This window comes from Nocardia sp. NPDC004860 (genome assembly GCF_040609015.1).
GTDB lineage: Bacteria > Actinomycetota > Actinomycetes > Mycobacteriales > Mycobacteriaceae > Nocardia.
This window is the reverse complement of sequence record NZ_JBEXJI010000044.1, coordinates 1-55830: the sequence shown is the minus strand read 5'-3', so window position 1 is coordinate 55830 and position 55830 is coordinate 1. Positions and strand designations below refer to the sequence as shown.

Annotated in this window: 58 protein-coding genes (1 of these 58 only partly in view); 20 read left to right on the top strand and 38 right to left on the bottom strand. The window is 68.5% G+C overall.

From position 1 onward, the window contains the following. Positions 1-508 carry the 5' portion of a nuclear transport factor 2 family protein gene (locus ABZV44_RS42930; protein ID WP_354850284.1) on the bottom strand. Its footprint begins 299 nt before the window's first position, so the window shows 508 of its 807 coding nt (coding positions 1-508); the start codon lies at positions 506-508; its stop codon lies beyond the left edge, outside the window. Between the two features lie 57 nt (positions 509-565). Next, positions 566-1432 (bottom strand): LLM class F420-dependent oxidoreductase, encoded by an 867-nt coding sequence (locus tag ABZV44_RS42925; protein ID WP_354850318.1) that lies wholly within the window; start codon positions 1430-1432, stop codon positions 566-568. Between the two features lie 126 nt (positions 1433-1558). Here ABZV44_RS42925 and ABZV44_RS42920 point away from each other — a divergent pair, with 126 nt between their 5' ends. After that, complete coding sequence (locus ABZV44_RS42920; RefSeq protein ID WP_354850281.1) at positions 1559-2104, top strand: YdcF family protein; 546 nt, start codon at positions 1559-1561, stop codon at positions 2102-2104. A gap of 104 nt (positions 2105-2208) precedes the next feature. Further along, the gene (locus tag ABZV44_RS42915) at positions 2209-3804 is read left to right on the top strand and encodes a GMC family oxidoreductase (RefSeq protein WP_354850279.1); all 1596 of its coding nucleotides are present in this window, start codon (positions 2209-2211) and stop codon (positions 3802-3804) included. A 63-nt stretch (positions 3805-3867) separates the two neighbouring features. Here ABZV44_RS42915 and ABZV44_RS42910 read toward each other — a convergent pair whose 3' ends face one another. Genes ABZV44_RS42910 through ABZV44_RS42870 form a run of 9 tightly spaced genes read right to left on the bottom strand, consistent with a single transcriptional unit; the run spans position 3868 to position 12442 of the window. Continuing rightward, positions 3868-4449: a hypothetical protein gene (locus ABZV44_RS42910; RefSeq protein ID WP_354850276.1), complete on the bottom strand. Its 582-nt coding sequence runs from the start codon at positions 4447-4449 to the stop codon at positions 3868-3870. Positions 4450-4471: 22 nt separating this feature from the next. After that, positions 4472-5428 (bottom strand): MlaD family protein, encoded by a 957-nt coding sequence (locus tag ABZV44_RS42905; RefSeq protein ID WP_354850274.1) that lies wholly within the window; start codon positions 5426-5428, stop codon positions 4472-4474. Further along, on the bottom strand, positions 5425-6594 hold the full coding sequence (locus tag ABZV44_RS42900) for an MlaD family protein (protein ID WP_354850271.1): 1170 nt from the start codon (positions 6592-6594) through the stop codon (positions 5425-5427). The genes ABZV44_RS42905 and ABZV44_RS42900 overlap by 4 nt, the downstream gene beginning before the upstream one ends. Continuing rightward, positions 6591-7673: an MlaD family protein gene (locus ABZV44_RS42895; protein ID WP_354850269.1), complete on the bottom strand. Its 1083-nt coding sequence runs from the start codon at positions 7671-7673 to the stop codon at positions 6591-6593. The genes ABZV44_RS42900 and ABZV44_RS42895 overlap by 4 nt, the downstream gene beginning before the upstream one ends. Next, a complete protein-coding gene (locus ABZV44_RS42890) occupies positions 7673-8728 on the bottom strand; it encodes an MlaD family protein (RefSeq protein ID WP_354850267.1) in 1056 nt (351 codons plus the stop codon). The genes ABZV44_RS42895 and ABZV44_RS42890 overlap by 1 nt, the downstream gene beginning before the upstream one ends. Next, positions 8716-9714, bottom strand: coding sequence for an MCE family protein (locus tag ABZV44_RS42885; RefSeq protein WP_354850264.1), 999 nt, complete (start codon positions 9712-9714; stop codon positions 8716-8718). The genes ABZV44_RS42890 and ABZV44_RS42885 overlap by 13 nt, the downstream gene beginning before the upstream one ends. Continuing rightward, positions 9711-10739 carry an MlaD family protein gene (locus ABZV44_RS42880; protein ID WP_354850261.1) on the bottom strand — a complete coding sequence of 343 codons (1029 nt, stop codon included), beginning with the start codon at positions 10737-10739 and terminating at the stop codon, positions 9711-9713. Before ABZV44_RS42880 ends, ABZV44_RS42885 begins: the two co-directional genes overlap by 4 nt. Positions 10740-10742: 3 nt before the next feature. Next, on the bottom strand, positions 10743-11609 hold the full coding sequence (locus tag ABZV44_RS42875; protein ID WP_354850315.1) for an ABC transporter permease: 867 nt from the start codon (positions 11607-11609) through the stop codon (positions 10743-10745). Next, positions 11606-12442, bottom strand: a complete 837-nt coding sequence (locus ABZV44_RS42870) for an ABC transporter permease (protein WP_354850259.1) — start codon at positions 12440-12442, stop codon at positions 11606-11608. Before ABZV44_RS42870 ends, ABZV44_RS42875 begins: the two co-directional genes overlap by 4 nt. A gap of 384 nt (positions 12443-12826) precedes the next feature. On the opposite strand from ABZV44_RS42870, the gene ABZV44_RS42865 reads away from it, so the two are divergent. Further along, positions 12827-13057, top strand: a complete 231-nt coding sequence (locus ABZV44_RS42865; RefSeq protein WP_354850256.1) for a nuclear transport factor 2 family protein — start codon at positions 12827-12829, stop codon at positions 13055-13057. Here the strand turns inward: ABZV44_RS42865 and ABZV44_RS42860 are convergent, their stop codons facing one another. Beyond that, complete coding sequence (locus ABZV44_RS42860) at positions 13058-14143, bottom strand: ionic transporter y4hA (RefSeq protein WP_354850253.1); 1086 nt, start codon at positions 14141-14143, stop codon at positions 13058-13060. It lies immediately after the preceding gene. A gap of 105 nt (positions 14144-14248) precedes the next feature. Between ABZV44_RS42860 and ABZV44_RS42855 the strand changes: the two genes are divergently transcribed. Then, positions 14249-14983, top strand: coding sequence for a VIT family protein (locus ABZV44_RS42855; RefSeq protein ID WP_354850250.1), 735 nt, complete (start codon positions 14249-14251; stop codon positions 14981-14983). Here the strand turns inward: ABZV44_RS42855 and ABZV44_RS42850 are convergent. From ABZV44_RS42850 to ABZV44_RS42840, 3 genes are all read right to left on the bottom strand, one after another. Further along, complete coding sequence (locus ABZV44_RS42850) at positions 14980-15402, bottom strand: hypothetical protein (RefSeq protein WP_354850248.1); 423 nt, start codon at positions 15400-15402, stop codon at positions 14980-14982. The genes ABZV44_RS42855 and ABZV44_RS42850 overlap by 4 nt on opposite strands. Before the next feature lie 32 nt (positions 15403-15434). Then, positions 15435-15998: a hypothetical protein gene (locus ABZV44_RS42845; RefSeq protein WP_354850246.1), complete on the bottom strand. Its 564-nt coding sequence runs from the start codon at positions 15996-15998 to the stop codon at positions 15435-15437. A gap of 157 nt (positions 15999-16155) precedes the next feature. Beyond that, the gene (locus tag ABZV44_RS42840; protein ID WP_354850243.1) at positions 16156-17199 is read right to left on the bottom strand and encodes an NAD(P)-dependent alcohol dehydrogenase; all 1044 of its coding nucleotides are present in this window, start codon (positions 17197-17199) and stop codon (positions 16156-16158) included. 132 nt (positions 17200-17331) lie between these two features. On the opposite strand from ABZV44_RS42840, the gene ABZV44_RS42835 reads away from it, so the two are divergent. The 3 genes from ABZV44_RS42835 to ABZV44_RS42825 all read left to right on the top strand — a co-directional run bounded on the left by ABZV44_RS42835 (position 17332) and on the right by ABZV44_RS42825 (position 20266). Continuing rightward, the gene (locus tag ABZV44_RS42835; protein WP_354850241.1) at positions 17332-18129 is read left to right on the top strand and encodes a helix-turn-helix transcriptional regulator; all 798 of its coding nucleotides are present in this window, start codon (positions 17332-17334) and stop codon (positions 18127-18129) included. Positions 18130-18214: 85 nt separating this feature from the next. Further along, a complete protein-coding gene (locus ABZV44_RS42830) occupies positions 18215-18877 on the top strand; it encodes a PadR family transcriptional regulator (RefSeq protein ID WP_354850238.1) in 663 nt (220 codons plus the stop codon). Positions 18878-19066: 189 nt separating this feature from the next. Continuing rightward, positions 19067-20266, top strand: coding sequence for an NAD(P)/FAD-dependent oxidoreductase (locus ABZV44_RS42825; protein WP_354850235.1), 1200 nt, complete (start codon positions 19067-19069; stop codon positions 20264-20266). Between the two features lie 72 nt (positions 20267-20338). Here the strand turns inward: ABZV44_RS42825 and ABZV44_RS42820 are convergent, their stop codons facing one another. After that, a complete protein-coding gene (locus ABZV44_RS42820) occupies positions 20339-20521 on the bottom strand; it encodes a hypothetical protein (RefSeq protein WP_354850232.1) in 183 nt (60 codons plus the stop codon). 134 nt (positions 20522-20655) lie between these two features. Then, positions 20656-21312, bottom strand: coding sequence for a TetR/AcrR family transcriptional regulator (locus tag ABZV44_RS42815; RefSeq protein ID WP_354850230.1), 657 nt, complete (start codon positions 21310-21312; stop codon positions 20656-20658). A 121-nt stretch (positions 21313-21433) separates the two neighbouring features. Here ABZV44_RS42815 and ABZV44_RS42810 point away from each other — a divergent pair, with 121 nt between their 5' ends. The 3 genes from ABZV44_RS42810 (at position 21434) to ABZV44_RS42800 (ending at position 23280) form a co-directional block, all read left to right on the top strand. After that, complete coding sequence (locus tag ABZV44_RS42810; RefSeq protein ID WP_354850228.1) at positions 21434-22309, top strand: oxidoreductase; 876 nt, start codon at positions 21434-21436, stop codon at positions 22307-22309. A 99-nt stretch (positions 22310-22408) separates the two neighbouring features. Next, the gene (locus ABZV44_RS42805) at positions 22409-22876 is read left to right on the top strand and encodes a transcriptional regulator (protein WP_354850225.1); all 468 of its coding nucleotides are present in this window, start codon (positions 22409-22411) and stop codon (positions 22874-22876) included. A 47-nt stretch (positions 22877-22923) separates the two neighbouring features. Further along, on the top strand, positions 22924-23280 hold the full coding sequence (locus tag ABZV44_RS42800) for a DUF3817 domain-containing protein (protein WP_354850312.1): 357 nt from the start codon (positions 22924-22926) through the stop codon (positions 23278-23280). Between the two features lie 87 nt (positions 23281-23367). Here ABZV44_RS42800 and ABZV44_RS42795 read toward each other — a convergent pair whose 3' ends face one another. The 10 genes from ABZV44_RS42795 to clpS all read right to left on the bottom strand — a co-directional run bounded on the left by ABZV44_RS42795 (position 23368) and on the right by clpS (position 30269). Further along, positions 23368-23976, bottom strand: coding sequence for a non-canonical purine NTP pyrophosphatase (locus ABZV44_RS42795; protein WP_354850222.1), 609 nt, complete (start codon positions 23974-23976; stop codon positions 23368-23370). After that, positions 23973-24743, bottom strand: coding sequence for a ribonuclease PH (gene rph, locus ABZV44_RS42790; protein WP_354850219.1), 771 nt, complete (start codon positions 24741-24743; stop codon positions 23973-23975). Before rph ends, ABZV44_RS42795 begins: the two co-directional genes overlap by 4 nt. 72 nt (positions 24744-24815) lie before the next feature. Beyond that, the gene (locus ABZV44_RS42785; RefSeq protein ID WP_354850216.1) at positions 24816-25580 is read right to left on the bottom strand and encodes a cyclic nucleotide-degrading phosphodiesterase; all 765 of its coding nucleotides are present in this window, start codon (positions 25578-25580) and stop codon (positions 24816-24818) included. 68 nt (positions 25581-25648) lie between these two features. Further along, complete coding sequence (locus tag ABZV44_RS42780) at positions 25649-26353, bottom strand: rhomboid family intramembrane serine protease (RefSeq protein WP_354850213.1); 705 nt, start codon at positions 26351-26353, stop codon at positions 25649-25651. An 88-nt stretch (positions 26354-26441) separates the two neighbouring features. Further along, the gene (locus tag ABZV44_RS42775; RefSeq protein WP_354850210.1) at positions 26442-27404 is read right to left on the bottom strand and encodes a cysteine synthase; all 963 of its coding nucleotides are present in this window, start codon (positions 27402-27404) and stop codon (positions 26442-26444) included. A 2-nt stretch (positions 27405-27406) separates the two neighbouring features. Beyond that, the gene (locus tag ABZV44_RS42770) at positions 27407-27685 is read right to left on the bottom strand and encodes a MoaD/ThiS family protein (protein WP_354850207.1); all 279 of its coding nucleotides are present in this window, start codon (positions 27683-27685) and stop codon (positions 27407-27409) included. A 50-nt stretch (positions 27686-27735) separates the two neighbouring features. Further along, entirely contained in the window at positions 27736-28167 is a 432-nt protein-coding gene (locus ABZV44_RS42765; RefSeq protein ID WP_354850204.1) for a M67 family metallopeptidase, read from the bottom strand. A gap of 115 nt (positions 28168-28282) precedes the next feature. Then, complete coding sequence (locus ABZV44_RS42760) at positions 28283-29350, bottom strand: P1 family peptidase (RefSeq protein ID WP_354850201.1); 1068 nt, start codon at positions 29348-29350, stop codon at positions 28283-28285. Positions 29351-29383: 33 nt separating this feature from the next. After that, complete coding sequence (locus tag ABZV44_RS42755) at positions 29384-29953, bottom strand: DUF2017 domain-containing protein (RefSeq protein ID WP_354850310.1); 570 nt, start codon at positions 29951-29953, stop codon at positions 29384-29386. 22 nt (positions 29954-29975) lie between these two features. Continuing rightward, positions 29976-30269, bottom strand: a complete 294-nt coding sequence (gene clpS, locus ABZV44_RS42750; RefSeq protein WP_354850307.1) for an ATP-dependent Clp protease adapter ClpS — start codon at positions 30267-30269, stop codon at positions 29976-29978. Between the two features lie 200 nt (positions 30270-30469). On the opposite strand from clpS, the gene ABZV44_RS42745 reads away from it, so the two are divergent. Further along, positions 30470-31780, top strand: a complete 1311-nt coding sequence (locus ABZV44_RS42745) for a nicotinate phosphoribosyltransferase (protein WP_354850304.1) — start codon at positions 30470-30472, stop codon at positions 31778-31780. Here the strand turns inward: ABZV44_RS42745 and ABZV44_RS42740 are convergent. Next, positions 31710-32042, bottom strand: coding sequence for a hypothetical protein (locus ABZV44_RS42740; RefSeq protein ID WP_354850198.1), 333 nt, complete (start codon positions 32040-32042; stop codon positions 31710-31712). The two genes, ABZV44_RS42745 and ABZV44_RS42740, sit on opposite strands and share 71 nt — an antisense overlap. A 59-nt stretch (positions 32043-32101) precedes the next feature. On the opposite strand from ABZV44_RS42740, the gene ABZV44_RS42735 reads away from it, so the two are divergent. After that, positions 32102-32671: an isochorismatase family protein gene (locus ABZV44_RS42735; RefSeq protein WP_354850195.1), complete on the top strand. Its 570-nt coding sequence runs from the start codon at positions 32102-32104 to the stop codon at positions 32669-32671. Positions 32672-32786: 115 nt separating this feature from the next. Then, on the top strand, positions 32787-34838 hold the full coding sequence (locus ABZV44_RS42730; protein ID WP_354850192.1) for an ATP-dependent DNA helicase: 2052 nt from the start codon (positions 32787-32789) through the stop codon (positions 34836-34838). Between the two features lie 159 nt (positions 34839-34997). On the opposite strand, the gene ABZV44_RS42725 is transcribed toward ABZV44_RS42730, so the two are convergent. Both ABZV44_RS42725 and ABZV44_RS42720 read right to left on the bottom strand, forming a co-directional pair. Then, the gene (locus ABZV44_RS42725; RefSeq protein WP_354850189.1) at positions 34998-35516 is read right to left on the bottom strand and encodes a DoxX family protein; all 519 of its coding nucleotides are present in this window, start codon (positions 35514-35516) and stop codon (positions 34998-35000) included. 161 nt (positions 35517-35677) lie between these two features. Further along, a complete protein-coding gene (locus ABZV44_RS42720) occupies positions 35678-37039 on the bottom strand; it encodes an NCS2 family permease (protein WP_354850186.1) in 1362 nt (453 codons plus the stop codon). Positions 37040-37310: 271 nt separating this feature from the next. On the opposite strand from ABZV44_RS42720, the gene ABZV44_RS42715 reads away from it, so the two are divergent. After that, positions 37311-39365 (top strand): AMP-binding protein, encoded by a 2055-nt coding sequence (locus ABZV44_RS42715; protein ID WP_354850184.1) that lies wholly within the window; start codon positions 37311-37313, stop codon positions 39363-39365. Positions 39366-39368: 3 nt separating this feature from the next. On the opposite strand, the gene glgP is transcribed toward ABZV44_RS42715, so the two are convergent. Then, positions 39369-41936 carry an alpha-glucan family phosphorylase gene (glgP, locus tag ABZV44_RS42710; protein WP_354850181.1) on the bottom strand — a complete coding sequence of 856 codons (2568 nt, stop codon included), beginning with the start codon at positions 41934-41936 and terminating at the stop codon, positions 39369-39371. Positions 41937-42159: 223 nt separating this feature from the next. On the opposite strand from glgP, the gene ABZV44_RS42705 reads away from it, so the two are divergent. From ABZV44_RS42705 to glgB, 3 genes are all read left to right on the top strand, one after another. Further along, positions 42160-42819, top strand: a complete 660-nt coding sequence (locus tag ABZV44_RS42705; RefSeq protein WP_354850178.1) for a PaaI family thioesterase — start codon at positions 42160-42162, stop codon at positions 42817-42819. 22 nt (positions 42820-42841) lie between these two features. Beyond that, positions 42842-44845, top strand: coding sequence for an alpha-1,4-glucan--maltose-1-phosphate maltosyltransferase (locus tag ABZV44_RS42700; protein WP_354850175.1), 2004 nt, complete (start codon positions 42842-42844; stop codon positions 44843-44845). 88 nt (positions 44846-44933) lie between these two features. Continuing rightward, the gene (gene glgB / locus ABZV44_RS42695) at positions 44934-47087 is read left to right on the top strand and encodes a 1,4-alpha-glucan branching protein GlgB (protein ID WP_354850301.1); all 2154 of its coding nucleotides are present in this window, start codon (positions 44934-44936) and stop codon (positions 47085-47087) included. A gap of 155 nt (positions 47088-47242) precedes the next feature. Here the strand turns inward: glgB and ABZV44_RS42690 are convergent, their stop codons facing one another. Then, positions 47243-47863 carry a TIGR03086 family metal-binding protein gene (locus tag ABZV44_RS42690; protein WP_354850172.1) on the bottom strand — a complete coding sequence of 207 codons (621 nt, stop codon included), beginning with the start codon at positions 47861-47863 and terminating at the stop codon, positions 47243-47245. Between the two features lie 119 nt (positions 47864-47982). Between ABZV44_RS42690 and ABZV44_RS42685 the strand changes: the two genes are divergently transcribed. Then, a complete protein-coding gene (locus ABZV44_RS42685; protein ID WP_354850169.1) occupies positions 47983-49344 on the top strand; it encodes a TrpB-like pyridoxal phosphate-dependent enzyme in 1362 nt (453 codons plus the stop codon). Between the two features lie 72 nt (positions 49345-49416). Here the strand turns inward: ABZV44_RS42685 and ABZV44_RS42680 are convergent, their stop codons facing one another. From ABZV44_RS42680 to ABZV44_RS42670, 3 genes are all read right to left on the bottom strand, one after another. Further along, positions 49417-50277 carry a tetratricopeptide repeat protein gene (locus tag ABZV44_RS42680; protein WP_354850298.1) on the bottom strand — a complete coding sequence of 287 codons (861 nt, stop codon included), beginning with the start codon at positions 50275-50277 and terminating at the stop codon, positions 49417-49419. 58 nt (positions 50278-50335) lie between these two features. Next, entirely contained in the window at positions 50336-50707 is a 372-nt protein-coding gene (locus ABZV44_RS42675; protein ID WP_354850166.1) for a DUF3817 domain-containing protein, read from the bottom strand. Between the two features lie 138 nt (positions 50708-50845). After that, a complete protein-coding gene (locus ABZV44_RS42670; RefSeq protein WP_354850163.1) occupies positions 50846-52030 on the bottom strand; it encodes an acetyl-CoA C-acetyltransferase in 1185 nt (394 codons plus the stop codon). Positions 52031-52143: 113 nt separating this feature from the next. Between ABZV44_RS42670 and mce the strand changes: the two genes are divergently transcribed. After that, positions 52144-52614: a methylmalonyl-CoA epimerase gene (gene mce, locus ABZV44_RS42665; protein WP_354850160.1), complete on the top strand. Its 471-nt coding sequence runs from the start codon at positions 52144-52146 to the stop codon at positions 52612-52614. An 86-nt stretch (positions 52615-52700) separates the two neighbouring features. After that, entirely contained in the window at positions 52701-53672 is a 972-nt protein-coding gene (locus ABZV44_RS42660; RefSeq protein WP_354850157.1) for a hypothetical protein, read from the top strand. Between the two features lie 191 nt (positions 53673-53863). Here ABZV44_RS42660 and ABZV44_RS42655 read toward each other — a convergent pair whose 3' ends face one another. The 3 genes from ABZV44_RS42655 to ABZV44_RS42645 are packed head-to-tail and all read right to left on the bottom strand — an operon-like array spanning position 53864 to position 55603. After that, positions 53864-54169, bottom strand: coding sequence for an ATP/GTP-binding protein (locus ABZV44_RS42655; protein WP_354850154.1), 306 nt, complete (start codon positions 54167-54169; stop codon positions 53864-53866). A gap of 10 nt (positions 54170-54179) precedes the next feature. Then, positions 54180-54857, bottom strand: a complete 678-nt coding sequence (nucS, locus tag ABZV44_RS42650; RefSeq protein ID WP_354850151.1) for an endonuclease NucS — start codon at positions 54855-54857, stop codon at positions 54180-54182. A 23-nt stretch (positions 54858-54880) separates the two neighbouring features. Continuing rightward, positions 54881-55603 carry a rhomboid-like protein gene (locus ABZV44_RS42645; protein ID WP_354850148.1) on the bottom strand — a complete coding sequence of 241 codons (723 nt, stop codon included), beginning with the start codon at positions 55601-55603 and terminating at the stop codon, positions 54881-54883. Positions 55604-55830: the final 227 nt, after the last annotated feature.

Sequence of the window (55830 nt, the reverse complement as noted above, 5' to 3'; positions counted from 1 at the left end):
CGACACCGCGCAGGCCGGACATGAAACCCATCGCCCCGCCGATGCCCTGATTGCCGAGCAGCTGCGGGCCCAGCTTGGCCCCCGCCAGCAGGCCCTGCGTGCCCGATCCCAGCAGCTGGCCGATCATGCCCGCCAGCTCCCAATGTGCGCGCAGGGCACGGATTTTCAGCGCGCCGTCCACCTCGGCCAGGTCATAGCGCAGATGCATGGGCACGTGCAGGGTGACCCCGGTGGACATGGTGGTGGCGATGGTGAGGTCACGGAAGACCGTCATGCCACACACCACGTCACCGGTCACGTCGAAGACGATGCCGTTGGGCGCGATGAAGGTGTCGTAGAAGCGTTCGATAGCCTCGCGCCCGATGTGGGGGCGCGAGCCGACCGGGTCCTCGACGCTGCCGTTGTCGGCGAAAAGGCCCACCCAGGCGGCCTTGTCGTGCGCGCCGACCGCCCGCGGTGACGCTTCGACGGTCGCCAATAGTTCGGCGGCGGTGGGATTCGCGGGCACAGTGTCCTCCAGATGTTGGCAAGCGCGCGCGATGATACCGAACGCCCCGGCCCTGGACTAGATGGTCGCCAGGCGCGGGAGCAGGCGGTCGGCGAATTCGGTCGCGAAGGCGACGGGATCGCCATCGGGCATGAAGTCCAGCTCGGTGATGCCCAGGGCAGCGAGCTGCTCGGCATCCCGCAGCACCTGGTCCGGATTGCCGAGGGCATCGGACACGTAGACCCCGGTCTTGCGGATGGCGTCGTAGTCGCGGCCCTCGGCCTCGCAGTGCGCGCGCAGCACGGCCAGCTTGGCGGCGACCTCCTCGGGGCTGCTCGCGAAGAGATTGCAGGCGTCCGCGTAGCGGGCCACCAGCAGCAGCGTCTTGCGCTCACCGCCGCCGCCGATCCGGATGGGCGGGCGCGGCCGGCTCAAAGGCGCTGGCACGCACAGGGTCTCGGCGAGCTGGTAGTGCTCGCCCTTGTACGGCCCATTGTCGGGGCCCCACATCTGCAGGCAGATCTGCAGTGTCTCCTCGAGCCGTTCGAACCGCTCGGCCATCGGAACGACCGGTACGCCGAGCCCGCGCTGTTCCCGCTCGTACCAGGACGCGCCGATGCCCAGTTCGGCCCGGCCGCCCGAGAGCACGTCGAGGGTGGTGACGATCTTGGCGAGCAGGCCGGGATAGCGGTACATCACCCCGGTCACCAGCAGTCCCAGCCGCATGCGCTCGGTCAGCGCCGCCAGGTAGCCGAGGGTGGTGTAGCCCTCCAGCATGGGTTCCTCGGCGCTGCCCCGAAGCTCCATCTGGAAGTAGTGGTCCATGACCGTGAACTGCGCGAATCCGGCCTGTTCGGCAATGCGGGCGGTATGCGCCAGCGTAGACGCGATCCGGTCGGTCGCGGCGGGGTGCGAGTAGTTCCAGTAGTGCAGGCCCAGCTCCATGGCGGACTCCTCCGTTGGGGACGACATGCCTTTGTTTCGTGCGTGATGCCATGCGTTCGTGCGCAATACAGTCTGCCCCACGATCACGGCGGGAAGGTCGACGGCGGGATCGGTACCGTCGGAGGCGTGCCTGCTCTCCGGAGGGTCATCGCAGGGGTCGTCACCGTGACAGCGCTGATCGTCGCTCTCGCGTTCGCGGGACTGCCGGTGTTCGTGCACCCGCGGGTGGATCCGCTGAGCCGGGCCGACGCCATCGTGGTGCTCGGCGGGACGGCCTACGCGCGCTACGACGTCGGGCTGCGGCTCGCCGAGCAGGGCTATGCGCCCGAGCTGCTGATCTCGCGATCCACCGGACAGAACGACCCGGTGATGGACCGCTACTGCGACGGCGGGTTCGACTTCACGGTCTCCTGCTTCGTGCCGAATCCGTGGACCACCCAGGGCGAGGCCGAGGAAATCCGCCGGCGGGCCCAGGCCGGGCACTGGCAGCACATCATCGTGGTGACCTATACACCGCACGTCTCGCGCGCGCGATACATCGTGGGGAAGTGTTTTTCCGGACAGATCACCATGGTCGCCAGCCCCAGCGATTCGGGGCTGTTGTTCTGGTCGTGGATGTATGTGCGGCAGTCGGCGGGTTATGTGCGTGCGTTTCTGCAGCGCGGATGCTGAGCCGAAAGATGGGCCACGGCCGCGCAATTGAGCGGTTACGATGAGGTCCGGGCAAAAGAAGCGCGTCCGTCACGGGGGTGGATGCGGGTGCGGGAGGATTTCCGGTGCGTATCGACGACCTTCGTGCCGTGCGGGACAGCGAGCTGACGGCCGACCTCTGCATTATCGGGTCCGGACCGGCGGGCCTGACCCTGGCTTCCGAACTCGCGGGAAGTTCGCTACGAGTGCTGGTGCTGGAGAGCGGCGGGCGCGAACTCGACCCCGGCACCGATGCGCTCAATGACATCGAGAATATCGGCGCCGCGCGGGCCCAGCCGTATCGCAATGCCCGCAATCGCATTCTGGGCGGCAGTTCGCACACCTGGAGCGGACGCTGCGCACCGCTGGACGAACTGGATTTCGCGGCCCGCGCCTGGGTCCCGTTCTCCGGCTGGCCGATCGGATTCACCGAGGTCCAACCGTATCTGGATCGGGCGGCGGGCCATCTGGGACTGGGGTACGGGGCCGGGTTCACCGGCGACCGGTTCTGGGAGCTGGCCGACCGGACCCCGGCCCATCCGGAGGTGGACCGGCGCTGGCTGCGGCCCTACTTCTGGCAGATCAGCAAGGACCCGGCGGATCCGTTCGACTCCAAGCGATTCGGCGCCCATGCCGGGGAAATCTCTGCGGCCAATGTTCGAATTCTACTGAATGCCACCGTTTCCCATATAGATACCGATCCGGACGGCAGCCGGGTCGAGGCATTACGGGTGGTGGATTCCGACGGAAATATCCGTATCGTGCGTGCGACGCGAATTGTCCTGGCCGCCGGAGGAATCGAAAACGCGCGCCTGTTACTCGCATCCAATCGCATTGTGCCGGACGGTATCGGTAATCGTCACGACGTGGTGGGCCGGTATCTGCTGGATCATCGTTGCGGCGTGGTGGGCGCGCTGGACCCGCACACCTCGGCCGCCGCGCGTGACCGATTCGGCAAATACGTGGTGAAAACCCGCGGCGGTAAGCACACCTTCCTGCACGGGCTGGCACTGTCGCCGGAAATCCAGGCCGACGAGGGACTCCTCAACTGTGCCCTGTGGATTCAGGAGGTGCCCGCCGAGGACGACCCCTGGGAGTCGGTGAAGAACCTGCTGCGCGGGCACCTGAACCTGCACGACGCCCGCACCGTCGCCGGCCATCCCGGCCTGCTGCTCTCCGGGGCCAAACGCCGTCTCATCGACCACACCGGCCTGCCGCGCAAGCTCGAGCACGTGGAACTGCGCTGCATGGTGGAGCAGACCCCGGATCCGCGCAGCCGGATCACATTGAGCGACACCGTTGATCGCCTCGGCATCCCGCATCCGCGCATCGACTGGCAGGTCAGCGCCCAGGAGGACGCCACCGTCCGCCGCGCCGCCGCCCTGGTGGCCGGCGAGTTCGCCCGCCTCGGCTATCCCCCGCCCGCCCTGAACGAATGGGTCCGCGAGGCCAGTGATCTCCCGGTCCGGCTGACCGACTGGGCGCACCCCACCGGCGCGACCCGCATGTCGGCGGACCCGCGCACCGGCGTCGTGGACGGCGACTGCCGCGTGCACGGCATCAGCAACCTCTATATCGCCGGCAGCTCGGTCTTCCCCACCAACGGCCACGCGAACCCCACCTTGACCATCGTCGCGCTGGCCGTGCGACTGGCCGACAAGCTGCGCGGCGCCGCCGCCTGACAGGTGCACCGAAAGGCCCGCCGAGCTCGAAAGCTACGGCGGGCCAAGGTCTTCCGGACGAGGTTATTGCTTGGGCAGCGGGAGGTCGATGCCGCCGACGTCGGTGACCTTCCAGCCGCTTCCGGGGTCGACGCTCACCGTGTAGTAGATGGTGGTGAGGACGCCGTCCGGGTTCTGCGCATTGGTGGAGTTGACGTTCAGATAGACGTTCACCTTGTAGGCGCCGTTGTCGCGACTGGTGACCTGCGAGCTGAGCAGGGTCGGGCTCGAGGTCCACTTCAGCGGAACCAGGATCTCCTGCAGCTTCGAAGAGGTGGCGTCGAACTTGCTCGCCAGCGCCGGGGTGGTGTTGGACTTGAGGCGAGCGGTCCAGGCGTTGAAGTCGGAGAAGTTGAGGTTGGCCGCGCCCATGGCGTAGTCGGAGGCCACCTGCTCGGCGTGCTTGTCGTTCGCGGCCTGGGTGTCGCGGTCCTTCAGGTCGCCGCGCGCGGACTGCCACAGCACGGTGACCGTCACCAGCGCGCCGACGAGCAGCACCGCGGCGACCGCGGTCGCCAGGGTCGAGACCTTCAGCTGCACCGTCTTGGCCGGCGCCGGCGCCGGCGCCGGGTCGACCGGGTGCTTCGATTCGGTGTCCTGAGACATGGTCTCCTCCTTGCTGATACTGCTACTTCACGCCGACCTGCACGCGCACGGCACCGTCACCGGTGGACGCGAGCGCCTGCGAGATCAAGCTGCTGATATTGAGCTGAGGCCCGGCGGTGCGTGCCGCGTCGGCGAGCGGCTGCAATTGGGGCGCGAGGGTCTTCAATTCGGGTCCGGCCTGCTGCAGCCATTCGGTCAGCTTGGCCAGGAAGGGCGCCAATCCATTGCCGGAGACGTATGCCTGCGGCCCGGGGGCACGGTCGACCAGTCTACCGACGGCATTGATGAGCTCCTCGAGCGACTGCTCGAACTGCACGAACGCCGGAGCCGCGGCCGCCGTGGCCTCGCCCATGCCATCAATATTCGAGGCCGCCGCCTGGAAGCTGTTGAGTAGCTGAGCAATCTTGGGCTCGCGGCTCATAATCGCGGCGGCCAGTAGATCACCGGCCCGGGTCAGGTTCGGCATGGCCGAATCCGTGTCGTGGAAGGCCGCTCCCAGCGTGCTCGCCAGCGAGGCCGCGACCTTCGGGTCGAGCTGGTTCATGACCTTGTTGACCAGTCGCGACACCTCGGGAATGGACAGCGGCGACTTCACCGTGGCGGCATCCAGGCGCTGGCCGTCCCTCAGGTACGGCCCGCCCGCGGTGCGGGGCCGGAATTCCACGAACGGCTCGCCCAGCGCGGACAGCTGCTCGATGGTGACGTCACTGTCGGTGGGCAGCCTGCGGTCCCCGTCGATGCGGAAGCCCACCTCGACGCCGCGCGCGGTGGAGTCCACCGACGTGATCCTGCCGACCCGCATGCCGGTGAGCAGGATGGGTGAACCCACGCTCAGCCCACCGGAATTCGCCATCACCATGGACCCGTCGGTGTGGTGTGCGAACGGATCCGCCCGCACCACGCCGAAGGTCAGATAGCTCGCGCCCACCACGGTGACGGCCGCGATGCCGCCCAGCGACGCCAGCGAACCCCACTTCATCGCACCGCTCCGATCATGCGCAGCCCGGCCAGCATGTTGGTGACCTGATCGTCCCGGGAGACCGAATCCGCCTGGACGCCGGTGATGTTCACCTTGGGCCCGTTCTCGACGAACGGAATCAGCTTGTCCCGCAGCAGCGAGGTCAGCAGCGACAGGTTCGACGGCACCGACAGGTCCAGCGGCCGTCCCGAAAGCGCCAGCGGCGCAAACGATTGCGTCACCGGATCCAGCGCGGTGGCCAGCGGGGCCAGCCACACCAGCGACTGCCCGAGCTGGCCGAGCACGGCGAAGATCTCGGTGACGCCCTTGATCGAGCCGGTGATCCCGGTCATGGCGTCCACCGACTCCTGGCTGAGCTCATGGTCCAGGAAGTCCGCGCGATCGTGCAGCACCTGGGCGTTGACACCCAGACCGTCGAGCAGCTTGTCGACCCGGTCCAGATTGGCCGCCAGATCCACCGCGTTCCCGGCCGCGTTCCGCGCGATCCGCTTGGTCTCCTCGGGATCACGGGGCAGCACCGCATTGAAATGGTTGATGATGTCCTGCAACTGATTCACGGCCCCGCCCTGGGTGAAGGCCGCCAGGGCTGCCATGGTGTCCTCGAGTTGCACCGGCGGGCGGGTGTGGTCCCGGGTGATGGTGCCGCCATCCTTCAGCAGCGACCCGAACCCGTCCGGCGGCGTGGTCAGCGCCAGATGGATGTCACCCAGCACCGTGTTCTGCCGCAGCTCGGCCACCGCCGTGACCGGCAGCTGCACCTTGGACGAGATGTCCGCGTCCACCACGACATAGCCGCCGCGCCCGCCCGCGTGCGCCGAATCCACCACGCGCACACCGCTGACCGAACCGACCTGCGCGCCATTGGCGATGACCTTGGCCTTCGCGGGCAGATTCAGCACATTGCCGAACTCGATGTGAATCCGGTAGGTGGGCCCCGAAATCGTGGTGCCCGGCACCGGCACCGACGACGGATCGAAGGCACAGCCCCCCGCCCCGGCGAACAACCCGGCAGCCAGCACGGCGGCTCCGGCACGCCTGGCCACACGTCCCCGCGGACGCACCTCGGAGCCTGCCCCCTGCGCAGGCTTCGACCACACCGAGCCGCCCTCTCCCGCACCGGAACCGGGCCGGGTGGCGACGACGATCTCCCAGCGTCCGAACCTCATCGCACACCTGCCATTCCGAGCACCAACGGGACCAGCGGGACGTTCACCATGCCGTTGGCGGCGTCGGTGCAACTGCCCGGGGTGACGGCATTGACTGCGGCGCAGACCTGTTCGGCCTGCGGGGCCGGCAGGGCCGCGCGCGGAGAGCCATAGGTAATGCCGTTGCCCATGATGTTCTGGGCCGCATTGGTCAGCACCGGCAGTTTCAGCATGACCTCGGAGAGCGAGCCGACATTGGCACGCAGCAGCCGGACCAGCGGCAGGGTGTCGTCGAGACCGCGCATGATCGGATCGCCCGCGATGGTGACCAGATCATTGAGCATGGGCAGTACCTCACCGAGCCGGTCGATGAGTTGCGCACCGGGACCGAGCAATTCGGTGCTGGCATTGTTCAGGGCGGGGGCCAGCCGCAGCAGCATGGAACGCAGGTCGCCCCAGTGCTGCTCGACCTTCGCACCGACCGCGGCGAAGGCGTCGAAGATGCCCGCCAGGTGCCCGATGTCGGCGTCCGGCTGGGCCAGCGCCGAACCCAGCTTCTTGACGATCTCGTTGATCTGCGCTCCGGCACCCTGGGTGGCCGAGTCCAGCGCGGACAGACCGTGCGCCAGCGCATCCGGCGCTTGCGCCTGTTGCAGCTGCGAGGACAGGTCGGCCAGCGCCGTCAGGGTCTCGGTAATGCTCTTGGGCGTCAGGGTTTTGGTAATGCACTGCGATGAATCCCAGTGCGCCAGATCCTTGCCGCTGTTGAGCACCGCCAGATTGCGGTCGGCCACAATCGAATCCGAGACGGTGGTGGCGGCGGCATCGGCATACACGGGGTACTTCGCGTCGACCGAGAACTTCACCTTGACCTTGGTGCCGTCCGAATCGATGGAATCGACGGTGCCGACCGCGATTCCGCGCATGGTCACCTTGTTGCCCGCGTACAGACCGACCGCGTCGGGCATGACAGCGCAGTAGGACACGGTCTTCTTCATCGGGTTGAACCACAGCAGGTACCCGACCACCGCCAGCAGTACCACCAGCACCGCACCGGCGACCGACATGAATGCCTGCGATCCGAGCATCCGCTTGAACATCAGCAGTCCTTCCCCGGCACCGGAATGCACACCTGCGGCTGTGCCACAGGCTGGTCCGACAGCGCGACGGTCTGCTGCGACTGGTCGATCTGCACGCCGCCGTCCGGAATCACCAAGTCCGACAGCTTCTTCTGCAGGTCCTGCGCGGCGGTCAGGGTCGGGGTGAACTTCTGGCCGAGCTGTTCGAGCTGGGTGATGGCGTCGGTCAGCTTGGGCTTCAGATCCGACCAGGTGGGTTCCGCACCGCCGAGCCGGCCGAGCACATCGCCGAGCAGCCGGACGGCCTCGGCCATCTCGGCATGCTTGTCGTCGAGCACGGTGACCAGCAGGTTGGCATTGTCCATGAGCCGGCCCAGATCGGATTTCGCGCCGTCGTACATGCGCACGTACTCGTCGGCCACGGCCACCGCATTGGACACCTGGCCGCGCTGCTTGTCCAGCGCGTCCACATAGGTGTCGACCGTGGCCAGCGTGGTGCGCAGGGTGTCGGGCGAACCGTCGATCGAATTGCCCAGTGCCGCAAGGTTCTTGTTCAGCATCGAACCGTCGATCTTGGCGAGCGGGGCGGCCGCGTCCTGGAAGGTCTCGATCAGGCTGTAGGGCAGGCGCACCCGGTCCGCCGGAATGGCCGCCGACCCCAGCGGCTTGCTCCCGGCCGGGAACACCGCCACATAGTGGCCGCCGACAATGGTCAGCATGCGAATGTCGAGGGAGGTCTGATCACCCAGGAACACATCGGATTTCACCGTGAAGCGCATGACGACCTTGTCCGGCTTCAGTTCCAGCGACTTCACCTCGCCGACCGAGATGCCGGCGATGCGCACGTCGTCGCCCGCCTTCACCGACTGCGCCTCGGACAGTTCCGCGGTGTAGGTGTGCTTGCCGAACGGGATCACGTACAGCGCACCGGCGGCCGCCAGGCCCAGCACCACGAGCACCGCGCCGATGATGCCCTTGCGCAGGTGCCGCTTCTGCTTGGTGGCGTCGTCGACCACCCGATCGTCACGTATCGAACCGAGCCCGCTCCAGAAGCGGGGCAATGTCATCCGTTGCATATCGCCACCTGCTGTCCCGACACGAGCACCCTGACCACCGCCGGCACATCGGCGGTTCCCTTGCTGCACACCGGCTTCCAGCCGCTCGGGCTGGTCGGCAGGGCCGCGTCGGCCGTGCCCAGCACCGCGGGCAGGCGGCCGAAGGCGTCCACCGCCTCCTTGGCGTCGGGGAAAATCTTGCGGATCAGCGCGTCCACATCGGACCCGCTGTCGATCCCCAGTGAGCGCAGCAGATTGTCGATGGGCCGCAGCACCGAGGGCGCGGTGACCGCGAATTGCGCCAGGCCGCCGATATTCTGCTGCAACGCCTCGAAGATGTCGGAGAGCTGCTTCAGCAGCGGCACCAGGTAGTGCACGCGCCCGCCCAGCCGGTCGGACAGATCCGACATGTTGTGGATCAGCGTGCCGATCACCTGCTGCCGGTTCTCCACATACGACGCCAGTTTCCCGATCGCGTCCATGGCCGGGCCGATGCCGCTGCCGTCACCTTCGATCAGGGCCACCATGCTGGCGCTGAACTGGTTGATGGCCTCCGGGGAAATGGTCTGCAGCACCGGCTTCAGGCCGTTGAACAGCTGCGTCACATCGAACGACGGCACGGTGTGGTCCTCGCCGATGCGCGCGCCCGCCGGAATCCGGTTGCCCGGCTGCGGCTGCTGCTGCAGATCGATGTACCGCTGCCCGGTCAGATTCTGGTAGCGGATGGCCAGTTTGGAGTTGTCGTAGACGGGCGCATCGGTCTTGACCGACAACTGCACCCGCGCCTTCGCACCCTCGAGACCGATCTGCTTCACCTTGCCGACCTGCACGCCGAACATGCGCACGTCGTCGCCGACCTTCAAACCGTTGGCGTCGGTGAAGATGGCATCGTGGGTCTCGGTCTTCCCCGACACCGGGCGCTGAATCGCGGTGAGCACCAACATGAGCACCACCACGATGACGCCCGCGAACAGGGCCAGCCGCCAGGCCGCCGATTTCACCCTCATCGCGCCCCTCCCAGCAGTGGCACCGCGATGGCCGGCACACCCTTCAGGTCGACCTCCACATTCAGCACCGGCCCCCGCCCGGTGTCCGGCATGGCCGCGCGCAATCGCTCCAGCAGCAGGCGCAATTCGGCCGCGGACTGCTGCGGCTGCGGCACCATCTGCGCGAGTGCGGTCAGCACCGGGACCAGCATGTCGGTGGTGCCGGAAAGCTGATTCCCGGCCTGGGTGAAGGTGGTCGCCAGCGCCGGCAGCAGCTGACCGGTGACCGTCGCGACGCCCTTGTCGTAGGCGGCCCGGTCGGTCTGCAGCCGCTGCATACTGCGGATCAGATCCACCACCTGCACGGTCGCGCCCGCGAACCGGCCGCCGCCGTCGAAGGCCGGGCCGAGGTTGCCGGCCAGCTCCGACATCGGCATCTTCTGGTTGTCGGTAATCGTGCGCTGCGCGGTGATGAGCGCCTGCGCCAGCGGCATGAGCGCCTGGGTATCGGCCGCGGCCTGTGCGATCACCGACGCCATCTGCGGGGTCAGCACCGAACCGCCCACCTGCGAGGCGCTGCGCAGCAGCGAGCCCATGGTGGCGTCGTAGACAGCGGCGGCGCGGCTGCCGGTGAAGTCCAGCACCGTGCCCGAGCGCAGCGGGGAACCGCCCGCGCCCCTGCGCAATTCGATCTCGCTGATGCCGAAGAGGTTGGCCGGCGCGTAATCCACCTGCAGGCTGTCGTCCAGCCCGAACAGCTTGGCATCGTCGAGCCGCAGCGAAATCTGCTGTGTCCCGTGCTGATCCGGCGCGATCTCGGTGACCTTGCCGATCACCACGCCATTGGCCCGCACGTCGGTGCCGACCAGCACGCCGTCACCGATCTGCTCGGTGCGCAGTGAAATCGGTAATCCGGCCTCGGTTTTCTGTGACCGGTACAGCGCCCAGCCCGCCACCACGGCCAGCACCAGCGCCAGCGCGACAGTGCCGACCGTCATCGCCCGCTTGCGATCGACGGCCACACCCGGCATTCCGTAATTCGGCATCCCCTACCCCGTGAACGTAATCGCCGAGTTGAAGCCCCACAGGGACAGCGACAGCACCATGTCCATGGCCACGATGGCCACCGAGCTCGCGCGCACCGCCTTACCCGAGGCGATACCCACGCCCTCCGGCCCGCCGGTCGCGAAAAAGCCGAAGTAGCAATGGATCAGGATGACCACCACCGCGAACACGGCCACCTTGACCACCGCGGCGATCACGTCGAACCCGGACACGAACTGGAAGAAGTAATGGTCGTACACACCGGCAGACGCCCCGTGTACCAGCGTGATCAGCCCGCGGCAGGCCGCGTAGGACAGGATCAGCGCGATCAGGAAGGTCGGCACGATGGCGACCGCGCCCGCGAGCACGCGGGTGGTCACCACGAAGGGAACCGAACGCAGACCGAGGGATTCGATGGCGTCGATCTCCTCGGAGATACGCATCGACCCGATCTCGGCGGTCATGCGGCAGCCCGCCTGCGCGGCGAACCCGATGGCGGCGACGATCGGCGCCAGCTCACGGGTGGTGGCGTAGGCCGACACCAGGCCGGACACCGGGCCCATGCCCAGCATGTCCAGCGTGGTGAACGACTCCACCGCCACCGATGCGCCCATCACCAGGCCGAGCACGATCATCATCGGCACGGTCCCGCCGCCCACGATGACCGAGCCGCGGCCCCAGGTCATGTCCGAGATGGCCCGCATGGTCTCGCTGCGATAGCGCCTGAGCGTCAACGGAATCGAGGACAGCACCTGCCAGACGAAGGCCAGCGTGAAGCCCAGGTTCTCCACCCGGCGCAGGATCAGGCCACGGCGGCGATAGGCGCGCGCGGCCCAGCCCAGCCCCTTGGGCACATAGGTTGCCGACATCAGGCCAGCCTCGTGGGCAGGAAGAGATCGGTGATCTGGGTGGCGACCAGATTGACGGTCACGATCGACACCACCGACAGCACCACCGCGGCGTTCACGGCGTCGGCGACACCCCGCGGGCCGCCCTTCGCCTCGAGCCCGCGCTGGCAGGCGATGATCACCACGAGGAAGCCGAAGATCACGGCCTTCAACAGCGACACCCACACATCGGCGGTGGTGGTGAAGGATCCGAAGGTGGACCAGTACGAGCCCGGCGTCACGCCCTGTCCGCCGATGGCGACGCCGTAGCCCGCGAGCACGCCCACGAAGATGATGAGCACGTTCAGCAGCGGCGCGACGAAGACCATGGCCACCAGGCGCGGGATCACCAGCCGGTGAATCGGGCTGATGCCCATGGTGTTCAGCGCGTCGATCTCCTCGCGAATGGTGCGCGCACCCAGATCCGCGGCCAGTGCCGCGGCGCCCGCGCCGCCCAGCAGGAAGCCGGTGGCCAAAGGCGCGCCCTGTTTGATGACGCCCAGGCCGCCGGTCGCGCCCAGCAGCGAATCCGCGCCCAGGGTGTGAATCAGATTGCCCACCTGGACCGAAACGATGACACCGAACGGAATCGCGATGAGCACGGCCGGAATCGCGGTCACGGTAATGAGCCGCCAGGCCTGGAGAATGGCTTCTTTCCATTGGAATTGGCGGCGCGCGATATCGGTGACGGTGCCGACCACCGCTTCCTCGGCAATTCCGACCGCGCGACCGAAGGTGCGCAGCGATGCCACCGAGGTGCTGGAGAAGTTGTCACGCACGATGCGCACGGCGGACCGATTATGGACGGCCCGGGTCATCGCAGGACTGCTTCTTCGAGACGCCGGAACCGACGTGTGGTGGCGAGCTTCAAATTTCTTCTCCGTGATCGGCAACACTGCCTGCCATCAAAGCTAATGGTTACGCGGAGTTACAACAAATCGACCCGAGGTGTGATCGGAACCTCTAAGTTACCTACCGGTACATCCGGAGTTGATCCCGGTCAGTGGGACGAACGACCATGTGACCTGCTGTTCTAGAACGTGTTATCAGAGCAGATCGGCTATGACTATGACGCCGAGCACGCCCCCGGCGAACCCCCGGCGAGGCGGTTTCGCGGCCCTCAGCCATACCTGAAGCCGAATTGAGTGATCTCGCAGCAACCTCCGATTTCACATCGAACCCACGCGCAACCCGGACTGTGCGTGTTCACTGTCGCTGTGGACAACACGGTGTCGGCGGTCCTGCACACGATCGAAGCCGGCGACTGGGCGGAATTCGCGAAACTGGTGCACCCCTATGTGCATTGGACCGAGGACGGCGTCACCACCCGCGGACGAACCCGCGTCATGGCGCTGCTGTCCCGGCACGATGCCACCAATCCCGCGACGTCCTACGAACTGCGCGACGGCCAGATCTATCGCTGGAACTCCTGATTACGGACTGATCGCCAGAAAAACGAAGGCCGAGAACAACACCAGGTGCACACAGCCCTGGAGCAGGGTCGCGCGTCCGGGCACCACGGTGAGCGCGCCGACCACCACGGTCAATGCCAGTAGCACCATCTGGGTCGCGCCCAGGCCGAGCATGAGCGGGCCCTCGATCCAGACCGAGGCGAGCGCGATGGCCGGAATGGTCAGGCCGATACTGGCCATGGCCGAACCCAGCGCCAGATTCAGCGAGATCTGCACCCGGTCGCGGCGCGCAGTACGCACGGCCGCAATGGTTTCGGGCAGCAGCACCAGCATCGCGATCACCACACCGACCGCGGACTGCGGCAGCCCGGCCGCGGCGATACCGGATTCGATATTCGGTGTGTCCACCTTCGCCAGCCCGACCACGCCGATCAGGGCAATCAGCAGCAAACCCAGACTCAGCAACGCCTGCCCGCGGGTGGGCGGCTCCTCGTGCTCATCCTCGACCGCCTCGATCCCCTCGACGGGCAGAAAGTCGTCCGGATGCCGGACCGTCTGCACCATGACGAAGACGCCGTAGAGAACCAGCGACGCCACGGCGGCGAAGGCCAGCTGCGAGGTCGAGAACACCGGGCCGGGCTCGCTGGTGGTGAAGGTCGGCAGCACGAGACTCAGGGTCGCGAGCGTCGCGACCGTGGCCAGCGCCGCGCCGGTGCCCTCGGCATTGAAGACCGCCACCCGCCGCCGCAGCGCGCCCACCAGCAGCGAGAGGCCGAAAATGCCATTGCACGTGATCATTACGGCGGCGAAGACGGTGTCGCGGGCCAGCGAGGCGGACTTCTCCGGACTGGACACCATGAGCGTGACGATCAGCCCGACCTCGATGATGGTCACCGCCACCGCCAGGATCAGCGATCCGAACGGCTCGCCCACCCGGTGCGCGACCGTCTCCGCGTGGTGCACCGCGGCCAGCACCGCGCCGATCAGCACGGCTCCCACCAGTACCGCCGGGACCGGGCTCAGCCGCCGGCCCCAGGCCACCACCAGCACCGCGGCGCCCAGCACCGGGAGGATGGCCGACCAGTACCGCCTGCAGAAACCCACCATGACCCCATCGTTGCAGCAAACCGTCCGCACACCCCGTAAATGGGAGCGATGCCTCCTCCGAACGCATTACCGCATGAGTGCGTCCCGGTGAATTAGGCTGCCCACGTGGACGACACCGGAGCCGCCGACGCAGCGCGACCGCACCCGCACGAGCCGCACGACGAGGGCCTCGCCGCCCGCCTCAACTGGTTGCGGGCCGGCGTGCTGGGCGCCAATGACGGCATCGTCTCCACCGCAGGCCTGGTGGTCGGTGTCGCCGCCGCGTCCACCGACTCCAGCGCCATCCTCACCGCGGGCGTCGCGGGTCTGGCCGCCGGCGCCATCTCCATGGCGGTCGGCGAATACGTCTCGGTCAGCACCCAGCGCGACTCCGAGCGCGCCCTGCTGTCCAAGGAGAAGCGGGAACTGGCCGAGGAGCCGGAATACGAACTGGCCGAACTGACCCAGATCTACCGGGCCAAGGGACTGTCCGCCGAGACCGCCCGCCAGGTGGCCCAGGAACTCACCGCACACGACGCCTTCGCCGCCCACGCCGAGGCCGAATTGGGTTTGGACCCACACGAACTCACCAATCCGTGGCAGGCCGCGCTGTCGTCGGCCGTCTCCTTCACCATCGGCGCCATCCTGCCGATCCTGGCCATCCTGCTGCCCCCGACCCAGTGGCGCATCCCCGTCTGTTTCGCCGCCGTGCTGGTGGCGCTGGCCCTGACCGGGTCGGTGAGCGCCCGGCTCGGTGGCAGCAATCCACGCCGCGCCGTGCTCCGGGTGGTCATCGGTGGTGCGCTGGCCATGGCGGTCACCTACGGAATCGGCCAGCTGGCAGGGGTTTCCGGACTCTAGCCGGAGGTCCGGCCCGAATCATCCGGCGGCGCGGGCGGATTCGCCGGCCCACCATCCGGGCCCACCGGCGCCGGGATATTCACCGGATGCGGCGCGACGGGCGCCGGAATCACCACTGGCGGAGCCGGATCCGAGGCCCGTCCCGGAGCGGACGGGACCTGTTCGGCGGGAGGGGCGTTGGGCGGGCGCGGGGCGGGCGCGACATTGGGCGGATGCGGAGCGGGCGCGAAATGGTCGTGCCGCGGGCGGGGAACATTCACGATCGAGGTATCGGCGATCGGGCGACCACCGGACGAGGTGAGCCAGATGCCCGCCCCGACAGCCACCGCCATGAGGACGGCGGCCAGGACCACGCGGACCAGCCGCCGGGGATCGATATCGCCTTGGTCGCGCCGGATCTCGTCTGCCGTGCCCAGCATGGCTGTCCTCCTTCGGTTTCCGGCCGCGACAACTAGGGAGCGGGCGGGGGCGGGGGTGGCACCAGGAACGGGAGGATCGGGGCCAGAATGTCCGGCAGTGCGGGGGCCGGTGGTGGAGGCGGCGCCGCGGGAGCGGGTGCGGGCGGCTCGGGAGCCACCTGGACCGGCGCGGGCGAAGGGACGTATTGCTCGGTTTGCGGGGCGGGGGCGGGGGCGGGGGCAGGGGCAGACGCGGGCACAGGCGCAGAGGCGGGTGCAGGATTCTGCGCTGCGGCCGGGGCGGGCGGGGGTGGTGACGGAGCGGCGGAGGTGGCAGACCGGGGCGCCTGGGGCTGCGCCTTGACGGACACCGGGGCGGTGGACGTGGAAGCCGGTGGGGTGTCCGGTGTTTCGGCGCCGCCGGGTCTGTCGAGCGCGGCCAACATGGTGCCGCCGATGAAGGCGATGATCACGCTGAACGAGAGGACCAGGAGGCCGCCGAGCACCTTGGCGGGCATCGTCCCCACCGCGGTCAGACCAGGGGTCCCGTCATTCGCGGCGACGGCGGGCTCCTCCCCCGCCGCACCGGGTCTCTCGCGTACCGCGCCCACCGCCATCGGGGAACTCCTTCGGCTCGAAGCACACGCCCGTAGATCCGAAATGCTTCTCCTTCAAGGCACGGTACACAGATTTGCTGATTATCTGAACCGGCTACAAGGTAAGGAAATAGTTCCAGGTAGATATCTATCCGAACCGATTGCCGGAAAGTTGCGCTCAATTCAGGGTGAGCACCACCTTGCCGAACGGGTCACCGGTCTCGAAGTATTCGAACGCCTCGACCGCCCGCTCGAACGGATACACCCGATCGATCACCGGCCGCATGCCGTGCTCGGCCATGGTGCGGTTCATGAACTCCAGATCCGCCCGGCTGCCCACCGCGACGCGGCGCAAGCCGACATACTTGCCGCCCAGCGGATCGGCGGGCTGCTGCCCCGGCTCGGCCGGAAAGGCCCCGATCAGCACGACCTCGCCGTTGTAGGCCGTGGCCGCAAGGGATTTCGCCAGCGTCCGCTTGCCCACCGCCTCCACCACGCGCTCTACACCCAGGCCGTCGGTGAGCTCCAGCACCACCCGCTCCCAGTCCGGGGTCACGGTCCGGTCCACCACCTCGTCCGCGCCCAGCTTGCGCAGGCGCTCACCCTTCTCCGGCGACGAGGTGAGGGAGATGACCTGCGCGCCCAGCATTTTCGCGTGCTGCACCGCGAAGAGGCCGACCGGACCCGAGCCGACCGTGAGCACGGTGTCGCCGGGGCCGACCGGCACCGGCTTGGTCACCGCGGCCCAGGCCACCAGACCCGCGCAGGTGAGGGCCGCGGCTTCCGCGTCGGTGAGATACGGCGGCACCTGCACCACCGAATCCTCTTCCAGCAGCACATAGGTCGCGAGCCAGCCGTCGTGGGTCGCGCCGTACTGCTCACCGCTCAGCGCCTGGGTCTGCGGGCCGTCGTTCCAGCCGACGAAGTAGGTGCCCATCACCCGGTCGCCCAGCGCCGTGCGGGTCACGCCCGCACCCAGGCCGATCACCTCACCGACGCCGTCCACCAGCGGCACCACGCCCGGCCGGGCCGCCACCGGGTAGGTGCCCTCCATCAGCATGATGTCGCGCCGGTTCAGGGAGGCGGCGCGCACCCGCACCAGCACCTGATGCGGTCCGGGGACCGGCGCCGCCTGCACCGCCATGCTCAATCCGGCCATGCCGCGCAGCGGATCCAGGTGGTAGGCAACACCATTCGGGTTCTGATCATGTCCATCGCTCATGGCTCCGAGTCTGTGCCGCGCCGGCCGCCGCCGCGATTCCCTGCAGGGAATGATCAAGACGCGGCTGCCCTGCCGTGTGACGATTCCCCGGAGGGAATCGCGACGCGACACCCCCTCGAACACAGTGGAGGTATGACGACCATGGCCCCGGCCACGACCACACCGTTCGCACAGCAGCTCCGCGGCTGGCGGACACGGCGGCGGTTGAGTCAGCTCGATCTGGCCATCGCCGCCGAGACCAGCCAGCGGTATCTGAGCTTCCTGGAGCAGGGGCGCTCGCAGCCGGGACGGATCATGGTGGTCCGCCTGGCCGAGGTGCTGGGACTGTCCCTGCGGGAGCGCAACGCAATGCTGCTGGCGGCCGGTTATGCGCCGATCTTTCCCGAATCCGCGCTGGACGCACCGGAACTCGACGCGGTCCGGCATGCGCTCGACACCATCCTGCAGGGGCATCTGCCGTATCCGGCCGTGGTGACCCGGCCGTTCGGCGTGCTGGTGGCGGCCAATCCCGGATTCGAGCTGCTGACCGAGGGCTGCGCACCGGAACTGCTGGAGCCCCCGATCAATGTGCTGCGGCTGGCCCTGCACCCGGACGGGCTGGCCCGGCGGGTGGAGAACCTGCCGGAGTGGGGGCGGCACGTCACCGACAGCCTCCGCAATCGCGCGGGCCGCAGCCCCGATCCCGCGCTGGACGCGCTCATCGCCGAACTCGACGGCTATCTGCCGCCGGTGGAACCGGGCCCGGGACATCTGGGTTTCGCCGTACCGCTGCGACTGCGGTCCGAGGCCGGCGAGCTGCGGCTCATCACCACTGTCACCTCGTTCGCGACGGCCACCGACATCACCCTGTCCGAGCTGCACCTCGAGGCGTTCCTGCCCGCCGACCAGGCCACCTCCGACCACTTGCGCGCCCGCTTCGCCCGCGCGTAGACGCCGATCGGAGCTCGATTCCGGCCGGATGCTTGTCGCCGAATACTCGTAGACGTATATTCGTAGACGAGTAAGGAGGTGCCGGATGGCCCGCAAGCGCAAGGTCGCCAATCTGATGGGGCTGGCGGTGCTGTCCGCCGTCGTCGTCGAACCCATGCATCGATACGAGATCGCCGCGCAGTTGCGGGCATGGGGCAAGGACAACGACATGGGCGTCAAGTGGGGCTCGCTCTACACGGTCGTGGACAACCTCGCCAAGCACGGCTTCCTCGAGATCGCGGGCAGCGAACGCGACGGCGCCCGGCCGGAACGGACCATCTACCGGATCACCGACGCCGGGCGCGCCGAACTCACCGACTGGACCAGGGAACTCATCGCCGACCCCGAGCCGGAGAAGCGCCGCTTCATGGCCGGGCTGTCCGTCGCGTCGGTGCTGCCGCCCGACGAGGTCGTCGACCTGCTCACCCAGCGAATCACCAAGCTGGACCGGACCATTGCCGAGAACCGCACCCAATTGGCCGCCCTGGACGGCACGGTGCCGCGGCTGTTCCTGATCGAAGAGGACTACGAGCTGGCCATGCTGGCGGCGGAGTCCGAATGGGCACGCGCGCTGCGCGATTCGCTCGCCGACGGCAGCTTCCCGGACGTGGAGGGCTGGCGGGCCTGGCATCGCGACGGCGTCATGCCCGCCGACATCGCCGAGCCGGCGGAAGGGGGAGCCGACACACCGCAGTCCCAGCACGACTGATCCACATGGACCGGGCCCCGGCGAGGGTGCTGCAACACCGCCGCCGAAGCCCGGGAACACACCGTCTCGAACCGCGTCCGTGCAGGCGAACCCGGCGCCGAGTTTGGCAACTACAGGATAACTGGGTTCTCCACGCGCGGGACGGTTCGGGGTTTTCGACACCCTGCGAACACTTCTCGGGAGAGAACCATGTCCATTCGTTCCGCACTCGTCGTCGGCGGCGGCATCTCCGGCCCCGTCACCGCCACCGCGCTCCACAAATCCGGTATCGACGTCACCGTCTTCGAGGGCTATCCGGGTCCCGCCTACGGCATCGGCTCCAACCTGGCGCTCGCGCCCAACGGCGTGGCCGCGCTCGACATCGTCGGGGCCGGCAACGCGGTGCGCGCCCACGCGGTGCCCATCAGCCGATCCTCGATGTCGGTCAACGGCAAGCGATTCGAGCTGCCCGGCATGACCGGTATCGAGCCGCTGCGGGTGATCGACCGCGCCGACCTGCACCGGGTACTGCACGACAGTGCCGTCGCCGCCGGGGTGCGCTTCGAGTACGACAAGCGGCTCATCGAGGTGGAGGAGCACGCGGGCGGGGTGACCGCCATCTTCGCCGACGGCAGCAGCGCGACCGCGGATGTCCTCATCGGCGCGGACGGAATCCGCTCCACCGTGCGCACCCTGGTCGATCCGAAAGCCCCCGGGCCGACGTATCTGCGCATGCTCAGCTTCGGCGCGTACACCGACTGCCCGATCGACCTGGAGCCGGGCATGATGACCTTCGCCTTCGGCCGGCGCGCCTACTACCTGTACTGGGCCATGCCCGACGGGCGGGTCTCATGGGGCGCGAATCTGCCCAGCGAGCAGTACTACTCGCTGACCGAGGCCCGGGCCGTCCCCGCCGAGCAGTGGCTGCGCACGCTGCGCGAAACCTACGCCGGGGAGGATCCGGGCGAGCAGCTGGCCCGCAGCACGACCCCGGCGCAGTTGGCCGTGATCGGCGCCCTGCACATCATGCCGCCGGTGCCGCACTGGTACCGGGGCCGGCTGGTACTCACCGGCGACGCCATCCACGCGCCCAGCAACACCTCCGGGCAGGGGGCATCGCTGGCCATCGAGAGCGGGATCGAGCTGGCCCGGTGCCTGCGCGATATCGACGATCCGGCACGGGCTTTCGCCACCTACGAGGCGCTGCGGCGGCCGCGGGTGGAGGGGGTCGCGGCCCGCGTCGCCCGGATGAACCAGACCAAGGCCGCCGGGCCCGTCGCCCGCAAGGCCATGCAGCTGATGATGCCGCTGCTGTTCAAGCGGATGGATCCGGAGAAGATGCTGGGCGGTGAGCAGCGCTTCCGGATCGACTGGGACGCCACCGTGCGGCCCGCCACCGTGTCCGCCTGACCCTCGAGCGGCTCGGCCGCCGAAAGCCGATGCCCCGCTGCGTATTCCGCGGCGGGGCATCGGACGCCACGGTCAGCGCACCGGCAGGACGTCCGGGCTGCGCCGCCTGCGGCGCGACCCGCGCCTCGACAGCGACAGCGCCCGCACTCCGGACGCGGTCGCCGAAACACCCTGCACGTATTGCAGATACGCGGGTAGGTAGGTCATGGTGCCCGGCAGCGCGAAGCCGACGATGAAGCTCAGGATCGAGCACACCGTGAACACATTGCTTCGGTCGCCAGCTCAGGTGGTCGGTGAACAGCCCGCCCAGCGTCGGCCCGATGTGTGGCAACGACACGGCACCTCGGCCACGCCAGCAGAGCGACCGATCAGTTCGTGTGCGGCACCGGTCAGTTCGCGCGCACCGCGTACCCGCCGAGCGCGGGTTCGAGGGTGTCGAAGGCCGCGGCCACCTGCTCGCCCAGCAGCGCGGCGATGGCGTCGTTCGACTCTCCCGCGACCGTCCGCCGCAGCACCTCCTCGAACAGGGTGCGATGCACGCCGCCCAGCAGCGCGGCCGCGAGCCGGGCAGTGAAATCATCTGCGGTGCAATCGGTTTCCCGCGCCAGCACCTCGGCCAGCCGCCGCTCCCGGTCCTCGTGGAACTCCCGCAGCCGCGCCACCAGCGCGGGGCTGCCGGTGATCAGGGCGGCGAAGTCCGACCCGGAGAATCCGGCGAGCACGGCATCCTGGTCGGCGACCGCGGCCAGATACACCCGCCGCAGCGCGGCCAGCGCCGACTCACCGGCCCGCCGCTCGCGCACCGTGACCGCCGGACCCGCGACGAAGGCGTCGTGAATATCCAGCACCAGGTCTTCCTTGCGCGGGAAGTAGTTGGTCACGGTCATCTTGGCCACCTCGGCCGCCTCGGCGATCTCGGCGATGGTGACATTGTCGTAGCCGCGGTCCAGGAACAGCCGGGTGGCGGTGTTCGAGATGTTCTGTCTGGTCTGCAGCTTCTTGCGCTCGCGCAGGCCCAGCGGCGCGGCGGTGGGCGGAGATGCCATGAAACCATTATCATCACCATTTTATGACTGTCACAAGTTTGCCTCGGCCCGCGAGGGCTACCGCCGGAACTTACTCTGAAGTAAGGTCGAACAAACGACTCGAATTGTGAGGTCAGCAGCCATGGCATGGAAGCCCAGCGAAATCCCGGACCAGACCGGACGCACCTTCGTGATCACCGGCGCCAACGGCGGGCTCGGCGAGCAGACCACCAAGGCGCTCGCGGGCAAGGGCGCCACCGTCATCATGGCCTGCCGCAATGCCGCCAAGGCCCAGGAGGTGGCCGACCGCATCGAGGGTGACGTGAAGGTGGCGAGCCTGGACCTGGCCAGCCTCGACTCGGTGCGGCAGTTCGCCGAGGGCACAGGCGATTTCGACGTGCTCATCAATAACGCGGGCCTGATGAACATCCCGTTCTCCCGCACCAAGGACGGCTTCGAAACCCAGTGGGGCGTCAACCATCTCGGCCACTTCGCCCTGACGGGGCTGCTGCTGGACCGGATCGCCGACCGGGTGGTCACCCTGGCCTCCATCGCCCATAAGCAGACGCCCAAGCTGTGGATCGACGACCTCAACTACGAGCACCGCCGCTACCAGCGCAATCTCGCCTACGCGCAGGCCAAGCTGTCGAACCTGATGTTCGCCCGCGAACTGCAGCGGCGGCTGACCGAGGCCGGTTCGGCCAAGCGCTCCTACGCGGTACACCCGGGCGTCTCGGCGACCGATCTGTTCGCCCACACCGAAACCGTCCTCGACAAGATCTCGAAGCCGTTCATCCGGATCGTGGGCCAGTCCCCGTACCACGCGGCCTACTCCTCGCTGTTCGCCGCGACCAAGACCGACGCCGACCCGACCGTCTACTGGGGTCCCACCCGCTGGTTCGGCAGCCAGGGCCCGGTCGAGCCCTCGCCGTCCAGCAAGATCTCGCAGGATCCGGAACTGCAGCGCCGGCTCTGGACCGAGTCCGAGCGTCTGACCGGGGTCACCTACAAGTTCTGAGCTTCGTGCCCGGGGCCCGTCGCATCATCCGGTGCGGCGGGCCCTGCTGTTACCCACCTCCTACTACGCAGTGCGTAGTACCCAGGTACCGTGGAGTGCGTGTCCGCTCCTCATCGCCGCCCGGCTCTGATCGTGTTCGTGGTCGTGGCGTTCGCGGCATGCCTGGGGCTGGGCTACTGGCAGTGGACCCGTTTCGAGTCCGGCGGCGGCACCTATCAGAATCTCGGCTACGCGCTGCAATGGCCGCTGTTCGCCGGATTCGTGGTGTGGGCCTACGTCCGATTCGTGCGCCTGGAGCAGCAAGCCGAGCAGGACGACGCTCCGGTGTCCGAACCGGCCGCCGCGTCCACGCCGGCCGGCGCCCCCGCCGACCGGCCGCGCCGGCCGAGACCCACGGCGCCGCGCGAAATCCCGGCGGGCCTGCTGCCGGAGCGCCCGAAAGCCGCCCGGGACGAGGATCCCGAGCTCGCCGAATACAACAGGTACCTGGCCGATCTGCACGCCCGCGACATGGACGACAAGGTCCGTGACGCCGGTCTGCACCACACCGAGAGGAGCGCCGGTTGAGCACCCGCGACAACTCCGCACCATCCCCCGTCGCCGGTGACACCACGCTGGCACCCCGCCCACTCGGCGCCGCCGCGCCCGCGAAGATCCGCGGCGCGCTGACCCGCTACCGCGCGCTGGCCTACATCACCGGTGTCTGGCTGCTGGTGCTGTGCGGTGAGATGGTCTACAAGTACCTCATCCTCGACGACAGCGGCACCGCCCCGCACTGGCTGTTCTACATCGGCCAGGTGCACGGCATCTTCTACATGATCTACCTGGTCTTCACCATCGACCTCGGCATCAAGGCCCGCTGGAAGCCCGCCACCACGGCCCTGACCTGCATCGCGGGCACGATCCCGTTCCTGTCCTTCGTCTTCGAGCACTACCGCACGCGCGAGGTCAAAGCGGCCTTCGGCCTCTGACTGCGCGACACACGAACACGCGACACACGAACAGCCGAAAGGGGTTCGGGGACCTGGTCCCCGAACCCCTTTCGCGTCTACGGGAATTCAGTTGGCGGCGAGGGCCGCCAGCGCCGGGAGGAGCTGACGCAGGGCGCGGCCGCGGTGCGAGGCGGCATCCTTCTCGGCCGGGGTGAGCTGGGCGGAGGAGACGTCGCCGCCGTCCGGGAAGAACAGCGGGTCGTAGCCGAAGCCGCCGTCGCCCACCGGCTTCCGGCCGATCACACCCGGCCATTCGCCGCGCACGACCTCCTCGACGCCGTCGGCGACCAGGGCGCAGGCGGAGACGAAGCGCGCGCCGCGGCGCTCGTCGGGGACGTCGCCGAGCTGGGCCAGCAGCAGGGTGTTGTTGGCCCCGTCATTGCCGTGAGTACCGGACCAGCGCGCCGACAGCACGCCGGGCATGCCGTTGAGCGCATCCACCTCGAGACCGGAATCGTCTGCGACGCAAGGCAATCCGGTGGCAGCGAAACCGTCGCTGGCCTTGGCGAGGGCATTGCCCTCGAAGGTGGCGGCGGTCTCGGGGGCCTCGTCGTAGGGCGGCACGTCGTTCAGCCCGACGATCTCGATGCCCGCGATACCGGCCTCATCCAGGATGCGGCGCAGCTCGTTCAGCTTCTTGGCATTGCGGCTGGCGACCAGGACGCGGCGGGTCATCGCTTCTTGGACTCCCCGGGCTCCGGCAACACGCCGGGGTACGGCAGCGCGAGGGCGGCCTTCTGCACCACGAACAGCTGCTCACAGCCCGCCAGCGCGGAATCGAGCAGCTTGTCCAGGGTGGAGCGCGGGAAGGTGGCGCCCTCGCCGGTGCCCTGGATCTCCACCAGGGTGCCGGTGTCGGTGGCGACCACGTTCATGTCGACCTCGGCGCGCGAATCCTCCTCGTACGGCAGGTCGAGGCGCACCCGGCCGTCGACCACGCCGACGCTCACCGCGGCGATGGCGCAGGAGATCGGTTGCGGGTCGGTCAGTTTCCCGGCCGCGCCCAGGTAGGTGATGGCGTCCGAGAGCGCGACATACGCGCCGGTAATGGCGGCGGTGCGGGTGCCGCCGTCGGCCTGCAGCACGTCACAGTCCACCGCGATGGTGTTCTCGCCGATGGTCGACAGGTCGATGCAGGCGCGCAGCGAACGGCCGATCAGCCGCGAGATCTCCTGGGTGCGGCCACCGACCTTGCCCTTCACCGACTCTCGTCCCGAGCGGGTGTGCGTCGCGGCGGGCAGCATGGCGTATTCGGCCGTCAGCCAGCCCAATCCGGACTCGCGCCGCCACGGCGGCACCCCGTCGGTGACGCTCGCGGTGCACATCACCCGCGTCTGCCCGAACTCCACCAGCACGGACCCCGCCGGGTGCGTGGTGAAACCGCGGGTGATCCGTACGTCGCGGAGTTCGTCATCCGCCCTGCCATCGGCTCGTTTCGACACGGCCCTCAGCGTAGTGGCCCACGATCCGCTGTCGCCCGCGCCCCGCTGAATAGCGTCGGCGCGTGCCGAAGATCAGATGTCGAAGACCTCGCCCGGGGAGACCGCGTGCACGGGACCGTTGAAAACCGCCTTGGCTTCGGCGATGACGTCCTCGCGGGAGGTCCACGGGGGAATGTGGGTGAGGAGAAGTTCGCCGACACCGGCCTGGGCGGCGATCAGGCCCGCCTCGTGGCCGGAGAGGTGGATGCCCGGCGGGCGGTTGGCCGGGTCGTGTGTCCAGGAGGCCTCGGAGAGCAGAACGTCTGCGCCGCTGGCCAACTCGAAGACCTCGTCGCACAGGGCGGTGTCGCCGGTGTAGACGAGGGTGCGGCCGGCGGCGGTGGAGATGCGCAGGCCGTAGGACTCCGGCGGGTGGTACATGCGGCGGGCCTCGACGGTGTGGCCGGGGCCGAAGGGCGCCGGAACATCCGCCTGCCAGACCCGCATGTCGATCACATCGGACCAGTCGTCGGTCTCGCCGCCGATCTCCGCCGAGGCGTTGCCGATTCGCAGCGCGGTATCGGTGGGGCCGTAGACGACGGCCTTACCCGTGGGCGGATTGGGGTGGTAGCGGCGCCACACCAGCAGGCCCGGCAAATCCAGGCAGTGGTCGGCGTGCAGGTGGGTCAGGAAGATGTCGACCTCACCCGGATCCAGGTGGCGCTGCAGCGCGCCGAGTACCCCGGGGCCGAAATCGATGACGGTCGGTGTCATATCCGGGCCGGTCAGCAGGTAACCCGACGCCGGGGAATCCGGGCCGGACACGCTGCCCGAGCACCCGAGGACGGTGAGGCGCATTCCCCCATGCTGCCACGCTGCATTCTCACTCAAGGAGGGATCCCCCAAATCGCCGACCGCGTCCAGCGTCACCCCTGCGACGCGAGACGGCCGGCGTCAGCCCCACGACGATGACGACGTTCATTCCCAGAGAGTACCCATCCGGCAACCACTCCACCTATCGCCCCGAAAAGATGTCCTTGCCAAGAGATTTCCGGGTTGCCGGGCAGAACGCCCCACAGGATCGAACCGTAGAGCACCGCCACCGCCACTCCGACCGCGATCTGCAACACATTTCGCGCGAACCAGCCCCAGCAGATCAGATATGTGAGCCAGCCGAACACCAGCACCGAGGCGCCGACCGACACGCTGTGCGGCGGCGCCGTGAACCACTGGCCCACCCCGGCGATCACCCAGATGATGGCCGTCGCCGTCAGCCCCCGCCCGATCCCGGTCAGCAGGGTGAGCAGTCCGAGCACGATCACGGGCAGTGTGTTCCCGAACAGATGCCCCCAATTGGCATGCAGCACAGGCGCGAACAGAATGCCGGGCAGCCCGTCCTCGCTGCGCGGCTTCACCCCCGCCTGATCCAGCTCGTTGCCGGTGAGGCTGTTGACCCCCTCCACGAGATACAGCAACGCCGTGAATCCCAGGGTCAGCACAATGGCACGCTGCCACAGCAACTTCAGAGCACCATTCCCGTCCGACCCGCCCGCCGGCTTCGCCAGCTGCCCTCGCAACCGCGCGATCCGATCCGGATCGAACGACGCGCCCATCCCGCTCCCGCCGCTCATAGCAAGACCTCCTAGCCGCCCTGCCCCGAGCCTACCGCCGCACCGAGCCGGACCGCCTCGGGGAAATCCCCGAGGCGCCGGGGCCGAGTCAGGCCCAGAGCTGGCCGTCGAGCTTCTCCTCGGCCTCTTCGAGGGTGCCGTCGTAGGCGCCGGTGGAGAGGTATTTCCAGCCGCCGTCGGCGACGATGAAGGCGATGTCGGCGCGCTTGCCCGCCCGCTGTGCCTTCTTGGCGACGCCGAGGGCGGCGTGCAGGATCGCGCCGGTGGAGATGCCCGCGAAAATGCCCTCTTCGAGGATCAATTCGCGGGTGCGGCGGACGGCGTCGTAGGGGCCGACCGAGAAGCGGGAGGTCAGGACGGACTCGTCGTAGAGCTCGGGGACGAAGCCCTCGTCGAGATTGCGCAGGCCGTAGACCAGTTCGCCGTAGCGCGGCTCGGCCGCGACGATGTCGATGCCGGGGACCTTTTCACGCAGGAAGCGGCCGGTGCCCATGAGCGTGCCGGTGGTGCCCAGACCCGCCACGAAGTGCGTGATCTCGGGCAGGTCGGCGAGGATCTCGGGACCGGTGGTCTCGTAGTGCGCCAGCGAGTTGGCCGGATTGCCGTACTGGTAGAGCATCACCCAGTCCGGATTCTCCGCGGCGATCTGCTTGGCCAGCGCCACAGCCTGATTGGAGCCGCCCTCGGCCGGGGAGTCGATGATCTCGGCGCCGAACATGGTGAGCAGCTGCCGCCGCTCCACCGAGGTGTTCTCCGGCATCACGCACACCAGGTGATAGCCCTTGAGCTTGGCCGCCATGGCCAGCGAGATACCGGTATTGCCGCTGGTGGGTTCGAGAATCGTGCAGCCGGGCGTGAGCCGCCCGTCGGCCTCGGCCTGCTCGATCATGCGCAGCGCCGGGCGGTCCTTGATGGATCCGGTCGGATTGCGGTCCTCGAGCTTGGCCCACAGCCGCACGTGCTCGTCACCGTCCCACTGCGGGGACAGGTTCTTCAACCCCACCAGCGGGGTGTTGCCCAGTGTCGCGATCAGCGACTCGTAGCGCGCCACGATTAGCGCGCGCCGCCGGCGACCGCCGGGAGGATGGTGACGGTGCCGTTCTCGGGCACCTCGGCCTCGAGCCCGCCGCTGAAGCGGACATCCTCGTCGTCGACGTAGATGTTGACGTAGCGGTTGAGCTTGCCGTCCTTGAGCAGCTTCGCCTCCAGGCCCGGGTAGTTGGCCTCCAGGTCGGCGATGAGGGCGGCCAGGGTCGCGCCCTGGGCCTGAACCCGCTTCTCACCCTTGGTGATCGGACGCATGATGGTCGGGATGGACACGGTGACCGGCATGAGGGGGACTCCTTGTGTTGTTCCGGCGGGCGGGGTGCGCTGAAAGTCGTTCAGGCGTCGGCGGATTCGCTGTAGGCAGCGACGATCTCGACAGGTTCCTCGGTGACCTCGCCCTCGAGGATCCGATAGCTGCGCAGGTCGTGCCGCTCCGGATCGCGGGTGGAGATCAGCACGTAGTGGGCATTGGGCTCGGACGCGAAGGCGATGTCGGTGCGGCTCGGATACGCCTCGGTGGCGGTGTGTGAGTGGTAGATGACCACCGGCTCCTCGTCGGCGGCATCCATCTCCCGCCACAGCCGCAGCTGCTCACCCGAGTCGAACTCGTAGAAGGTGGGCGAGCGCGCGGCATTGATCATGGGGATGAACCGCTCGGGCCGATCGGAGCCCTCGGGACCGGCGATGACACCGCACGCCTCGTCGGGATGGTCGGCGCGCGCGTGCGCGACCATCGCCTCCACGAGGTCGGCCCTGATCACCAGCACAGTCGCATCCTTCCGCTCGACGCCCCCGGCCGAACGGCCGAAACGCTGTCGTCAACAGGTGAGACTAGGCGGCTATTCCCGATGAACCCGGTCACACCCCGGTGCCCCGCACCCGTCACGGCAGCGATCCGAACAGGTCACGGTAGGCGGGGATGCCCGCCACCGAGGTCGCGGACAGGATCGCGTCCACGATCGCGCGCTCCACGCAGACCGCCGCGGCCGTGCACAGCTGGTCCAGGATCAGCAGATCAGCGGGGAAGGCCGGCGGCATCGGAAGCGCTGGCGGCTGCTCGGCGGTGCCGGTGGCCAGCGCGAACAGGGTGTCGCCGTCCAGCGGCGAATGCGCGGGCCGGACAGCCCGGGCCAGCCCGTCGTGCGCGGTCGCGGCCAGCCGCTTGCAGGCCGCGGGATCCAGCGCCGCGTCGGTCGCGACCACGCCGATGGTGGTGTTGAGCACGGTTCCCTTCACCGCGAGGGCATTCGCGGCCGCCAGCTGTTCGGCGGTGGCCGGGCGCAATCCGAAATGCTCGGGGCCGTCGGTGCCCGCGCCCCACGGCAATCCGGTGCGCGGGTCGAAGACCGAGCCGACCGGATTGGCCACGATCACCGCGCCGACGGTGATGCCCGCCGCCGGGCCGTCGGTGAAACGCACACTGGCCGTGCCGATCCCGCCCTTGATCGACCCCGCCCGCGCGCCCACGCCCGCGCCGACCGACCCGCGCTCGAACGCCGGGTCCGCCGCCTCCGCCGCCAGGAAACCGAAATCGGCGTCGGGCCGAATGTTCCACGCCCCCACCGGAAGATCGAAGATGACGGCCGCGGGCACGATCGGCACCACGCGGGACGGGTCGGCGGGATCCATCGGGATCCCTTCCCGGTGCTCCTCCAGCCAGCGCATGACGCCGTCGGCCGCGGCCAGCCCGTAGGCGCTGCCGCCGGTGAGCAGGATCGCATTCACCTGCCGCACAGTGTTTCCCGGGTCCAGCAGGTCGGTCTCGCGGGTGCCCGGACCGCCGCCCCGCACGTCCACCGCGGCCACGGCCCCGTCCGGCACCCGCACCACCGTGCAGCCGGTGGCCGCACCGGACCCGAGGGTGGCGTTCGCATCCAGCACGTGGTACTGACCGACCAGGACGCCGTCGACGTCGGTGATCGAATTACGTGGTCCCGCACCACTGTTCACGGCAGTTCCTCCTCGGTGGCCACGTCCGCTGCCCTAGGGCGCGAGCGCCTGGATCAGTGAGTCCTGCATCCAGGTGAGCCAGTGGTAGACCTCGAGGCTCGGCCCGCGCGGATCGTCGTCCGGGAAATGGTCGGGCGTGTCGGCGGTGATGTCCAGGGCCGTGCCGAGGGCCAGCCGCACGTCGTTGAGCGCGGTGAGCCAGGCGTGCGCCTGTTCCTGGCTGATGATGATCTTGCCGCCCTGCGGCGGCAGTGTTTCCAGGATGACCAGCCCGGCGGCCACCTTGGACTCGATGATCTCCGGTTCGTGCAGGCTGCGCAGGGCGCTGTTGAGGCCGGCGCGCTCGGCGTCGGGGGAACCGGGTTCGGGACGATGGAAGTCCGGCAGCAGCCGGGCCAGCCGCGGATCATCGGGCGGTTCGGTGTTGCCCGTCTGTAGCCCGGTCAGCTCCGCGAGGTCGTCCTCGGGCGCCGAACGGGCCCGATCGGTGAGCAGTCCGGTGACGGCCCCGACCAGCGAACGCAATACCTCCGCCTCGTGGGCGTCCATTTCCGAACGCAGTTTCGGCCCGCCCAGGGAGGTCTTTCTGCTCCACTTCCGCACGGGGTTACCGTAGTCGTCCTGTTCACTCGTCACGTTGCATGGTGGCCCACAGCCCGGCCGCGTGCAGCCGTTGGACGTCGTGCTCCATCTTGTCGCGCGAGCCGGCGGACACCACGGCCTTGCCCTCGTTGTGGACCTTCAGCATCAGCTCGGTTGCCTTGCCTTTGCTGTAGCCGAAGAGCTTCTGGAAGATGTAGGCCACGTAGTGCATGAGGTTGACCGGATCGTCCCATACGACGGTCACCCACGGCCGGTCCTCGGCCTCCAGAATCTCAGAGTATTCAATGGCCTCCGGTGTCGCCTGTGCCGCCGACATAGTCACGTTGACGCCCGCCGGACCGGCGGCGACCCGGACAACGTCCTGATTACACAGACCCATAACAACCAGGGTACGACCTGAGAACACAGAAACAACAGCCCGCGCGACACGCCGTCCCGACGTGGACGTGAGATCGATGCCCGGGCGTGGCGCACGGTCGGTGGGACGGCCGTCGATGTGCTTAGAGTGTTCCCGTGATGATCGCGGACGGACTGACCAGTACGGCCTTACTGACCGACCAGTACGAGCTCACCATGCTGTCGGCAGCATTGGCCGACGGTTCGGCCCAGCGGCAGTGCACCTTCGAAGTATTCGCTCGCAGGTTGCCGAACGGCCGGCGCTACGGCGTGGTCGCGGGGACCGGGCGGTTGCTGACGGCCCTGAGCGAATTCCGTTTCGGCGAACCCGAACTCGCGATCGCCGGCCGTTTCCTGGACAACCGCACCCTGGAGTGGCTGCGCGACTACCGCTTCCGCGGCGATATCGACGGCTACCGCGAGGGCGAGCTCTACTTCCCCGGCTCCCCGATCGTCACCGTGCGCGGCACCTTCGCCGAATGCGTGCTGCTGGAAACCCTCATCCTGTCCATTTACAACCACGACAGCGCCATCGCCGCCGCGGCCGCCCGCATGGTGAGCGCCGCCGGCGGCCGCCGCATGATCGAAATGGGTTCGCGCCGAACACACGAACTCGCCGCCCCCGCCAGCGCCCGCGCCGCCTACCTGGCCGGTTTCGACGCCACCTCCAATCTGGAGGCGGCCCGCAGCTTCGGTGTCCCCAGTGGCGGCACCAGCGCACACGCCTTCACTCTGCTGCACAGCGGCGCGGACGGCGCGCACGAGGCGGCCGCCTTCCGCAGCCAGGTCGAGGCGCTGGGCGTGGGCACCACGCTGCTCGTCGACACCTTCGACATCACCCGCGGGGTGGCCACCGCCATCGAGGTGGCCGGGCCCGAATTGGGCGGTGTACGCATCGATTCCGGTGATCTGGGTGTGCTGGCCCGGCAGGTGCGCGAGCAGCTCGACGCGCTGGGCGCGGTGCGCACCCGCATCGTGGTGTCCGGTGACCTGGACGAATACGCCATCGCCGCGCTGCGCGCCGAACCGGTGGACGTCTACGGCGTCGGCACCTCACTGGTCACCGGCTCCGGCGCGCCGACCGCGGGCATGGTCTACAAGCTGGTCGAGGTGGAGGGCATCCCGGTGGCGAAACGCAGCTCCCACAAGGAGTCTCGCGGCGGCACCAAGCGCGCGGTCCGGCTGGCGCGGCGCACCGGCACCATCGTCGAGGAAATCGTCTACCTCGCCGCCGCGGCCCGCCCGGATCCGGACGGCTTCGATATCCACGACGTCCAGGTCCCGCTGGTCCGCGACGGCGAGGTGCTGACGGGCCGGCCCACCCTGGCGCAGAGCCGGGAACTGGTGGCCAAGAGCCTGATCAGCCTTCCCTGGGAGGGCCTGAAGCTGTCGGCGGGCGAACCCGCGATTCCGACGACGTTTCTGAGCTGACCCGCCACCACAGCCCCGCCGCGATCACCGCGGCGGGCGCGGCGAACAGGGCCGTGCGCACCAGCGCGCCCAGCAAATCGCCGGCCTCGAACGAGATCTCGTGCCACGCCAGATTCGCCACCACACTGGCGATCTCGAACGCCACGAAGAACCGCAGGGCCATCAGTGCGGCACTTTTCATCATTTCCCCCGTTACCTCTTTCGCCTCGGCCGCGATGGAGCGACCGATGCTGCCGTGGACCGGCCGGGCGCCGGGCGGCACAATGCAATACGAGCGGCGCGCCGTCGTGGTTCAGCCGCCGATTCCCGGGAGGTCCGCTCATGAGCCGAGCCCTGATCGTCGTCGACGTCCAGAACGATTTCTGTGAAGGCGGATCACTGGCCGTCGCGGGCGGCGCGGCCGTGGCCGAGCGCATCACCGAATACCTGGGCGTCTCCGACTACACCGCCATCGTCGCCACCCGCGACTTCCACATCGACCCGGGCGCGCACTTCTCCGAGCAGCCCGACTACGTCGACACCTGGCCCCCGCACTGCCGCGTCGGCACTCCCGGCGCCGACTTCCACCCCAGCCTGAACACCGGGCCCATCCGGGAGATCTTCTCCAAAGGCGCGTACACCGCGGCCTATTCGGGCTTCGAGGGCACCGCCACCGACGGCTCGACCACCCTCGCCGACTGGCTGCGCGCCCACGCCATCGACGCCGTCGACGTCTGCGGCATCGCCACCGACCACTGCGTCCGCGCCACCGCCCTGGACGCGCGCGCCGCAGGCTTCGACACCCGGGTCCTGCTCGGCCTCACCGCCGCCGTCTCCCCCACGACCCTGGCCACCGCCCTGGACGAACTCCGTGCCTCCGGCGTCGAACTGGCCGGAACACTGGAGAACTGACTCACTACCCGGGTGGGTGCGAAGTCCTGCCTCTGACCGGCGGAAATCGGTCCTGCTGGGCGGCCGGTAGAGGTTTGCGCGAGGGTTGTCGGGGCGGCGCAGTAATCTGGCCGCCGTGCCTGAACTGCCTCCCGTCCCGAAGCTGTTGGCCACCGCTGTGCAGGCGTTGGGGGGTAAGGAGCGCAAGGGGCAGCAGACGATGTCGGCGGCTGTCGCGCACGCCATCGACACCGGCGAGCACCTGGCGGTGCAGGCGGGGACGGGCACCGGGAAGTCGCTGGCGTATCTGGTGCCGAGTCTGCGGCACGCGGTGCGGACCGGGCGGACCGTGGTGGTGTCGACCGCGACCATCGCGTTGCAGCGGCAGCTGGTGGACCGCGATCTGCCACGGCTGGCCGATGCGCTCGCGACGCCGCTGGGGCGGGTGCCGCAGTTCGCGATTCTCAAGGGGCGCAACAACTATCTGTGCCTGAACAAGATCAACAGCGCGATTCCGGAGGAGCCGGAGGCCGAACTCTTCGACGCCTTCGCCATTTCCAAGCTGGGCCGCGAGGTACAGCGGCTGAACGAGTGGGTGTCCGACACCGAGACCGGCGACCGCGACGAGCTCGCCCCCGGCGTCAGCGATCGGGCCTGGCGGCAGGTGAGCGTGAGTTCCCGGGAATGCCTGGGCAAGTCGCGCTGCCCGTTCGGGCAGGACTGCTTCGCCGAGAAGGCCCGCGCCGAATCCGGGCAGGCCGATGTGGTGGTCACCAACCACGCACTGCTGGCCATCGACGCCATCAGCGGCATCCAGGTGCTGCCCGAACACGATGTGGTGGTGGTCGACGAGGCGCACGAGCTGGTGGACCGGGTGACCGGCGTGGCCACCGCCGAACTGTCCACCTCGGCCATCAGCGCCGCGGCCAAGCGGTGCTCGAAACTCATCGACGAGCAGGAGGTGGACCGGCTCGAGGGTGCGGCCGAGGCCTGGCACGAGCTGCTCGACGACCTGCAGCCCGGACGCTGGGACCGGATGCCGGACGGCGCGGCCCCCGTGCTCGCGCTCATCCGCGACGCGGCCTGGAACGCGCGCACCGCCCTGGCGCCGCAGGGCGGAAGTTCCGCCACCGGCGACCCGGAATCCGCGGCGGCCCGCAATCAGGCGCTGGCGGCCGTCGAGGAGGTGCACGACGCGGCGGTGCGGGTGCTGACCACCTTCGAGGAGTCCGATCCCGCCGCGCACCGCGATGTCATCTGGCTGGCGTCGGAGGATGTGCGCGGAGTCGCGCGCCGCACACTGCACATGGCCCCGTTGTCGGTGGGCGGGCTGCTGCGCAGCCGCCTGTTCGGTACGGCCACCGTGGTTCTCACCTCGGCGACGCTGCAGATCGGCGGCTCGTTCGACAATCTGGCGGTGACCTGGGGCCTGCCGCCGCAGTCCGCGGCGACTGTGGACCCGGCGCTGGCCACCGGCACCGAGGCCCCGTCGGACGAGAAGACGCTGCGCTGGAATTCGGTCGACGTGGGTTCGCCCTTCGACCACGCCAAGTCCGGAATCCTTTATGTGGCAAAGCATTTGCCCGCGCCGGGACGGGACGGGCTGCCGCAGTCGTATCTGGACGAGATCGAACGTCTCATCCGCGCGGCGGGCGGGCGCACCCTCGGGCTGTTCTCGTCCATGCGAGCGGCCAAGGCGGCCACCGAAATTCTGCGGGAGCGTCTCGACACTCCCATCCTGTGCCAGGGTGACGACGCCACCGGCGCCCTTGTCCGGAAATTCGCCGAGGACCCGGAAATCTCCCTCTTCGGGACCCTTTCACTGTGGCAGGGCGTGGACGTTCCCGGCCCGTCGCTGAGTCTGGTGATCCTGGACCGGATTCCGTTCCCGCGCCCCGACGACCCGCTGCTGGTGGCGCGTCAGCGCGCGGTGGAATCGCGAGGTGGCAATGGATTCCTGTCGGTCGCGGCCAATCATGCGGCACTGCTGCTGGCGCAGGGAACGGGCCGTTTGCTGCGCAGTGTGGACGATCGCGGCGTTATCGCAATTCTGGATTCGAGACTGGCGACGGCGCGCTATGGCGGTTATCTCCGAGCATCATTACCACCATATTGGGAAACATCCGATCCCCAAGTTGTGACAAAAGCTCTCGAAAGACTGACAAATAGTGTCGCGCAAATGAAATGAGCTTGTGAGAACAGTCACAGGGGTGGTTCCTACTTCCGATCAGAAGTAAATTAGCCTTCGATACTCCGGTGAACCCCCCAATTCCCACATCGGACGTGTCCGTCGTCCCCGCGCCAAGCCCTGCACGCGGCGCGGGGACACCGAAACTTTCTTCCCGGCCTACTTCACCGCGAGGGTGATGAGCGCGGCCACCACGCCCAGCGCGACCGCTCCGGCGCCCCAGACCAGACCCTGGCGCTGCCACGGGCGGCCGGAGTCCAGCGACAGCCGGCCCGGCCCCGCGAAGGCGAAGGCGGCGGCCGCCACGGCGTACACCGCCGGCAGCTCCCACATTGCGAATCCGCCACTCCAGGTGGCGTGCACGGCATTGATCATGGTGCCCAGCGCGATGGCGCCGGCCAGCGGCGTCAGCAGGCCCAGCATCAGCAGCAGCCCACCGGTCAGTTCGCTCAGGCCGGCCAGGGTGGCGAAGAACTTGCCCGGGTCGTAGCCCATGCCCTGGAAGCCCTGCGCGGTCGCGTCCAGGCCGTAGCCGTTGAACCAGCCGAACAGCTTCTGGGTGGCGTGCACGACCAGTCCGCCGCCGAAGCCCAGCCGGGCGACCAGCAGGCCGATATCGGTGCCGCCGAGGCCGTTCGAGGCGGTGGCTCGGGCGGTGGCGTTCACGGTTGCGGTCATGTCGGGGTCCTCGTCTCTCGGGTCTGTACGGCTCGGCGGCGATCTTATCCGGACCGTGGTCCGTTTTGGAGCCTACAGCAGGTCAACAACAAGACCGGGCGCGAGGCTGTTCCGCCTCGCGCCCGGAAAGGGATTTCAGGGCCGGCCCCTGAGAGTCGGCTCTACTTGGCCAGATACCAGAAGTAGTAGAGGAACACGGCCATCAGCACCCACATGACCGGATGCACCTCGCGCGCACGCTTCTTGGCCACCATGACGATCGGGTAGAACAGCAGGCCCATCGCGATGCCGTTCGCGATCGAGTAGGTCAGCGGCATCATGATCACGGTGATGAACGCCGGGACCGCGTATTCCAGCCTGTTCCACTCGATTTCGCCCAGCGCCCGGGACATGAGCACGCCGACCACGATGAGCGCGGGCGCGGTCACGGCCGACACGTCGGCGAAGGTGGCGAAGATCGGGAAGAAGAACAGGGCGATCAGGAACCAGCCGGCCGTGGTGACCGCGGTGAGGCCGGTGCGGCCGCCCGCCGAAACACCCGCGGTGGATTCGACGTACGCGGTGGTCGAGGAGGTGCCGATGATCGCGCCCGCGGCGGTGCCGACCGAGTCGGCGGCCAGCGCCTGGCCCGCGCGGTCCAGCTTGCCGTCCCTGGTGAGCAGCCCGGCCTGGTTGGCGACGCCGATCAAGGTGCCGGAGGCGTCGAAGAAGTCGACGAACAGCATGGTCAGCACGACGACCACCATTTTCCCGGTGAAGGCGTCGGGCAGGTGGATGATGGCCTGGCCGAAGGTCTGATCCAGCCCGTGCGGCATCGCGGCGACCGAATTCGGCAGCTGCACCAGGCCGGTGACGATGCCGAGCACGGTGGTGCAGAGGATGCCGTAGAGCACCGCGCCGTGCCAGCCGAGCGTCAGGAAGACGACGGTCACGACCAGGCCGAAGAGCGCCAGCAAGGTGGTGCCGTGATGGAAGTTGCCCAGGTGTACGAGCGTGGCCGGGTCCGAGGTGACGATGCCCGCGCTCTTGAGACCCAGGAACGCCACGAACAGGCCGATGCCCGCGCCGACCGCGAGCTTCATCTGCATGGGGATGGCTTCGATGATCTTCTCGCGCACCTTGGTGACGGCGAGGACGAAGAACACGACACCGGAGATGAGAGTGCCCGAAAGTGCTTGCTGCCACGGGATTCCCATGTGCAGGACGACCGTGTAGGCGAAGAAGGCGTTGAGGCCCATGCCCGGCGCGAGCGCGACCGGGTACTTGGCCCACAGGCCCATGACCAGGGTGCCGAAGATGGCGGCGACGGCGGTCGCGGTGAAGACGGCCTGGAACGGCATGCCCTTGTCGCCGAGGTCTCCGTGGTCGCCCAGGATCCGCGGGTTGACGGCGAGCACATACGACATGGCCAGGAACGTGATGGTTCCCGCCATGACCTCGCGCTTGAAGGTGGAACCGTGTTCGCTGATGCCGAAGTACGCGTCGACGCGCCCCTTGGTACGCGTGAGGACGTCGGTGGTCATGTGGGGTGTCTCCAGTCGGCGGGAGGGTAGAAGGCTGCCGTGGGGCACCGTACTGGTCCGGATGGCACGATCTGTCACTGACCCTGCGAATTGTGGGCAATCCCACCTGCCTGAGCGTTGTTTTTCCGGTGCCGCCAGCGCAATTAGTCGGCTATTTAAATAACTACCGGCCGGTAATCTAAGAGTCTTGACCCCTATTGCCTGGAACGTTACAAATACGTATTCCGCCGGAGGTGTTCAGGGGAACCGGCCAGGCAGAAGTAGTACGCCAGTGGTAACCGATGTCATCGACGCGGTCGCGGACTTCGCGATCGACCGCCAAGCGATCTGGGATGTCCTGGTCGACCCGCAGACCTACCCCCGGCTATTTCCTGGAATCGGCGCGTGCGAACAACTCGACACCGCCGATACGCATCCCACGCTGAATATGCGCGTCGGGGGCAATGGCATCGAAATCCGGGTGTTGCGAGTGCAACTGCACCTCACCCGCACCGGCGAGAGCTTCGAGCTGCACTGCCCCGAACAGGGCAGCTTCGCTACCGTGCGGCTGCGCGGCGATACGCAGCACACCCGGATCTACGTCACCTACTTCAAGGCCGCGCTGGTGCATCCGCTGCCCGCGCAGCTGCCGAACTCGGCGGTGGTGGCCTGGACGCTGGCCGCGCTCCGGCGGGTCGGCGACCTGGTCCAGGGCACGCCGTCCTCGCTCATCGTCAATGGCGAGGATTCGCGGATGCGGCTGCAGGCCGGGGTGGTCAAGCGGATGGTCGCCTCCGGTGTGGTGCGCACCTACCGGCCGGATGTGGGTCTGCGGCAGATCGGCGGACTGGCCAAGTGGGGCTTCAGCCTGGCCGGCGGCTACGCGGCGGGGGCCGCGCACTCGCCCCAGCGGCCGGCCGTCATCGACGACCGGTATTCCAGCACCTTCGACCAATTGCACGCGCGCAGTAGCGCTCTGGCGGGAGCCTTCGCCGCGCTGGGGTTCGGGCCCGGCACCGCGATCGGGCTGCTGTGCCGCAATCACACCGGCATGGTCGAGTGCATGGTGGCGGCGGGCAAGTCGGGCGCGGACGCGGTGCTGCTCAATACCGGGCTGCCCGCACGGCAGGTCGAGGAGATCGTGGAGCGGCATCGGCTGTCGGCGCTGTTCGCGGACGGTGAATTCGAGCATCTGGTGCGGTATCTGCCCACCGAGCTGCCGCGCTTCACCACCGACGACGCGACAGCGGATCCCGGGCGCACCACCATCGAGGAACTCATCGCCATGCGCCAGGAACCGCCGCGCAAGCCGCCGCGGCCGGGCCGGCTGGTGGTACTCACCTCGGGGACCAGCGGCACGCCGAAGGGCGCGCGGCGGCCGCACCCCAAGGGTTTCGGGACGGTGGCGGCGCTGCTGTCGCGAATTCCGTTCGGCACCAACGAGACCATGTTCATTCCGGCCCCGCTGTTCCACACCTGGGGGCTGGGAGCCCTGCAGATCTCCACGGCCGTCCGGGCGACGGTGCTGCTGGGCGACCGCTTCGACGCCGAGGACTGCCTGCGCCGCATCGCCGAGCACAAGGTGACGGCGTTGATCGTGGTGCCGATCATGGTGAACCGGATCCTGGATCTGCCCCAGCATGTTCGCGCCCGCTACGACCTGTCCAGCCTTCGCATCGTGGCCAGTTGCGGGGCGCCGCTGGCCGGTGCGACGGTGCTGGCGTTCCTCGACGCCTTCGGCGAGATCCTCTACAACGTGTACGGCTCCACCGAGGTGTCGTGGGCCTCCATCGCCGATCCGGCGGATCTGCGCGTATCCCCGACCACCGCGGGCCGGCCGCCGCTGGGCACGAAACTCGCGGTGCTGGGCCCGGATCGGCGTCCGGTGCCGGTGGGGGCGACCGGGCGCATCTTCGTCGGCAATCACATGCTGTTCGACGGCTACACCGACGCCACCCCGCCCGACGAGGCCGACGGCATGCTCGACACCGGCGACATCGGCTATCTGGACGCCTCCGGCAAGCTGTTCGTGGCCGGCCGCGACGACGAGATGATCATCTCCGGCGGCGAGAACGTCTTCCCGCGCGCCGTCGAGGAGGCCCTCTCCCATCTGCCGCAGGTGAGCGAGGTCGCCGTGGTGGGCGTCCCGGACCACGAATTCGGCCAGCGCCTGGCCGCTTTCGTGGTCAAACGCCCCGGCTCCGGCCTCGACTCCGACATGGTCCGTAACTACATCCGCCACCGCGTCAGCCGCTTCTCCGTCCCCCGCGACGTCACGTTCCTGGATGCGTTGCCCCGCAACCCCACCGGGAAGATTCTCAAACGGACGCTGATCGCGCCCACCTGATCGTCAGGGGCTGGGCGTGGCGATCAGGCCGAGTTCGGCGTCCGTGGCGAGGAGCGGGTGGTGCGGCAGGATGCGGATCGTGTATCCGACCGCGCCGGACAGCGGGACCGGCGTCTGGATGGTGAAAATGTCTGCGCCGGAATCGGTTCCGGCGTGGCGCATGGGGAAGGTGTGGACGTCGGTCAGATCGTCGGTGGGTGAGACCCGGCCGAGCACGGCCTGCACGCTGACGTCGGCGGGGGTGAGGCCGCCGAGATCGATGCGGGCCCGCAGGTCCAGGTCCGCGCCGATGACCGGGATGTCGGGCAGGCCGGAGCTGTCCACCTGCAGGACTTTGACCGTGGGCCAGGCGGATTCGACGCGGCGGCGGTACACCGACAGGTCCTGCGCGCCCTTGAAGTCGTTGGCGGACACCGCTTCATAGGCCGCGGCGGCGGGCGTGTAGTAGTCGACGGCGTAGTCACGGACCATGCGGGAGGCCAGCACCTTCGGGCCCAGCGTCCGCAGGGTGTGGCGGACCATTTCCATCCAGCGGGCCGGCAGGTCGTCGTGATCGCGGTCGTAGAAGCGCGGCAGCACAGCGCGTTCCAGCAGATCGTAGAGGGCCGAGGCCTCCAGGTCGTCGCGGCGATGCTCGTCGCGGACGCCGTCGGCGGTGGGGATGGACCAGCCGTTCTCGCCGTCGTGCATCTCGTCCCACCAGCCGTCGCGGACGGACAGGTTGAGGCCGCCGTTGAGGGCCGACTTCATACCGGAGGTGCCACAGGCCTCGAGCGGGCGCAGCGGGTTGTTGAGCCAGACGTCGCAGCCCCAGTACAGGTAGCGGGCCATGGACATGTCGTAGTCGGGCAGGAAGACGATGCGGTGGCGCACGGCCGGATCGTCGGCGAAACGGACCACCTGCTGGATGAGCGCCTTGCCGCCCTCGTCGGCCGGATGGGATTTGCCGGCGACCACCAGCTGCACCGGATGCTCCGGGTCGAGCAGCATGGCGCGCAGGCGTTCCGGGTCACGCAGCATGAGGGTGAGGCGCTTGTAGGTGGGGACGCGCCGGGCGAAGCCGACGGTCAGCACGCCCGGGTCGAAAACCTCGTCGATCCAGCCGAGTTCGGCGCTGGCCGCGCCGCGTTCGAGCCACGAGTTGCGCAGCCGGCGGCGCACCTCGTCGACGAGGATGCCACGCAGGGCATTCCGGGTGGACCACAGTTCACGCAGGTCCACATCGCGCAGCCGCTCCCAGCCGCGGGCCTCCTCGACCAGTTCGGCGCCGATGAGTTCGCGGGCCTTGTCGATCCATTCGCGCGCGGCCCAGGTGGGGGCGTGCACGCCATTGGTGACCGAGCCGATCGGGACTTCGCTCGCGTCGAAGCCCGGCCACAGCGGCGCGAACATGGCGCGGCTGACCTCGCCGTGCAGCTTCGACACGCCGTTGGCGCGCTGGGCCAGGCGCAGGCCGAGGTGGGCCATGTTGAACACCGACGGATCGGCCTCGCGTCCCATGGCCAGGATGCGGTCCACGGAAACGCCCGGCAGCACCGGTGATTCCCGTTCGCCGTGCGCGCCGCCGAAGTACCGGCGCACCAGGGAGCCGGCGAAGCGGTCGATGCCCGCGGGGACCGGAGTGTGGGTGGTGAAGACGGTGCCGGCGCGAACCGCGGCCAGCGCGGAGTCGAAATCCATTCCGGCAGCCATGAATTCGCGGATGCGCTCGATGCCGAGGAATCCGGCGTGGCCCTCGTTCATGTGGAAGACGTCGGGATCGGGCAGGCCGTTGGCGCGGGTGTACGCGCGCACCGCCCGGACGCCGCCGATGCCGGCCAGGATCTCCTGCTTGATGCGGTGGTCCTGATCGCCGCCGTAGAGCCGGTCGGTGACGGCCCGCAGTTCCGGGTCGTTGTCGGCGATATCGGAGTCCAAGAGCAGCAGGGGAATCCGGCCCACCTGGGCGATCCACACCCGGGCCCGCAGCACCCGCCCCTCGGGCATGGCCACGTGCACGAGCACCGGCGCGCCACCGTCGGTGAGCAGCCGGAGCGGCAGCCCCATCGGGTCCAGGGCCGGATAGTGCTCGGCCTGCCAGCCGTCGGCGGTCAGGGATTGCCGGAAATAGCCCGAGCGGTACAGCAATCCGACGCCGATGAGCGGCAGGCCCAGATCCGAGGCGGCCTTGAGATGGTCGCCCGCCAGAATCCCGAGCCCGCCCGAATAGTTGGGCAGCACCTCGGTGACGCCGAACTCCATGGAGAAGTACGCGATCCCTCGCGGCCCGCGCTGCTGCTTCTGGAACCAGCGAGGGCGGTCCAGATAGTCCTGGAGATCGGCCGCCGCGGCATCGACTCGCCGCACGTAGCCGTCGTCCCCGGCCAGCTCGTCGAGCCGGGCCGCGGGCACCTCCCCCAGCATCCGAACGGGATCGTGCCCGACCTCCGCCCACAGGCGGGGATCCAGCTCCGCGAAAACATCCTGGGTAGGCCCATGCCACGACCAGCGCAAATTGGTCGCCAGCTCGGTCAATGCGGACAACCGCTCCGGCAGATGGGCACGAACGGTGAATCGACGCAATGCCTTCACAGTGCTTATTCTGCCCTCCGCTTCGCTCCGGGCGGGTTCGCGGCCCCCAGGTCTCGGTTCTTCCCTCCTCCGCTCCTCCAAGGCGCGGGTCTATGGAGCCGTTCGCTCCCCCACTCCGTCGGTCCAGAGAATCGAGACGGCCGCGAACCCCTGCGCGCATCTGACGCTGGTCAGAACATCCCCCGCGCGGAGCATCCCGTCGGCAACCGATAACGTGTTTCACATGAGCGAGCAGCAGATCGAGGCGGTCGAGGGACAGCCCACCCAGGAGCATCACGAGGGCGGGTTCCGGCCGATCCGAGAACTGGGCCGCGACAACACCAAGGGTGGAGCGCACTACGGGGAGTTCATCGACGAGGTGCGCGGGCTGATGGACCGGGTGCGGCTGGCCGATCCGGCCGACGCGCTGGCGCTGGACGTGATCGCCACCCTGAAGGAGCTCAACGACAAGCTCGACGCGGCGGTCGTCGACGAATGGGACGCGCCGGCGTGGCATCGCAACGACCTGCCCGCGCGCGGCAACATCACGCTGCCGCCGTTCGAGGTCGACGCGGCGGACCAGGACGGGGTGCGGGCCCGCATCACCTTCCGCACCTTCCACCTGGGCGGCAACAGTGCGGCCCACGGCGGCCACATCGCCCTCGGCTTCGACGACCTGCTCGGCATGACGGCGGCGCTGTACACCAGGCAGGCCACCCGCACCGCCTTCCTGCACGTCGACTACCGGTCCATCACGCCGCTGAACACCGAGCTGGTGCTGCGCGGCTGGGTGGAGCGGCAGGAGGGCCGCAAGGTGTTCGTGCGCGCCACCCTGCACGACGGCGACCGGCTGTGTGCCGAGGCCCACGGCCTGTTCGTGCTCCTCAAGCCGGGCCAGCAGTAGCCACTCCGGTAAGTTCGAGGGCGTGACCGGCCGCATCGCCATCGATGACACCGCCCCCGTGATTCCCGGCGGCCGGCCGACCAAGGCCGTGGTCGGCGAGGTCGTCCCGGTGCGAGCGGTGGTCTGGCGCGAAGGCCACGAGGCGGTCGCCGCCACGCTGGCGGTGCAGGCCCCGGGTTCTACACGCACGCACCGCATTCGCATGAGCCCGGAGTACGAGCCGGACGTGTTCAACGCGGTGTTCACCCCGACCATGACCGGGCGCTGGACCTTTCGGATCGAGGGCTGGAGCGATCCCCTCGCCACCTGGCGGTCCGGGGTCGAGGCCAAGCTCGCCGTCGGGCAGAGCGCCGTCGATCTGGCCAATGATCTGGAGACCGGAGCCCGGCTGCTGGAGCGGGCCGCGCTCGCGGTCCCGAAGCGGCAGTGGGAGATCCTGCGCGCCGCGGCCGCCGCGCTGCGCAGCGACGCGCAACTGCCCGCCCGGGTCGCCGCCGCCTTCGGCGCCGAGGTCGGCGAGATCCTGCGGGCAACACCGTTGCGGGAGTTCGTGACTCACGGACCATTGCACACCGTGCGGGTGGAGCGGCAGCGGGCGCTGGTTGGAGCGTGGTACGAATTCTTCCCGCGGTCGACCGGCGGCTGGGACGCCGAGGGCCGGCCCGTGCACGGCACCTTCGCCACCGCCGCCAAGGATCTGCCCCGGATTGCCGCCATGGGCTTCGACGTGGTGTACCTGCCGCCGATCCACCCCATCGGCACGGTGAATCGCAAGGGGCCCAACAACTCCCTGACCGCGGGACCCGCGGATGTCGGCTCGCCGTGGGCCATCGGCTCGGCGGAGGGCGGGCACGACGCCATCCACCCGCTGCTGGGCACCGAGGCGGACTTCCTCGACTTCGTCGCGGCCGCACAGGAATTGGGGATGGAGGTGGCGCTGGACCTGGCGCTGCAGTGCGCGCCCGACCATCCGTGGGTGGCGGCGCATCCGGAGTGGTTCACCACGCTGCCGGACGGCACCATCGCGTACGCGGAGAATCCGCCGAAGAAGTATCAGGACATCTATCCGCTCAATTTCGACGACGAGCCCGACGGGCTCTACGCCGAGGTGCTGCGGGTGGTGCGGCATTGGATCGGCCTGGGCGTCACCGTGTTCCGGGTCGACAATCCGCACACCAAACCGGCGGATTTCTGGGAATGGCTGATCGCCGAAGTGCACCGGAAGAACCCGGAGATCATCTTCCTGTCGGAGGCATTCACCCGTCCCGCGCGCATGTACGGTCTGGCGCGGCGCGGATTCAGCCAGTCCTACACGTATTTCACCTGGCGCACCCACAAACACGACCTCGAGGAATTCGGCCGGGAAGTGGCCGCCAAGGCCGATGAGGCCCGGGCCAATCTGTTCGTGAACACCCCCGACATCCTGCACGAGAGCCTGCAGTACGGCGGGCCCGGCATGTTCGCGATCCGCGCGGTGCTGGCCGCGACGCTCGGGGCTACCTGGGGCGTGTACTCGGGCTTCGAGCTGTACGAGCACCAGTCGGTGCAGCAGGGCAGCGAGGAGTACCTGGACTCCGAGAAATACCAGCTGCGGCCACGCCGTTTCGCCGAGGCGGCCGCGCGCGGGGAATCCCTGGAGCCGTGGCTGACCCGGCTCAACGAGATCCGGCGCGCGCATCCCGCGCTGCAGCAGGTGCGCTGCATCCACTTCCATTACGTGGACAACGATGCGCTGCTGGCGTTCTCGAAGTTCGATCCCACCACCGGCGACGCGGTGCTCGTGGTGGTGAACCTGAACCCGTTCGGCGCCGAGCAGGGCATGGTCTCGCTCGACCTGCCCGCCATCGGCCGCGAATGGCACGACCGGCCGACGGTGTACGACGAGGTCACCGGCGAGGAATACCACTGGGGCCAGAGCAATTACGTGCGCCTGGACCCGGCCCGGGTGGCGGCCCACATTCTCGTACTGCCGCCGGTGCCGGCCGCCGCGCGCCCCGAACTGGCCTTCCGCCGGTCGTTCCGATGACAGGCGCGGCCGGCGGCACGGCGGCGACCGAGCGAAGAATCCCGCGCCCGGCCCCGCACGGGGGCGGGATGTGAATCGGCGCGATCTCATGCTGCTGGCGGCCGGAACCCACCCCGACCCGCATACCGTGCTGGGCGCACACCCGCATGCCGGCGGGACCGTCATCCGCGTGCGGCGGCCACACGCTGTTTCGGTGGCGGCCCGGATCGGCGGCGTGGATCATCCACTGGCGCACAGTGATCACGGGGTATTCGAGGCGGTGCTGCCGTTCCCGGAGCTGTGGGACTACCGCATCGTCAGCTCCTACCCGGGCGGGCGCACGGTGGTGGACGCGGACGGGTACCGCTTCCTGCCCACCCTCGGCGACGTCGATCTGCACCTGCTCGGCGAGGGCCGGCACGAGCGGCTCTGGGAGGTGCTGGGCGCGCACCCGAAGCGCTACCCCACCCTCGACGGCGAGGTATCCGGCACGGCCTTCGCGGTGTGGGCCCCCAACGCGCGGGGCGTGGCGGTAATCGGGGATTTCGACGGATGGAGCGGAAACACCGCCCCCATGCGGAAACTCGGCGATTCCGGGGTGTGGGAGCTGTTCCTGCCCGGCATCGAGGCCGGGGCGCTGTACAAGTACCGCGTGCACGGGGCGGACGGACGCACCGTCGACCACGCCGATCCGATGGCCTACGCCACCGAGGTCCCGCCCGCGACCGCGTCGGTCGTCACCGCGAGCGAATTCGCCTGGGGCGACGCCGAATGGCTGCGGGCGCGGGCCCGCACCGATCCGCTGCGCGCGCCGGTCAGCGCCTACGAGGTGCATCTGGGTTCGTGGCGGCCGGGGCTCGGGTATCGCGAGATCGCCGAGCAGCTGGCGGAATACGTGCTCGCCCAGGGCTTCACGCATGTCGAGCTGCTGCCGGTGGCCGAGCATCCCTTCGGCGGCTCCTGGGGTTACCAGGTCACCTCCTATTACGCGCCGACCGCCCGCTTCGGCTCCCCCGACGACTTCCGGTTCCTGGTGGATCACCTGCACCGCAGCGGAATCGGCGTCATCCTCGACTGGGTGCCCGCGCACTTCCCGCGGGACGAGTGGGCGCTGGCCCGATTCGACGGCACCGCCCTCTACGAGCACGCCGATCCGCGCCGCGGCGAGCAACTCGACTGGGGCACCTACGTTTTCAACTTCGGCCGCCACGAGGTCCGCAACTTCCTCGTCGCCAATGCGCTGTACTGGATCGAAGAGTTCCATATCGACGGCCTGCGCGTGGACGCCGTGGCCTCGATGCTCTACCTGGACTACTCCCGCCCGGACTGGGAGCCGAACATCCACGGCGGCCGCGAGAATCTGGAGGCCGTCGCCTTCCTGCAGGAAATGAACGCGACCGTGCACAAGCACCATCCGGGCGTGCTGACGGTGGCCGAGGAGTCCACCACCTGGCCGGGGGTCACCCGCGCCACCGAGGTCGGCGGCCTGGGCTTCACCATGAAATGGAATATGGGCTGGATGCACGACACGCTCGGGTATCTCGCCCACGATCCGGTGTACCGGACCTGGCACCACAACGAGGTCACCTTCTCGCTGACCTATGCCTGGAGCGAGAACTACGTGCTGCCCATCAGCCACGACGAGGTGGTCTACGGCAAGGGGACGCTGTGGACCCGCATGCCCGGCGACGATTTCACCAGGGCGAGCGGGGTCCGCGCGTTGCTGGCCTACATGTGGGCGCATCCGGGCAAACAGCTGTTGTTCATGGGCCAGGAATTCGGTCAGTTCCGGGAGTGGGACCACGATCGCGGACTGGATTGGCACGAGCTGGAAAACCCTCTGCACCAGGGCATTCAGCGGCTGGTCGGGGACCTCAACCGGCGGTATGCCGCCAATCCCGCACTGTGGAGCCAGGATACGTCGCCGGGCGGCTACTCCTGGATCGACGCCGACGACCGCGACAACAATGTGCTGTCGTTCCTGCGCTACGGCACCGACGGATCCATTCTCGCCTGCGTCTACAACTTCTCGGGCCGTCAGCTCGACGGCTATCGCATCGGATTGCCCGGGCCCGAACCGGATTCGTGGTACGAGGTGCTGAACACCGATGCCATCGCCTATGGCGGCAGCGGCACGGGCAATGCCGACGTGATCGCCGCCGAGCCCGTGCCCTGGCACGGCCGCCCGGTGTCGGCCGCCCTGACCCTGGCGCCGAACAGCGCCGTCTGGTTGTCGAAGACGCCAGCGGCCGGCACCGAGTAGGACGACCGGTTCCTACCGGACGCGAGTGAGGAACCATTTACGGGAGCGCGCCCCAGATCACTCCGGCCAGCCGGGCGCCAGCGGCCGGCACCGAGTAGGACGACCGGTTCCTACCGGACGCGAGTGAGGAACCATCTACGGGAGCGCGCCCCCGATCACACCGGCCAGCCGGGCGCGCGGCCCAGCACAGCCAGGATCCGATCCAGCCCGGACGCCTCCGGCACGGCGACCTCGGGCGCGAACGACGAGCCCGGCCGTTCCCGCTCCGGACCGCGCGGCACCGCCTCGGCCACCGGCAGCCCCGCGCTCAGCAGGTCCGCGTCGAATTCCACGGTCTGTCCGAGCGCCCGAGCCACATCCCAGGCGTGCACGATGTAGTCGATGAAGTGAAAGCTGATGGCCAGCGGCGCGGGAATCACGATGCCGTCGCGGACCTCCGGCAGTGGGAACTGCCGTTCCAGGACGCCCGGCCGGGCGAAGGTGGCCAGCACGTGCTCGGCCGCCTCCCGGTACTCACCGATCGGATCGTCGCCGAGCGGCTGCGGCTTCCACAGCGCGAGATCGCTCTCGCCGCGGGCGGCGGCCGCGAAGCCGTAATGCTGAACGATCATGTGCTCCAGCAGGTCTCGCAGCGTCCAGCCTGCGCAGGGCGTGGGTGCGTCCAGATCGGCGGGGGTGAGTCCCGCCACCACCTCGATGCTGGTGCGCACCGCGCGGGCGTCCAGCGCGAGCAGTTCGGTTCCCGAGGCCAGCAATTCTTCGTACGTGCTTATCATACGCACCAGCTTACTAATTTCCGCGCGCCCGCGACAGAGACAATCCGGCGAATTCCACACCAACCGGTCCACTGCGAGAGCAGTCTGGACAGACAGCCGTTTCGAGCCGGGAGGGTCCCGTGGACGAGCGCACCAAGATCACGCTGGACGAATCCGAGATCCCGAGGCGTTGGTACAACGTCATCCCGGACCTGCCCGCACCACCGCCGCCCCCACTGCATCCCGGCACCGGACAGCCGGTCGGGCCCGAGGATCTGGCCCCGCTGTTCCCGATGGAGCTCATCCGGCAGGAGGTGAGCGGTGACCGCTACCTCGACATCCCGGACGAGGTCATCGATGTCTACCGCCTCTGGCGGCCGACGCCACTGTTCCGGGCGCGACGGCTGGAGAAGGCGCTCGGCACTCCGGCCCGAATTTATTACAAATACGAGGGCGTCTCCCCCGCCGGCTCACACAAGCCGAATACCGCTGTGCCGCAGGCGTTCTACAACGCCGCCGCGGGCACCCGGCGACTGACCACCGAGACCGGCGCGGGCCAGTGGGGCAGCGCGCTCGCCTTCGCCTGCGCGCAATACGGCATCGACTGCGAGGTGTGGATGGTGCGCGCCTCCTACGACCAGAAACCGCACCGGCGCACGCTCATGCAGACCTGGGGCGCGACCGTGCACGCCAGCCCCTCGCCGATCACCGCCGCGGGCGCGAAAATCCTTGCCGACCACCCGGATTCACCCGGCAGCCTGGGCATCGCCATCAGCGAGGCGGTGGAGGTGGCCACGGCCGACCCGGCAACCCGCTACGCGCTGGGCAGCGTGCTCAATCATGTACTGCTGCACCAGACCGTCATCGGGGAGGAGGCGCTGAAACAGTTCGCCGCGGCGGGTGAACGCCTGCCCGATCTGATCATCGGCTGCACCGGCGGCGGCTCCAACTTCGCGGGACTGTTCCTGCCCTTCCTGCGCGAAAAGCTCGCGGGCCGAGCCGATCCGGTGATCCGGGCCGTCGAGCCCGCCGCGTGCCCGTCGTTCACGCGCGGCATCTACGCCTACGACTTCGGCGACACCGCCGGCTTCACCCCACTGATGAAGATGCACACCCTGGGCCACGACTTCATCCCCGATCCGGTGCATGCGGGCGGGCTGCGGTATCACGGCATGTCGCCGCTGCTGTCGCACATGTACGAGCTGGGATTGTTCGAGGCGGTGGCGAAGCAGCAGCGCGAATGCTTCGCCGCGGCCGTCACTTTCGCGAAGGCCGAGGGTATCCTTCCGGCCCCCGAGCCCTCTCACGCGCTGGCGGCCGTCATCGAAGAGGCGAAGCGCTGCACCGAATCCGGTGAAGAGAAGGTCCTGCTCACCGCCCTGTGCGGCCACGGCCACTTCGACATGACCGCCTACGAGCGCTATCTCGCAGGCGAAATTCCCGACTTCGAACTCCCCCAGCCCCGTATCGACGCCGCCCTCGCCGGCCTCCCCACCGTCTGAACAGGATCAGGGAGCCCTCGCTGCGGGATTTCGTCCGAATCCCCGCGGTGAGAGCTCCCTGATCTCCAGTCGTCAGTACAGTGCGGCAGCAAGCTTGCGGCGGGCGGCGACCACGATGGGCTCGGCGGGGTCGAAGAGTTCGAAGAGTTCGAGCAGGTGGGTGCGGGCCTTGGTGCGGTCGTCGCCGGCGGTGCGCTTGACCTGGGCGACGAGGCGATCGAAGGCGGCCTCCGGCTGCTGGTTGAACATCTCCAGGTCGGCCGCGGCGATAGCGGCGTCCAGATCGGCCGGGTCGGCGTCGGACTTGGCGACGGCGGCGGGGTCGAGATCCTGTACACGGGAAAGGAACTGGACCTGACGCAGGGCGGCCTTGGCCTCGGCGTTGTTCGGCTCGGCGGCCAGGATGGCCTCGTACACGGCGATCGCATTGTCGAATTCGCCGCGCTCCAAGGCTTCTTCGGCGGCGACGAAGCGGGGATCCTCGGGAGCCTCGGGCTCGGCCGCGGCGGCCTCCGCGCCGACGCCGGGGAGCTTGCCGCGCACGGCGTCCACCACGGCGGCGATCCACTGGGTCACCTGCTCCTCCGGCTGGTTGCCGGTGAAGTCGGCGAGCGGCTGGCCCGCGGCCACGGCGACCACGGTCGGAATGCCCTGGACGCCGAAGGCCTGCGCGATGCGCATATTGGCCTCCGCCTCCACGGTGGCCAGATCCCACTCGCCACCGCTCTGGCCGACCAGCTGCTCCAGCAGCTTCACCAGCTCGATGCTCCCGGGGCTGCGCTGCGAGTACAGCGCCACCACCACCGGCACCTGGGTGGAGCGCCGTAGCACTCGATCCTCGAAATTGGCCTCGGTGACGGCGTGGTCACCCGGGACATCTCCCGCGGCGGCGGCCGGCTGCTTGAGAGCGGACAGGTCCACCGCGCCCGACATGGCGGCGGCTGCGGCGGCGGAGGGACGGCGTGCAGGTCGAGTCACGACATCCAGTTTGTCACGACCGTGCGGCGGCGGGTGCCGCGGCTTGGCTCAGTTCACCCAGCTGACCGGAGTTGATCGCCCACCGCTCGAAGAACACGGACGTGAACGGGACCACCGAGGACAGCAGCGCCAGACCCGTGGTCTTGCCCGGCCATTCGAACTCGCGCGAGGCCAGCAGGCAGTTGATGGCGTAGGCCAGGAACACGATGCCGTGCAGCATGCCGAACACCATCACCGGCCACTTGATCGGCTGATCGGCGATCCCCAGCGCATCCGCGCGCTTCAGGGCCGAGCCGATGAACAGCAGCACCCACGAGGGCACCTCGAGCAGGCCGAAGAAACGCACGCGCTTAGCGACCGTGGACAGGTCGAACAGATCACCCATGGCAACCATTCTGCCCGATGCCTACGACGCCCTGTAGTGGACCTGGTCACATCTGGGACGGCCGCGCTGGATTCCTGGTATGAGAACCGGAACAGCCCCGGCTCACGAGCCGGGGCTGTTCCTCATGAGCGGTTGTCCCTATCGCACGCGGACGATGAGGGCGTCGCCCTGGCCGCCACCACCGCAGAGCGCGGCCGCGCCGACACCGCCGCCGCGGCGCTGCAGCTCGAGCGCCAGGTGCAGGACGATGCGGGCGCCGGACATGCCGAGCGGGTGGCCGATGGAGATGGCGCCGCCATTGACATTGACCTTCTCCGGGTCGATGCCGAGCTTGCGGGTGGAGGCGATGCCGACCGCCGCGAACGCCTCGTTGATCTCGACCAGATCCAGCTCGGCGGGCGAAATGCCTTCCTTGGCACAGGCTTTGGCGATGGCGTTGGCGGGCTGGTCCTGCAGGGTGGAGTCGGGGCCGGCCACGACGCCGGCCGCGCCGATCTCGGCGATCCAGCTCAGACCCAGCTCCTCGGCCTTGGCCTTGGACATGACGACCACCGCGGCCGCGCCGTCGGAGATCTGCGAGGCGGAACCGGCGGTGATGGTGCCGTCCTTGCGGAAGGCCGGACGCAGCTTGCCCAGCGACTCGGCCGTCGTGTCGGCGCGGATGCCCTCGTCCTCGGCGAACTGGATCGGGTCGCCCTTGCGCTGCGGGATCGAGACCGGGGTGACCTCGTCGGCGAAGAGGCCGTTCTTCCAGGCGGCGGCGGCCTTCTGGTGCGAGGCAGCGGCGAAGGCGTCCTGCTCCTCGCGGCTGATGGCGTCGGCGTCGTTGCGCTGCTCGGTGAGCGCGCCCATGGCCTGATCGGTGAAGATGTCGTGCAGGCCGTCGTAGGCCATGCTGTCGCGCAGGTTGACGTCGCCGTACTTGTAGCCTTCGCGGCTCTTCTCCAGCAGGTGCGGGGCGTTGGTCATGGACTCCTGGCCGCCGGCCACCACGATCTCGTACTCGCCGGCCCGAATCAGCTGGTCCGCCAGCGCAATTGCATTGATACCGGACAGACACACCTTGTTGACGGTGAGCGCCGGGACATCCATCGGAATACCCGCGGCGACCGCGGCCTGCCGGGCCGGGATCTGGCCCGCGCCCGCGGTGAGCACCTGGCCCATGATCACGTAGTCGACCTGCTCGGGCGCCACCCCACCCTTCTCCAGTGCCGCCTTGATGGCGAACCCGCCCAGGTCGGAGCCGCTGAAGCCCTTCAGCGATCCGAGCAGCCGGCCCACCGGGGTGCGCGCGCCGGAGACGATGACGGAGGTGGTGGTCACGATGAGCCTCGCTTACGTCGTTTGGTGACTGCTCCGCCAACCATCGGAGCCGTACTCAAAGGTAACGTGCGGCGCTCCGGCATCCTTCCGAGGGGCGCGCTACCGTCACTGATGTGAGCAACACAGAGAACACCGGATTCATCCCGTCGGAATACGTCACCGCCGTCGACCACGTCGGAATCGCTGTGCCAGATCTCGATTCGGCGGTGGCCTGGTACCGGGACAATCTCGGCATGGTGGAGACGCATCGCGAGATCAACGAGGCGCAGGGCGTGCACGAGGCCATGCTGTCTGTGCCCGGCACTCCGGCCGGCTCGGTCGCTCTGCAGTTGCTGGCTCCGCTCAACGAGGAGTCGACGATCGCGAAATTCATCGACCGAAACGGGCCTGGCCTGCAGCAGCTCGCGTATCGTGTCACCGATGTCGAGGCTGTTTCCGCGCAACTTCGGGAACGAGGCCTGCGTTTGCTGTACGCAGAGCCGCGCGGCGGCACCGCTGGTTCCCGCATCAATTTCATCCACCCCAAGGATGCTGGCGGTGTGCTGGTGGAACTCGTCGAACCGGCCGCGAAAACTACCCACTAGTACCGTGTTCCGCCCTCCTAAAGAGGGCGTAACAACATTCGCGGTCGGGTCACCATCGGGTGTCGTCAGGCTGTAGTTTGTGGGTCATGTCGTCCACTGAGCCCGATCGTAATCGCTTCGTCGCGCTGCCCTTTACCGTTGTGCGGAAGGGCTATGACCGTGACGAGGTGCGTAACTACTTCGACCGTTTCGATGCCGAGCTGAGGGTCACCGCCACCGACCGCGATGCCGCCGCAGCCCAGGCCCGCAACCTGGCGGCCCAGCTCGAGGATGCCCGGGACGAGATCGACGAGCTCCGTAAGGAGGTCGACCGGCTCTCGGTGCCGCCGACCACCGCCGAAGGCATGTCCGATCGCATCTCCCGCATGCTGCGTCTGGCCTCGGATGAGGCCTCCGAGGTCCGCGCCCAGGCGCAGGCCGAGGCCGCCGAGATGATCTCGATTGCCGAGCAGCAGGCCACCGAAATGCGTGGGAAGTACGAATCGCTCCTCTCCGAGACCAAGGAGAAGCGCGAAGCGCTCGAAATCGAGTTCGAGCAGACTCTCGCGAACGCCCGCTCCGAGTCCGCCAAGATCGTCGAAGCCGCCAATGCCGAGGCCGACCGCCTCACCAAGGAGTCCGAGGCCAAGCGCAAGGCCACGCAGCAGGACTTCGAGGTCACCATGGCGGAGCGGCGCACCAAGCTGACCCGCGCCATGGAGGAGCTGGAGGCCACCTCGCGCGCCGAGGCCGCCCAGCGCATCAAGGACGCCACCGACGAGGCCAACCGCCTCATCACCTCGGCGACCAACACCGCGGATCGAAAGATCGCGCACGCCAAGGAACTTGCCGAGGAGATGCGTGTGCTGCGCGGCCGCGTCCTGGCCCAGCTGCTCGGCATCCGCGGCCAGCTCGACTCGGTCCCGGCCATGCTCGCCGCCGTCAACCGCGAGAGCGAACTGCTCGACGGCGCACCGGAACAGCGCTCCATCCAGAAGGGCGGCCGCAAGGCCATCGCCGACGCTCGCGAAGAGGACGAGATCGTCGACGAGCGCGAGAACGCTGACGTCTCCAGCTAATTCACCGACCGGGCGACAACCGGCATCCGTTCGAAGGCCGCTTCCCCTCCGGGGGAAGCGGCCTTCCTTATGTGTCTCGGCGAGCCACCCTCACCCGCGCCCGAAACTGTTGGCGCAGTACGGAATCAGGAGGGCGCAGAGCAGAAAGGTCACGCTCCAGCCGCCGATACGAGACCCCCACTTGCCGGGGCTCAAGACCAGCGACGGGTGATGGTGCGGGTGTTGCGGCCGTTCCAGCAGCCGGTGTGCCAGTGGCGGCGATCGTCTTCGCCGCCGTGGACTGCCCAGGCGACGATGTGCGGTGTGCCCGGTGGGATGACGTGGTCGCAGCCGGGGCACCGGTAGGGCTTGGTGGCGCGGGTGCCGGGGACCGTGCGGACGACGAAGGTCTCGTCGGTCCCGGGACCGTGCTCGGTGCGACCGAAGACGTCGCCCAGAGGGCGCGGGTCCGAGTGGGATCGCGCCGAGTCCTTGGGGCGGGGTTTCCGGCGGGGCATGGTATCGAGGTTAGAACAGCCGGAACTCGCTGGAGTCGGTGCCGCGCAGGGCATCGTAATCCAGTGTGAGGCAGCGGATGCCGCGGTCGGCGGCAAGAGTCTTGGCCTGCGGCTTGATCTGCTGGGCGGCGAAGACGCCCGCGACGGGAGCCAGCAGCGGGTCGCGATTGAGGAGTTCGAGGTAGCGGGTGAGCTGTTCGACGCCGTCGATCTCACCGCGGCGCTTGATCTCCACCGCCACCGTCGCGCCGTCGGCGTCACGGCACAGGATGTCGACCGGGCCGATGGCGGTCATGTACTCGCGGCGAATCAGGGTGTAGCCGGGACCGAGGGTTTCGATGTGCTCGGCGAGCAACTCCTGCAGGTGCGCCTCGACGCCGTCCTTCACCAGCCCGGGATCGACACCCAGCTCGTGCTTGGAATCCAGCTCGATGTCCTCGACGGTGATGCGCAGTTCCTCGCCGGCCTTGTTGGACACCACCCACAGTTGGGTTGTCTCGGAATCGGTTTCCCGTTCCTCCAGCCAGCACGGCGGACTCATCCAGTTGAGAGGCTTGTAGGAGCCGCCATCGGAATGGACCAGCACCGAACCATCGGCCTTCATCATGAGCAGACGACGGGCCATGGGCAGATGGGCGGTCAGACGGCCAACGTAATCGACCTGGCAACGAGCAATCACAAGGCGCACCGGTCGAGTCTAGTGACCGGGCATCAGCCCAGCAGCATCAGGCAGGCAAAAACGGAACCGCACGCCAGCAAAAGGTATTCCGGTACGTTCAACGGCCGCACCGCCCCGCCCTGCCGGCGGATCGTCAACCGCCCGATGCCCAGACCCAGGCACAGCGCCAGGAAGTGACCCACATTGGTGAAGGTGTGCCAGAGCACCACCCCGCCCAGCGCGAACGCCAGCCAGGTACTCGCCCACACCCACCGGCGATGCGGCGGCAGCACCGCCACCAGCGCACCCACCACGGCCATCGCGCCATAGCTGACGCCGACATCCTCGGCCATCGCGATACTGCCCGGCACCAGCTGCGACTGCACCGCCACCCACAGGCCCACCGCCACCAGCACGGTCGCGCCCACATGGCCGACGAAGAAGGTGTGCACCAGCTTCACGGTCCCGAAGCGCCGCTCCGCCAGAGCGAGCAGGCAGGCCAGCATCGGCACGATCAGGAACACCGTCGCCGCACCCTCACCCACCAGGAAGGCGCTCGAGAACAGCGTGCCGAGGCGGCCCTTGGTCAGGTTGTTCAAGTTCGTGCTGGCATGCAACACGATTCGCGACTCCCGCGGCGCGCTGACCATGGTCAGGGCCACGGCGCCCACCAGCAGCAGACCCACATAGCTGTAGGTGGCGGGCAGCCACAGAGCAGCCCACCGGAACCGGCGGGCCTGGTCGGCCGGCCGTTGGGGCGCGAGCTGGTGAATCATGCTGTCGATCATTGTCTTCCCGGCCCCATGTGAACTGATTGTCCGCTGGGAGCCTGCTGTGTATCCATACCCTATCCATATGTACCCGGGATACACGCAAGTACCCCTGGATACGCAGAAGGCCCCGACCAAATTGGTCGGGGCCTTCGCGAAGGATGTTCCGGCGGTGTCCTACTCTCCCACACCCTGTCGAGTGCAGTACCATCGGCGCAGGTGGCCTTAGCTTC

Excerpts from the sequence above, each read along its gene's own strand:
- ABZV44_RS42905 (WP_354850274.1), bottom strand. The coding sequence starts at position 5,428 with ATGAAGTGGGGTTCGCTGGCGTCGCTGGGCGGCATCGCGGCCGTCACC.
- ABZV44_RS42845 (WP_354850246.1), bottom strand. The coding sequence starts at position 15,998 with ATGGCGGTGGGCGCGGTACGCGAGAGACCCGGTGCGGCGGGGGAGGAG.
- ABZV44_RS42835 (WP_354850241.1), top strand. The coding sequence starts at position 17,332 with ATGACGACCATGGCCCCGGCCACGACCACACCGTTCGCACAGCAGCTC.
- ABZV44_RS42900 (WP_354850271.1), bottom strand. The coding sequence starts at position 6,594 with ATGAGGTTCGGACGCTGGGAGATCGTCGTCGCCACCCGGCCCGGTTCC.
- ABZV44_RS42815 (WP_354850230.1), bottom strand. The coding sequence starts at position 21,312 with ATGGCATCTCCGCCCACCGCCGCGCCGCTGGGCCTGCGCGAGCGCAAG.
- ABZV44_RS42745 (WP_354850304.1), top strand. The coding sequence starts at position 30,470 with ATGATCGCGGACGGACTGACCAGTACGGCCTTACTGACCGACCAGTAC.
- ABZV44_RS42830 (WP_354850238.1), top strand. The coding sequence starts at position 18,215 with ATGGCCCGCAAGCGCAAGGTCGCCAATCTGATGGGGCTGGCGGTGCTG.
- ABZV44_RS42655 (WP_354850154.1), bottom strand. The coding sequence starts at position 54,169 with ATGCCCCGCCGGAAACCCCGCCCCAAGGACTCGGCGCGATCCCACTCG.
- ABZV44_RS42680 (WP_354850298.1), bottom strand. The coding sequence starts at position 50,277 with ATGTCGGGCGCGGTGGACCTGTCCGCTCTCAAGCAGCCGGCCGCCGCC.
- ABZV44_RS42795 (WP_354850222.1), bottom strand. The coding sequence starts at position 23,976 with ATGACCCGCCGCGTCCTGGTCGCCAGCCGCAATGCCAAGAAGCTGAAC.
- ABZV44_RS42890 (WP_354850267.1), bottom strand. The coding sequence starts at position 8,728 with ATGCAACGGATGACATTGCCCCGCTTCTGGAGCGGGCTCGGTTCGATA.
- ABZV44_RS42880 (WP_354850261.1), bottom strand. The coding sequence starts at position 10,739 with ATGCCGAATTACGGAATGCCGGGTGTGGCCGTCGATCGCAAGCGGGCG.
- ABZV44_RS42705 (WP_354850178.1), top strand. The coding sequence starts at position 42,160 with ATGAGCGAGCAGCAGATCGAGGCGGTCGAGGGACAGCCCACCCAGGAG.
- ABZV44_RS42910 (WP_354850276.1), bottom strand. The coding sequence starts at position 4,449 with ATGTCTCAGGACACCGAATCGAAGCACCCGGTCGACCCGGCGCCGGCG.
- ABZV44_RS42780 (WP_354850213.1), bottom strand. The coding sequence starts at position 26,353 with ATGAGCGGCGGGAGCGGGATGGGCGCGTCGTTCGATCCGGATCGGATC.
- ABZV44_RS42645 (WP_354850148.1), bottom strand. The coding sequence starts at position 55,603 with ATGATTCACCAGCTCGCGCCCCAACGGCCGGCCGACCAGGCCCGCCGG.
- ABZV44_RS42690 (WP_354850172.1), bottom strand. The coding sequence starts at position 47,863 with ATGATAAGCACGTACGAAGAATTGCTGGCCTCGGGAACCGAACTGCTC.
- ABZV44_RS42770 (WP_354850207.1), bottom strand. The coding sequence starts at position 27,685 with ATGCCGGTCACCGTGTCCATCCCGACCATCATGCGTCCGATCACCAAG.
- ABZV44_RS42810 (WP_354850228.1), top strand. The coding sequence starts at position 21,434 with ATGGCATGGAAGCCCAGCGAAATCCCGGACCAGACCGGACGCACCTTC.
- ABZV44_RS42850 (WP_354850248.1), bottom strand. The coding sequence starts at position 15,402 with ATGCTGGGCACGGCAGACGAGATCCGGCGCGACCAAGGCGATATCGAT.
- ABZV44_RS42725 (WP_354850189.1), bottom strand. The coding sequence starts at position 35,516 with ATGACCGCAACCGTGAACGCCACCGCCCGAGCCACCGCCTCGAACGGC.
- ABZV44_RS42675 (WP_354850166.1), bottom strand. The coding sequence starts at position 50,707 with ATGGGTGATCTGTTCGACCTGTCCACGGTCGCTAAGCGCGTGCGTTTC.
- ABZV44_RS42785 (WP_354850216.1), bottom strand. The coding sequence starts at position 25,580 with ATGCGCCTCACCGTCCTCGGGTGCTCGGGCAGCGTGTCCGGCCCGGAT.
- ABZV44_RS42925 (WP_354850318.1), bottom strand. The coding sequence starts at position 1,432 with ATGGAGCTGGGCCTGCACTACTGGAACTACTCGCACCCCGCCGCGACC.
- ABZV44_RS42870 (WP_354850259.1), bottom strand. The coding sequence starts at position 12,442 with ATGACCCGGGCCGTCCATAATCGGTCCGCCGTGCGCATCGTGCGTGAC.
- ABZV44_RS42860 (WP_354850253.1), bottom strand. The coding sequence starts at position 14,143 with ATGGTGGGTTTCTGCAGGCGGTACTGGTCGGCCATCCTCCCGGTGCTG.
- ABZV44_RS42840 (WP_354850243.1), bottom strand. The coding sequence starts at position 17,199 with ATGAGCGATGGACATGATCAGAACCCGAATGGTGTTGCCTACCACCTG.
- clpS (WP_354850307.1), bottom strand. The coding sequence starts at position 30,269 with ATGTCGGCGGCACAGGCGACACCGGAGGCCATTGAATACTCTGAGATT.
- ABZV44_RS42825 (WP_354850235.1), top strand. The coding sequence starts at position 19,067 with ATGTCCATTCGTTCCGCACTCGTCGTCGGCGGCGGCATCTCCGGCCCC.
- ABZV44_RS42895 (WP_354850269.1), bottom strand. The coding sequence starts at position 7,673 with ATGTTCAAGCGGATGCTCGGATCGCAGGCATTCATGTCGGTCGCCGGT.
- ABZV44_RS42660 (WP_354850157.1), top strand. The coding sequence starts at position 52,701 with ATGTCGTCCACTGAGCCCGATCGTAATCGCTTCGTCGCGCTGCCCTTT.
- ABZV44_RS42885 (WP_354850264.1), bottom strand. The coding sequence starts at position 9,714 with ATGAGGGTGAAATCGGCGGCCTGGCGGCTGGCCCTGTTCGCGGGCGTC.
- ABZV44_RS42720 (WP_354850186.1), bottom strand. The coding sequence starts at position 37,039 with ATGACCACCGACGTCCTCACGCGTACCAAGGGGCGCGTCGACGCGTAC.
- glgB (WP_354850301.1), top strand. The coding sequence starts at position 44,934 with ATGCTGCTGGCGGCCGGAACCCACCCCGACCCGCATACCGTGCTGGGC.
- ABZV44_RS42735 (WP_354850195.1), top strand. The coding sequence starts at position 32,102 with ATGAGCCGAGCCCTGATCGTCGTCGACGTCCAGAACGATTTCTGTGAA.